41 protein-coding genes are annotated in these 45109 nt (G+C 65.2%); 28 read left to right on the top strand and 13 right to left on the bottom strand.

What is annotated here, in order from left to right:
• The first annotated feature begins 278 nt into the window (after window positions 1–278).
• Complete coding sequence (locus AB0323_RS22235) at window positions 279–719, top strand: SRPBCC family protein (protein ID WP_366179266.1); 441 nt, start codon at window positions 279–281, stop codon at window positions 717–719.
• A 56-nt stretch (window positions 720–775) separates the two neighbouring features.
• Here the strand turns inward: AB0323_RS22235 and AB0323_RS22230 are convergent, their stop codons facing one another.
• Window positions 776–1303 carry an O-acetyl-ADP-ribose deacetylase gene (locus AB0323_RS22230; protein ID WP_366179265.1) on the bottom strand — a complete coding sequence of 176 codons (528 nt, stop codon included), beginning with the start codon at window positions 1301–1303 and terminating at the stop codon, window positions 776–778.
• 57 nt (window positions 1304–1360) lie between these two features.
• Between AB0323_RS22230 and AB0323_RS22225 the strand changes: the two genes are divergently transcribed.
• Window positions 1361–1984 (top strand): VTT domain-containing protein, encoded by a 624-nt coding sequence (locus AB0323_RS22225; protein ID WP_366179264.1) that lies wholly within the window; start codon window positions 1361–1363, stop codon window positions 1982–1984.
• 141 nt (window positions 1985–2125) lie between these two features.
• Here the strand turns inward: AB0323_RS22225 and AB0323_RS22220 are convergent, their stop codons facing one another.
• On the bottom strand, window positions 2126–2431 hold the full coding sequence (locus tag AB0323_RS22220; RefSeq protein WP_366179263.1) for a hypothetical protein: 306 nt from the start codon (window positions 2429–2431) through the stop codon (window positions 2126–2128).
• Between the two features lie 156 nt (window positions 2432–2587).
• Complete coding sequence (gene ppc / locus AB0323_RS22215; protein WP_366179262.1) at window positions 2588–5386, bottom strand: phosphoenolpyruvate carboxylase; 2799 nt, start codon at window positions 5384–5386, stop codon at window positions 2588–2590.
• A gap of 279 nt (window positions 5387–5665) precedes the next feature.
• Here ppc and AB0323_RS22210 point away from each other — a divergent pair, with 279 nt between their 5' ends.
• Window positions 5666–6502, top strand: a complete 837-nt coding sequence (locus tag AB0323_RS22210) for a DUF1684 domain-containing protein (RefSeq protein WP_366179261.1) — start codon at window positions 5666–5668, stop codon at window positions 6500–6502.
• Between the two features lie 122 nt (window positions 6503–6624).
• Window positions 6625–8718, top strand: coding sequence for a DUF6807 family protein (locus AB0323_RS22205; RefSeq protein WP_366179260.1), 2094 nt, complete (start codon window positions 6625–6627; stop codon window positions 8716–8718).
• Window positions 8719–8772: 54 nt separating this feature from the next.
• Here the strand turns inward: AB0323_RS22205 and AB0323_RS22200 are convergent, their stop codons facing one another.
• From AB0323_RS22200 to AB0323_RS22190, 3 genes are read right to left on the bottom strand one after another with little or no spacing between them, the layout of a single operon-like run.
• Window positions 8773–9627 carry a sugar phosphate isomerase/epimerase gene (locus AB0323_RS22200; RefSeq protein WP_366179259.1) on the bottom strand — a complete coding sequence of 285 codons (855 nt, stop codon included), beginning with the start codon at window positions 9625–9627 and terminating at the stop codon, window positions 8773–8775.
• A complete protein-coding gene (locus tag AB0323_RS22195; protein ID WP_366179258.1) occupies window positions 9624–10838 on the bottom strand; it encodes a dihydrodipicolinate synthase family protein in 1215 nt (404 codons plus the stop codon). Before AB0323_RS22195 ends, AB0323_RS22200 begins: the two co-directional genes overlap by 4 nt.
• A complete protein-coding gene (locus AB0323_RS22190) occupies window positions 10838–11974 on the bottom strand; it encodes a Gfo/Idh/MocA family oxidoreductase (RefSeq protein ID WP_366179257.1) in 1137 nt (378 codons plus the stop codon). The genes AB0323_RS22195 and AB0323_RS22190 overlap by 1 nt, the downstream gene beginning before the upstream one ends.
• 213 nt (window positions 11975–12187) lie before the next feature.
• On the opposite strand from AB0323_RS22190, the gene AB0323_RS22185 reads away from it, so the two are divergent.
• The 3 genes from AB0323_RS22185 (at window position 12188) to AB0323_RS22175 (ending at window position 15299) form a co-directional block, all read left to right on the top strand.
• Window positions 12188–13243: a LacI family DNA-binding transcriptional regulator gene (locus AB0323_RS22185; protein ID WP_366179256.1), complete on the top strand. Its 1056-nt coding sequence runs from the start codon at window positions 12188–12190 to the stop codon at window positions 13241–13243.
• A 260-nt stretch (window positions 13244–13503) separates the two neighbouring features.
• On the top strand, window positions 13504–14898 hold the full coding sequence (locus tag AB0323_RS22180; protein WP_366179255.1) for an MFS transporter: 1395 nt from the start codon (window positions 13504–13506) through the stop codon (window positions 14896–14898).
• 68 nt (window positions 14899–14966) lie between these two features.
• Window positions 14967–15299: an L-rhamnose mutarotase gene (locus AB0323_RS22175; RefSeq protein WP_366179254.1), complete on the top strand. Its 333-nt coding sequence runs from the start codon at window positions 14967–14969 to the stop codon at window positions 15297–15299.
• 150 nt (window positions 15300–15449) lie between these two features.
• Here AB0323_RS22175 and AB0323_RS22170 read toward each other — a convergent pair whose 3' ends face one another.
• The gene (locus AB0323_RS22170) at window positions 15450–16760 is read right to left on the bottom strand and encodes an acyl-CoA dehydrogenase family protein (protein ID WP_366179253.1); all 1311 of its coding nucleotides are present in this window, start codon (window positions 16758–16760) and stop codon (window positions 15450–15452) included.
• Window positions 16757–17548, bottom strand: a complete 792-nt coding sequence (locus AB0323_RS22165) for an SDR family NAD(P)-dependent oxidoreductase (RefSeq protein ID WP_366179252.1) — start codon at window positions 17546–17548, stop codon at window positions 16757–16759. Before AB0323_RS22165 ends, AB0323_RS22170 begins: the two co-directional genes overlap by 4 nt.
• A 110-nt stretch (window positions 17549–17658) precedes the next feature.
• On the opposite strand from AB0323_RS22165, the gene AB0323_RS22160 reads away from it, so the two are divergent.
• Entirely contained in the window at window positions 17659–18867 is a 1209-nt protein-coding gene (locus tag AB0323_RS22160) for a glycoside hydrolase family 76 protein (RefSeq protein WP_366179251.1), read from the top strand.
• Window positions 18864–19373 carry a hypothetical protein gene (locus AB0323_RS22155; protein ID WP_366179250.1) on the top strand — a complete coding sequence of 170 codons (510 nt, stop codon included), beginning with the start codon at window positions 18864–18866 and terminating at the stop codon, window positions 19371–19373. The genes AB0323_RS22160 and AB0323_RS22155 overlap by 4 nt, the downstream gene beginning before the upstream one ends.
• Before the next feature lie 2 nt (window positions 19374–19375).
• On the opposite strand, the gene AB0323_RS22150 is transcribed toward AB0323_RS22155, so the two are convergent.
• The gene (locus AB0323_RS22150) at window positions 19376–19981 is read right to left on the bottom strand and encodes a YdeI/OmpD-associated family protein (protein ID WP_366179249.1); all 606 of its coding nucleotides are present in this window, start codon (window positions 19979–19981) and stop codon (window positions 19376–19378) included.
• A gap of 69 nt (window positions 19982–20050) precedes the next feature.
• On the opposite strand from AB0323_RS22150, the gene AB0323_RS22145 reads away from it, so the two are divergent.
• The 6 genes from AB0323_RS22145 (at window position 20051) to AB0323_RS22120 (ending at window position 25879) form a co-directional block, all read left to right on the top strand.
• The gene (locus tag AB0323_RS22145) at window positions 20051–20719 is read left to right on the top strand and encodes a VOC family protein (RefSeq protein ID WP_366179248.1); all 669 of its coding nucleotides are present in this window, start codon (window positions 20051–20053) and stop codon (window positions 20717–20719) included.
• A 273-nt stretch (window positions 20720–20992) separates the two neighbouring features.
• Window positions 20993–21532, top strand: a complete 540-nt coding sequence (locus AB0323_RS22140) for an NUDIX hydrolase family protein (protein ID WP_234759874.1) — start codon at window positions 20993–20995, stop codon at window positions 21530–21532.
• 86 nt (window positions 21533–21618) lie between these two features.
• Entirely contained in the window at window positions 21619–22674 is a 1056-nt protein-coding gene (locus AB0323_RS22135; RefSeq protein WP_366179247.1) for a DUF6707 family protein, read from the top strand.
• Between the two features lie 61 nt (window positions 22675–22735).
• Window positions 22736–23461: an SRPBCC domain-containing protein gene (locus AB0323_RS22130; RefSeq protein ID WP_366179246.1), complete on the top strand. Its 726-nt coding sequence runs from the start codon at window positions 22736–22738 to the stop codon at window positions 23459–23461.
• A gap of 51 nt (window positions 23462–23512) precedes the next feature.
• Entirely contained in the window at window positions 23513–24847 is a 1335-nt protein-coding gene (gene tgt, locus AB0323_RS22125; protein WP_366179267.1) for a tRNA guanosine(34) transglycosylase Tgt, read from the top strand.
• Window positions 24848–24949: 102 nt separating this feature from the next.
• Window positions 24950–25879, top strand: coding sequence for a hypothetical protein (locus AB0323_RS22120; protein WP_366179245.1), 930 nt, complete (start codon window positions 24950–24952; stop codon window positions 25877–25879).
• Between the two features lie 152 nt (window positions 25880–26031).
• On the opposite strand, the gene AB0323_RS22115 is transcribed toward AB0323_RS22120, so the two are convergent.
• Window positions 26032–26733 carry a queuosine precursor transporter gene (locus AB0323_RS22115; RefSeq protein WP_364537765.1) on the bottom strand — a complete coding sequence of 234 codons (702 nt, stop codon included), beginning with the start codon at window positions 26731–26733 and terminating at the stop codon, window positions 26032–26034.
• A 326-nt stretch (window positions 26734–27059) separates the two neighbouring features.
• Here AB0323_RS22115 and AB0323_RS22110 point away from each other — a divergent pair, with 326 nt between their 5' ends.
• Entirely contained in the window at window positions 27060–27425 is a 366-nt protein-coding gene (locus AB0323_RS22110; protein ID WP_366179244.1) for a DUF1801 domain-containing protein, read from the top strand.
• 31 nt (window positions 27426–27456) lie between these two features.
• Window positions 27457–27990: a DUF6036 family nucleotidyltransferase gene (locus tag AB0323_RS22105; protein ID WP_366179243.1), complete on the top strand. Its 534-nt coding sequence runs from the start codon at window positions 27457–27459 to the stop codon at window positions 27988–27990.
• A gap of 156 nt (window positions 27991–28146) precedes the next feature.
• Here the strand turns inward: AB0323_RS22105 and AB0323_RS22100 are convergent, their stop codons facing one another.
• On the bottom strand, window positions 28147–29658 hold the full coding sequence (locus tag AB0323_RS22100) for a helix-turn-helix domain-containing protein (RefSeq protein WP_366179242.1): 1512 nt from the start codon (window positions 29656–29658) through the stop codon (window positions 28147–28149).
• Between the two features lie 155 nt (window positions 29659–29813).
• On the opposite strand from AB0323_RS22100, the gene aceA reads away from it, so the two are divergent.
• Both aceA and aceB read left to right on the top strand, forming a co-directional pair.
• Complete coding sequence (aceA, locus tag AB0323_RS22095; protein ID WP_366179241.1) at window positions 29814–31157, top strand: isocitrate lyase; 1344 nt, start codon at window positions 29814–29816, stop codon at window positions 31155–31157.
• 437 nt (window positions 31158–31594) lie between these two features.
• On the top strand, window positions 31595–33247 hold the full coding sequence (aceB, locus tag AB0323_RS22090; protein WP_366179240.1) for a malate synthase A: 1653 nt from the start codon (window positions 31595–31597) through the stop codon (window positions 33245–33247).
• A gap of 199 nt (window positions 33248–33446) precedes the next feature.
• On the opposite strand, the gene AB0323_RS22085 is transcribed toward aceB, so the two are convergent.
• Both AB0323_RS22085 and AB0323_RS22080 read right to left on the bottom strand, forming a co-directional pair.
• Window positions 33447–34643: an MFS transporter gene (locus AB0323_RS22085; RefSeq protein WP_366179239.1), complete on the bottom strand. Its 1197-nt coding sequence runs from the start codon at window positions 34641–34643 to the stop codon at window positions 33447–33449.
• 82 nt (window positions 34644–34725) lie between these two features.
• Window positions 34726–35946, bottom strand: coding sequence for an ROK family transcriptional regulator (locus tag AB0323_RS22080; protein WP_366179238.1), 1221 nt, complete (start codon window positions 35944–35946; stop codon window positions 34726–34728).
• Between the two features lie 177 nt (window positions 35947–36123).
• Between AB0323_RS22080 and AB0323_RS22075 the strand changes: the two genes are divergently transcribed.
• From AB0323_RS22075 to AB0323_RS22035, 9 genes are all read left to right on the top strand, one after another.
• Window positions 36124–37245 (top strand): Gfo/Idh/MocA family oxidoreductase, encoded by a 1122-nt coding sequence (locus AB0323_RS22075; protein ID WP_366179237.1) that lies wholly within the window; start codon window positions 36124–36126, stop codon window positions 37243–37245.
• A complete protein-coding gene (locus AB0323_RS22070) occupies window positions 37242–38042 on the top strand; it encodes a hypothetical protein (protein WP_366179236.1) in 801 nt (266 codons plus the stop codon). Before AB0323_RS22075 ends, AB0323_RS22070 begins: the two co-directional genes overlap by 4 nt.
• Window positions 38043–38174: 132 nt before the next feature.
• On the top strand, window positions 38175–39491 hold the full coding sequence (locus tag AB0323_RS22065) for an extracellular solute-binding protein (RefSeq protein ID WP_366179235.1): 1317 nt from the start codon (window positions 38175–38177) through the stop codon (window positions 39489–39491).
• 10 nt (window positions 39492–39501) lie between these two features.
• On the top strand, window positions 39502–40464 hold the full coding sequence (locus AB0323_RS22060) for a sugar ABC transporter permease (RefSeq protein ID WP_366179234.1): 963 nt from the start codon (window positions 39502–39504) through the stop codon (window positions 40462–40464).
• Window positions 40464–41357, top strand: a complete 894-nt coding sequence (locus AB0323_RS22055; protein ID WP_366179233.1) for a carbohydrate ABC transporter permease — start codon at window positions 40464–40466, stop codon at window positions 41355–41357. Before AB0323_RS22060 ends, AB0323_RS22055 begins: the two co-directional genes overlap by 1 nt.
• 41 nt (window positions 41358–41398) lie before the next feature.
• Complete coding sequence (locus AB0323_RS22050) at window positions 41399–42148, top strand: sugar phosphate isomerase/epimerase (RefSeq protein WP_366179232.1); 750 nt, start codon at window positions 41399–41401, stop codon at window positions 42146–42148.
• Complete coding sequence (locus AB0323_RS22045; RefSeq protein WP_366179231.1) at window positions 42145–43281, top strand: Gfo/Idh/MocA family oxidoreductase; 1137 nt, start codon at window positions 42145–42147, stop codon at window positions 43279–43281. Before AB0323_RS22050 ends, AB0323_RS22045 begins: the two co-directional genes overlap by 4 nt.
• 10 nt (window positions 43282–43291) lie before the next feature.
• Window positions 43292–44470 carry a Gfo/Idh/MocA family oxidoreductase gene (locus tag AB0323_RS22040; protein ID WP_366179230.1) on the top strand — a complete coding sequence of 393 codons (1179 nt, stop codon included), beginning with the start codon at window positions 43292–43294 and terminating at the stop codon, window positions 44468–44470.
• 34 nt (window positions 44471–44504) lie between these two features.
• Window positions 44505–45109 (top strand): TIM barrel protein (locus AB0323_RS22035; RefSeq protein WP_366179229.1); only part of this gene is annotated, 605 nt, incomplete at its 3' end.

The following is a 45109-nucleotide window of genomic DNA, read 5'->3' as shown; positions in this document are numbered from 1 at the left end:
ACCGGCCCCAGCACAATACGTCGGGATCAACCTGCCCGAGACCAAAACACCCCAAAAACTAGCCCAGTGACTCCACACAGCTTGACAATTTCCGAGCGTCCGGCCAAACACCCACACAAGTGAGCGAGCGTCGGGAGATGAGAGTCAAGGGCGGGTTTCCAGCGGCGGGGCAGCGAAAAACGGTCCGGTTCCCCGTCGCGAACCGGACCGGGCGTATATGCTCAGTTTTGCCGGCTCGCTGACCGCGGGCGGAGTTCGATCTCGCGCAAAGGAACCACATGGCCCACGCTGAAAACGAAGTCTCGATCAACCGCACCGCAAACGACGTCTACGCCTTCCTGGCGGACGGACTGAACAATAAGCTGTGGCGTCCGGCCGTCAAGACTGTCGCCCTCGCAAGCGGCGAAGCGGGCAACCAGGGTGCCGTCTACTCCCAGACGATGGCTGGCCCCGGCGGCCGCACGATCGCCGGCGACTACAAAATCATCGCGGCCCAGCCGGGCAAGCGACTCGATTTCCAGGTCATTGCCGGGCCCGCCCGCCCGACCGGATCCTTCACCCTGGACGAGAACAACGGGAGCACGACCGTACGCTTTGCCTTGGATCTCCAGCCCAAGGGCTTCATGAAGCTCATGGGGTCGATGATCACCAAGACCATGGAGTCGGAAGTCGGACAACTCGGGCAGTTGAAGTCCGTGCTTGAGGCGCAGTCCGCCTGACGCCACCCGCGAAAGCCCGCGACTGAAAAGGCACCCGCGAAAGCCCGCGGGCTTCTTCACCCTTCCGAAGCCGCGAACACGTTCCGGAATACCTTCGTCGTCTCGGAGCTGAAGAGCACGAATTCGACGAGTTCCAGCCCACTGGAGCTTTCGGCGTCGAACCGGCGGACGGCGTCGAGCGCCACTGTGGCGACCTCAAGCGCGTCCCAGCCATAGATCCCGGCGCTGATTGCGGGGAACGCGACGGAACGCGCCGCCAGGGACGCTGCGACTTTCAGGCTTTCGCGGAAACAGGACGCCAGCAGTTCCGGATCGTTCTGGCCCGCGTGCCGGTTGGGACCCACGGTGTGGATCACCCATCGGGCAGGCAATTTGAACCCCGGGGTGGCCACGGCTTGGCCCACCGGCAGTCCGTGCGGGTAGCGCTCGCGCACCTCCATGCACGCGGCCAGGAGCTCCCTGCCCGCGGCGCGGTGGATCGCGCCGTCCACTCCGCCGCCGCCCATCAACGATGAGTTGGCAGCGTTGACGATCGCATCGACGTCGCGCGTGGTGATGTCACCTTGCAGGATTTCGAGCCGCATGGCGCCAGTCTTGCACGACACTCCTGCGGATGCACCAAAGTGGGGTAATTTGTGCCCATGGACATCACCACGGCTGAAGGCTGGGGAGCCGCGATCTATGTCTGGATCATCCCCATGGTGGTGGGCGACGCGATTTTCCCGCCCATCCCGTCCGAGATGCTGGTGATCACAGGTGGCGCACTGGCCGCGGAGGGCCGGGTCAACCTGTGGCTGGTGGGTTTGATGGCCGCCGTCGCCTCTTGGCTGGGCGACATTATCGTTTTCCAGCTCTTCAAGCGCCGCTTGGGACATGTCCTGGACCGCTGGGCCTGGGGCCGCAAAGTCCATCAGGGCATCCACCGGGCCATCGCCAGGGCGGGGCGCTCCTCCACGTACGGCGCGATCATCGGCGCCCGGTTCGTCCCTGGTGGGCGGCTTGCTGCGTCGGCCGCGTCCGGGATCGCCGAGGTTTCTTCCCGCGGTTTCAGCCTCTGCGCCGGATTGGGCGGCCTGTTGTGGGCCACGTGGCAAGCCGGGCTGGGTTACTTTGCGGGCTCGACGACGAAGCTTCCGTTCTGGGCGAGCTCACTGATCGGCGTCGGCGTGGGGCTGCTGATCGGCGTCGTGGTTGGCGTGATCGTCACTCGTCGCCGGGGCGACCGCTCGCCGGTGGACGAACCGGGCGACCCACCGCACCTTTAGGCGCCCTTTCGGCAGGCAGTGCCGTCACGCCAGGCGGTTTTTTGCGGTACCGTCCGTCGTTGTGCCGCGAGTTTCAGGGGGTATACGCCGTCGACGTCCGCAAAAAGCTGCAGGGCGTGACGCGTTTCCCCGACGTCGGGCTCAGACCGGCGACCATTTCCGCCGCTTGCGGCGAAGAACGTAAAGGTTCCCAGTGAGCGCTACACGTTCGACGGCGTCGCGCATCATGGCTGCCGAAGCGCGCGCCTCGCTGTTCTCACCCGGGTAGTCGCGGGGCTCCACCAGGAAGCGGAGACTGATTTGGGCGACGCCGCCAACAATGTCCAGCTGACTGGATTCGACATGATGACGCGTTTCCAGGGCCTCAAGCGCAGCGGCCATTACGGACTCCGGCGGATTGCCTGGCTTGAGCCCGGTGATCTTCAACTTGGTCTGGAACGACGGCATCCATCAACCCTAAACGCTCTCTCACAAACAAGCCCTTCGGGCCGCACGCTCGCCCACATGATGTGAGCGAGCGTTTCCAAAAACACCGACATATGTGAGCGAGCGTTTCCAAAAACACCCACATAAGTGAGCGAGCGTCGGAAGGGAAGGAACCGGCTATCCCGTGTTGCGCAGGCCGGCGGCCACGCCATTGACGGTGATGAGCATGGCCCTTTGGAGGCGTTCGTCGATCTCGGCGCCGGAAATGGAGGCTTCGCGGACGCGGCGCAAGAGTTCCACCTGCAGGTAGCTGATGGGGTCGAGGTATTGGTCGCGGATTTCGAGCGATCGTTTGAGCGTCGGCTGCGCTTCCAGGAGTTCGGTTTCCCCGCTCAGGAGTTCGACTTCGGCAACTGTGAGGTCGTACTCAGTGCGGATGGCCTTGAACAGGTGGTGCAGCTCTTCCGGAACGAGCGAAGACACGTAGTGCCCGGCGATGTCCATGTCCGTCTTGGCGAGGGTCATCTCGACGTTGGAAATCACGGACTGGAAGAAGTGCCAGCGCTTCATCATCTCCGCAAGCTCGGCGGTGTTGCCGGCCTCGCGGGCGGCCTTCAGGCCTGAGCCCACACCGAACCAACCCGGAACGATCTGCCGGGACTGGGTCCAGCCGAACACCCACGGGATGGCCCGAAGACCGCCCAGTCCGGCGCCGGAATCGGGGCGCTTGGAGGGACGCGAGCCGATGTTCAGGGATCCGAGCTGCTCCACCGGAGTCGAGGCGAGGAAGTACGCGGGGAGGTCCGGATCGTCGATCAGCGAGCGGTACCGGGCAAACGCGGCGTCGGAAATGATCTCCATGACGTGGCCGTAGCGTTCGCGCTCGTCATCGGACGTGCGCGGGGTGCGGTGCAGCGCGGAACCCTGCATCACGGCGGCCAGGGAGAGCTCCAGGTTTTCGCGGGCGAGCTCGGGCAGCGAGTACTTGTCCGAGATGACTTCGCCTTGCTCGGTGAACTTGATGGCGCCTTCCAGCACGCCGTTCGGCTGGGCCATGATGGCGTCGTAGGTCGGTCCGCCGCCACGGCCCACCGAGCCGCCGCGGCCATGGAACAAGCGGACGTTCACGCCGTGCTTGGCGGCGACGTCGCGCAGCTTGCGCTGGGTCTTGTGGATCTCCCACTGGCTGGTTATGACGCCGGATTCCTTGTTGGAGTCCGAGTATCCCAGCATGATCTCCTGGACATCCCCACGCAGCCGTACGAGCGAACGATAGGACGGGTCGGAGAGCAGCAGGTCCACGATTTCGGCCGAAGCACGCAGCTCCTCGACGGTTTCCAGGAGCGGAGCGAAGCCGATCTTGGCATACGGAGCCGCGCCGAACAGCTCGATCAGTCCGGCTTCCCGGGCCAACACCGCGGCGGCCAGGACATCGTCCGCGCCGCGCGTCATGGAGATGATGTAGGTTTCGACGACGTCCGGCCCGTACGTCTGGAGGGCGTGCCGGATGCTGCGGAAGACGTCGTAGGTGCGGTCGCCGTCGCCGTCGAGCTTGATGGGGTGGCCGGACAGCGGGCGGCGCGAAGCCAGCTCAGCGCTCAGCCGCTCGAAGCGCTCGGCGCGGCTCAACTCTCCGTAGGGAGTTCCATCGCCGATCCGGTCCATCAGCTGCCCGACGGCGTCGTGGTGGTAATCAGCGTGTTCACGGATGTCCAGGGTCGCCAAGTGCAGCCCGAAGGAGGCGATCGCGCGGCGGACCCGGGCCAGGGCGCCGTCGGCCACGAGCACGGCAGAGTGCTTCCGCAGCGAGGCTTCCAGCAGTTCGAGCTCTGCGAGGAGTTCCGAGGTGGAGGCGTAGTCACGGCCGGGCTCGTGGTGGCTGGACGCGGACACGCGGCGGCCGGTGTTGATGAGCTTGGCCTTGATGCACGTCAGTTTGAGGCGGTAGGGCTCCTGCGCGTTCAGCTCCAGGATGCGCTTGTCCAAGCCGGGCAGGTTCTTGAGGTCGACGGCGATCGAGTCCAGGAGGTCCTCTTCCGCGTTCACCAGTGCGGTCGAGTTGGAGAGGATGGAGATCAGCTCGTCGATCATCGAGATGCTGATCCGCACGGCGTGCTGGTTCTGCAACTGCAGGACCTCGCGCGTGACGGAAGCGGTGACGTTCGGGTTGCCGTCCCGGTCTCCGCCGATCCACGAACCGAAGCGGACGGGGGCGTTGTGCGCCGGCAGCACTACGCCGTGCTCGCCCAGCAGTTCAGAGAGGTCCGTGAGCATTTCCGGCATGGCATCGGTCAGGATGCTGCTCAGGTAGTAGATGGCGTTGCGGGCCTCGTCCACGGGAGTGGGGCGGACTTGGCGTAGTTCGTCGGTCTGCCACATCTGATCGATGATCTCGGCGAGCTGGCGGTCTTGTCGACGACGGGCTGCCGTGCCCTCAACCGTGGATTCTGCCAGGACGTCCGAGAGCTTGCGGATCTTGTCGAGCACCGAACGGCGGGAGGCTTCGGTGGGGTGCGCGGTGAAAATAGGACGGACATCCAGCTCATTGACGACGTCCTGCAGGGCCTGTATTCCGGCCTCGTCGGCGATCTCGGCCACGGCTTTGGCCAGCCAACCGTCCTTTTCCTGGCGGGTGCGCAGTCCGCGGACGCGATGCACTTGCTCGGCGGCGTTGGCGAGGTGGAAATAGAAGGCGAAGGCGCGGACCAGCTCAGTGGCTTCCTCAAGGGGCAATGAGGCGAGCAACTCCCGGACCTGGGCGACGACGTCGTGCGCGCTCCACGGACCCGTAGCGTCGGCGCCGCCGCGGGCGGCTTCCTTGGATTCCTTGGTGAGCAGGCGCACCTGCTCGACGAGCCGAAGCAACTCGGGGCCGTGCTGGCGGACCAACGACTCTCCGAGAAGCGTTGAGACCCGGCGGACATCGGCCCGCAGTTCCGCGGCGAGGTCCGTGCTGAGATGTGCAGTGTCAACCATGAAAATACCTTCTGGGGTTGGGTGTGGCCCGTACACTGCGCTGGATACTGTGAGCCGGCTTACTAATATTCCTAGGGAATCTTACCCGCAGCTCCAGAGGGGGTGGCAATCCGTCTCAAATGTTGTCGCGCCGTCCGCCTTGGCCGCCCAACTAGCTCGCAGTTGTTGTCGTTATGAGGCCTCAAAACGACATCTAGTGCGAGCTAGTTGGGTTCCGGGAATGGCGGCGAGAGGTGCATGGTTAAGCCAACGAACACCGCCCAAGCCGCTGGAGGAACCATGAGCGCAACAGCCCCCGCAAGCAACACCCAGCTGGAACGTTGGCAGCGTTTCCGGAACGGCCGCAATGCCGCCCTCGCAGCGGACCACGGCTGGCTCACCCTTACGTCCTTCCAGTGGCTCGAATCGGCCCCCGCCGCCGTCGAGCTCGTCCCTGGGCTCTGGTCGACGGACGGCACGACGGCGACACTCACCGCGAGCGCGGCCGACGGGCTCACGCTCGTGGAGACGGGAACTCCCGTGGACGGCACGATTTCGGCCACCCTCCAGGATGAGGAGTCGCTCATGTGGGTGCAGTTCGGCGGAGCGGACGGCACAGAGGTGGTGGTCGAGCTGGCCATGCGAGCGGACAAGTACGCCATCCGCACCCGGGACAACTCCTCGCCGGTGTTCACGGAGTTCGACGCCGTTCCGACCTATGAGTACAACCCGGACTGGGTACTTGAAGGCCGCTTCGAGGAATACCCCGAACCGGTGGATGTTCCGATCGGGACAGCCAACCCCTTGGTGGACGGGGTGCACCGATCCGTAGGCGAGGTGGTTTTCCGGGCGCCGGGCCTTCCCCACGAAGTCCGCCTTCATGCCGAGGCAGAGAAGCTCGGAGCCCTCACCGTCACTTTCCACGACGAAACGAACGGCAACACCACGGACGAATGGCGCAAGCTGGCCGTTTCGCGCCCCCGCCACGACGGCTCGGTGGTGCTCGACTTCAACCGCGCCATTAACTACCCCAGCGCCTTCACTCCGTACGGCACGTGCCCGATGCCCGTGGCGGGAAATTCGATCGACGTGGCGGTTGAGGCCGGGGAAAAGCTGCCGGCAGGCCGGATCGTCTAAAACCAAGGGCGTTACATCTCCCTATACGGCAAGGTACACTCTTCTTGGAAAGCGCTTACCAAGTGCTTCTGGAACGACACCGACGTCAGCAACCCCGCCCCCGGGGACAGATGAGGAGAGCCATGGGCACCCTGTCCGCGCCCGTCCCGGCAGAACGCAAACAGCCCAGCCATGAAACAAGCCGGGTAGCCCTTGTGGGGGTCCACGGCTTCGGCGTGCACCACCTGCGGAACCTCGAAAGACTCCAAGCCAACGGCGTCGTGCGCCTTGTTGCCGTAGCGGACCCCAATCCGCCTACCCCAGGCGCCCTCCCGCCCGGAACTGCTGTTTTCAGCAACCTGGACGAACTCCTTGCCGGAACCCCCGCACTGGACCTCGTCATTGTGGCCACACCCATCCAGACGCATGCGCAGCTAGCCCTCGCAACGCTCCCCCACGCAGACCTGTACCTCGAAAAGCCTCCAGTTGCTTCCCTCGCCGACTTCAATCGCCTGCAGGAAGCCGCCGGCGCGGCCGGCAGGAGCGTCCAGGTCGGTTTCCAAAGCCTCGGATCCCGGGCCCTCCCGGCCATTGAGGAACTGCTTGCGGCAGGAGAAATCGGCACGCTTCTGGGCATCTCGGCCACCGGGCGTTGGGTGCGCGACCGCGCCTATTACAAACGCTCCCGCTGGGCGGGCAAACGCAGCCTGGACGGCGTCGACGTCGTCGACGGGGTAGCAACCAACCCGCTGGCACACGCGATCGCCACGGCGCTGAGGATCGCGGGGGCGCGGACGGTAGACGATCTGGCCTCTGTGGAAACGGACCTGTACCGCGCCAATGACATCGAATCCGACGACACCTCCGTGATCCGCATCCGCACCGCCGCGGGCCTCCCGATCACGTGTGCGCTCACCCTGTGCGCCGCCGAATCCGTGGAACCATATATCACCCTGCAGGGCAGCGAGGGCACGGCGGTGTTCCACTACACCGAAGACCGCCTCACGGTCAGCTCTGCCGCCGGGAAACGCGAAACGATATACGGCCGGGTGGACCTCACCGAGGACTTGCTGGAGCATCGTCACCAGCTGCGCTCCGCGCAGGGCCTCGCAACCGGCGCGCCGCTGATCAGTCCGCTCGCGGACAGCGGCGCCTTCATGAAGGTCTTGGAGGCCATCCGCACCGCAGAATCTCCCGCACTGATCCCCGGGCAGCACGTCACGTGGGAGGGCGAAGGTGACGCCGCCCGTGCCGTGATCAACGGAATCGAAGACGCCCTGGAACGCTCGACGGCGGCGCATGCCACCTTCAGCGAACTCGGTTTGCCTTGGGCGCGGACAGCGGTCGACGCCGGAAGGCCGGTTTTGAGCCTGCCCGACGGCGGCCTGCCGGGCGGCACTGCGATTGAAACAGGCCACGCCGGTGTCGTCTTGGCAACCCTGCAGAGCGGCGCAGGCCTAGCCCCGCGGCTCTCCCCGAGGCCCTACCTGCACCCGGTCCGAACACTCGCCGGAGTCAAGGTCACCGACCACCTTCCGGCGGACCACCCCTGGCACCTCGGCGCGGGATTCGCGTTGCAGGACGTCAACGGCAGCAATTTCTGGGGCGGCAAGACCTACACGCGCGCTGCAGGCCGTTACGAAGAACGGCAAGACCACGGCCGCATCATCGAACGGTCCGCATTGTCCGGAGCAGGCCTGCTGGAGCAGGAACTGAGCTGGCAGGCACCGGACAGTACTGAGCTGCTCCGCGAACGCCGCACCACCGGCTCCCGGCTGGTCGACCGCCGCACGTGGCAACTCGAGCTACGAACGGAACTGACCGCCGTCGTCGACTCCTCGCTGGGCAGCCCGGGCTCAAACGGCGCCTTCGGAAGCGGCTACGGCGGCTTTTTCTGGCGCCTGCCTGCGTGCACCGGGGCAGAAGTCTTCACTCTGGAAGGCCGCGGTGAACCCGCAGTCCACGGCTCGGCGTCGCCGTGGCTGGCCTGGGCCGCGGAGTTCCCCGAAGGCCCCGCCACTTTGGTGTTCGCCGCCCCGGCCGAGGCGCAGGATCCCTGGTTCGTCCGGCAGGCGGACTACCCTGCAGTGGGTTCGGCCCTCGCCTGGAACCGGCCGGTGGAGCTTGCCGCAGGCGACTCCTTGGTCCGCACCTTCACCGTGTGGATCGTCGACGCCAAGCTGTCTCCGGCCGAGGTCGCCGAGCTGGCGGCCAGCCGGTCCTCCGCCAACGAGTAGGCACGCAGAAAGGCGGGGCACGCAAAGCGCGCCCCGCCTTTCTGCGTTCGGTGTCTAGGCGTACGGCAGCACGAGTTCCGCGTACCGCTGTTTCATGGTTTCCAGGACGGAGTCGCCGTCGGCGTCCCAGATGTCCTGGTTGAAGATTTCCACTTCGATGTCGCCGGTGTAGCCGGCATCCCTCACCCAGGTGCCGATCGTCGCGAAGTCGATCACGCCGTCGCCCATCATGCCGCGGGAGAGCAGGGCGTCGGCGGCGATGGGGAGGTTGAAATCGCACACCTGGTAGGAGGCGATCCGGTCTTCCCGGCCGGCCCGCTGGATCTGCTGCTTCAGTTCCGGATCCCACCAGACGTGGAAAGTGTCGACGGCGACGCCGACGGCCCTTGCGTCGTACGGTGCGGCGAGGTCGAGTGCCTGGCCAAGCGTGGAAATGAGCGCCCGGTCTGCCGCGTACATCGGGTGCAAGGGCTCGAGCACCAGGCGGACGCCGTGCTCGACGGCGAAGGGCACCAGGTCCTCGAGGCGGTCGCCCACGCGCTGGCGGGCTGCGACGACGTCCTTCTCCCCGGGCGCGAGGCCCCCGACCACCAGGAAGAGCTCCTGCGTATCCAGCGCGACGGCTTCCAGGATGGCCGCCCGGTTGTCCGCCAGCGCAGCTGCCTGTCCTTCGGCGTCGGCCGCCGTGAGGAAGCCGCCCCGGCAGAGGGACGAGACGCGAAGTCCGGCGTCCTTGATCAGTTTGGCAGCCTTGTCCACGCCGGTGACGGCGACGATGTCCCGCCACGGCCCGATCGCCGGAATTCCGGCCCGGACACAACCGTCCACTGCCTGCGCCAGCGTCCATTTCTTGGTGGTGGCAGTGTTCAAGGAAAGCCTGTTCAGTGACAACCGGGAAAAATCGCTCATGCGCCCACTCCGTTGATGCGAAGGTAGTCGGACATCCGGAAGGCGGCCAGCACGGGATCGCGCAGGAGCCCGGCCTGGTCGGCGAGTTCGAACGTCCGCGCCAAGTGGACCACGGAGCGGCCGGAGTGCAGTCCGCCGACCATCTGGAATCCGGCCTGCTTTCCGTTGAGCCACGACATGAAGGCGATCCCGGTCTTGTAGTAGAACGTGGGGGCGCTGAAGATGTGCTTGCCCAGTTCGCGGGTGGAGTCCAGGATGGCCCGCGCTTCCGCGGCGTCGCCGGCGTCGTACTTCTGCAACGCCACCGAGGCGGCCGGGTAGATCGCGGCGAAGATGCCCAGCAGTGCGTCCGAGTGGCGGGTGCCGTCGCCGTCGATCAGTTCGGGGTAGTTGAAATCGTCACCGGTGTAGAGGCGGACGCCGTCCGGCAGGGCAGCGCGCAGGGCGACTTCATGCGAAGCGTCGAGAAGCGAGACCTTCACTCCGTCCACCCTGTCCGAATGGGCGCGGATGAGGCCTAGGAAGGTTTCGGTCGCTTCGGCAACGTCGTCGGAGCCCCAGTAGCCAGCCAATGCGGGGTCGAACATGGTCCCGAGCCAGTGCAGGATGACGGGCTGGTCCACTTCGCTCAGGAGCGTGGAGTAGACGTGCAGGTAGTCCTCCGGGCTGGTTGCCACTTTGGCCAGTGCCCGGGACGCCATGATGATGACCTTCGGTCCGGCTTCGCTCACGACGGCGATCTGCTCACGGTACGCGTCCAGCACGGCTTTGATGCCGGCGGGACCCTCGTGAAGAGAGCCGAGGTCCAGCTGGTCGGTTCCGGCACCACAGGACACGAGGTCCTGAACGGTCTTGCCGGCGGTAGCGGCGCTGCCGGACGCCACCACGGAGGCCGCTTCGACGCCGGTTCGCTTGATGAGCTGCTGCGTCGCGGCCCAGTCCAGGCCCATGCCGCGCTGGGCCGTATCCATGGCATCGGCAACACCCAGGCCGTAGGACCACAGCTCGTACCGGTACGCCATCGTGGCGTCCCAGTCCAAGTGCGCCGGGGCGCCCGGGGTGTTGTCGGCCGTCGCTTCCGGAATCACGTGCGCTGCGGCGTAGGCGCGCCGGGACGCCAACGGCGCGGTCGGCCTGGCCCACGACGTGGCCGGCTGCATGTTGTAGAGGCGGGTCCCGCCGTCGGGGTTTGGGAGGAGAAGGGAAGTCATCAGAGCACAATCTCCGGGATATCGATGGTGCGGCGCTCGTCGTTGGACTGCAGGCCGAGCTCGGCGAGCTGCACGCCGCGGGCTGCGGAAAGGAGGCCGAAGCGGTGCTCGCGGCCCGCCACGACGTCGCGCAGGAATTCTTCCCACTGCAGCTTGAAGCCGTTGTCCAGATCGGCGTTGGCGGGGACTTCCAGCCATTGGCTGCGGAAGGACTCCGTGACGGGCAGGTCCGGATTCCACACGGGCTTGGGCGTGTGTGCGCGCTGCTGCGCAACGCACTTGTTCAAGCCCGCGACGGCGGAACCGTGCGTGCCGTCGATCTGGAACTCGACGAGTTCGTCGCGGTAGACGCGGACGGCCCAGGAGGAATTGATCTGGCCGATGACTTCGTCCCCGCCCGGGGTTTCGAGCTCGAAGATGCCGTATGAAGCGTCGTCGGCCGTGGCCTTGTATTCCTTGCCTTGTTCGTCCCAGCGGGCCGGAATGTGGGTGGCGGTCTTGGCGGTGACGCTCTTGACCTTGCCGATGATGCCTTCCAGGACGTAGTTCCAGTGGCAGAACATGTCCGTTGTCATGCCGCCGCCGTCTTCCTTGCGGTAGTTCCAGGACGGGCGCTGCGCGGCCTGGACGTCGCCTTCGAACACCCAGTAGCCGAACTCGCCGCGGATGGAGAGGATGCGGCCGAAGAAGCCTTCGTCCACCAAGCGGCGCAGCTTGACCAGCCCCGGCAGGTAGAGCTTGTCGTGCACAACGCCCGCCGTCACGCCGGCTTCCTTGCCGATCCGGGCCAGTGCGATGGCTTCTTCCAGCGTCTCCGCGGTCGGCTTTTCAGTGAAGATGTGTTTCCCGGCGCGCATCGCCTTCTTCAGCGTTGCCGCGCGGAGGCTGGTCATCGACGCATCGAAAACGACGTCCACCGTGGGGTCGTTGATGACTGCGTCGAGGTCGGTGGACCACTCGGAGACTTTGTGGAGTTCGGCAAGTTCGCGGATTTTCGCTTCGTTGCGGCCCACCAGGATCGGTTCAACCTGGACGCGGGTGCCGTCGGCCAAGGTGAAGCCCCCCGTGTCCCGGATGGGGAGGATGGAACGCAGCAGGTGCTGGCGGTAGCCCATCCGCCCGGTGATGCCGTTCATGGCGATTCTTACGGACTTTGTTGCTGTAACAGAAGTGGTGCCCATGAGTCCTCTTCGATGGAAAGTAAATGAAGTGGGAAAGCGCATTCCCAATGCATTCATGATGACATGCCACTCCCGGCCTGGCAATCGCTTTCCCAAGGCTGGTTCGGGCTGTAATAATCGGATGTTGCTGAAAGTGCCCGAGACTGAGGCTGTGAAGAGGAGGTGTCCGTGACTGCAAGCACACTGTCCGAAGTGGCCAAACTGGCCGGCGTCTCCCCCGCCACGGCCTCCCGGGTTCTCAATGGATCCGCCAGGACGCCCGCACCGGAGATCGCCGAGCGCGTCCGGCAGGCGGCCGACACCCTCGGCTACATCGCGAATGCCCAGGCCCAGGGCCTCGCTAAAGCGCGCTCCGGATTGATCGGGCTGATTGTGCACGACATCGCCGACCCCTACTTCTCGGCCATAGCCCGCGGCGTCCAGGCCGCGGCGCGGCAAGAGCGCCGGATGGTACTCCTCGCCACAACCAACGGCACACCCGCCGAGGAGAAGGAAGCTGTCGCCGCCTTCGCTGCACGGCGGGCCGAGTCCATCGTCATCGCAGGATCGCGCTCGACACGTTCCGAGGACGCCCGCGCGAACACCGACCTAGCCGCCGAATTGGACCGCTACTGCCGCAACGGCGGGCGCGTGGGCGTCGTCGGGCAGGCGATTCTGGGCGTGGCCGAAACGGACAACTACCGCACCATCGCTGTCCCTAACGAGCAACTTGCGCGGGATCTGGCGCGGGAATTGGCGCGTACCCACAAAGGGCCGTTCGTCATTGTGGCCGGGCCGGAGGGGCTGACCACTTCGGATGAGCGCGTCATGGGATTCCAACGGGGCTTGTCCGACGCCGGCCAGCCCGCCGCGGATATTGTGCACGTCGCGTTCAACCGGAACGGCGGTTTCGACGCCGGCATTGAACTGGCCTGGCGGATCAAGGCGTCCGACCGATCGGCGCCGGATCAACGCTTGTGCATTTTCGGCACGAACGATGTCATGGCTATCGGCGTGGCCGCGGCGTTAAGGGATCAGGGGCTCAGGGTCCCCCACGACGCAAGTCTCGCAGGGTTCGACGACATCGAATGGCTCCGGGACTTCCGGCCAGCGCTCTCCACCGTGAGCCTGCCGCTGGAAGAAATCGGACGGCTTGCAACTATGGAGACCCTTTCCAACGACAACGGCGGTGCGGCCGCCGTCGTCGGGAGCGTCACCCTCCGCAGGAGCACGGGTTCGCCCTAGCTCTCTGGGTTCGGGGCGGCTCCATCGATGACCCGATCACGCCGGGCCGATAGTCCGCCAGTGTGACCGGCACAACAATTTCCCCTTGACAGCGGGACCACGCGGGTGTCTCATGGAAAGCGCTTACCAGTTGGGAAAGCGCATACCAAGCGGAACCCAGTCCGATTCTTGCGAGGCGCCGCCCTCCTGCTGGAAACCAGGCTCCAAAGACGGGAAGGCCTTTCCAGTGGCCCAAAACGACTTGTCCAAAGGAGGACAATATGAAGATCGACGCGAGCAGGCAGCGAAGTTCAACCGGACCGCGACCGTCCAGCACCACGAGGAAAGCGGCAGCCAGCGGCTGGATCGGCAGCGCCCTTGAGTACTACGACTGGTTCATCTACGCGCAGGCCGCTGCGCTCGTCTTCCCGGGCGTCTTCTTCCCCGCGGGAAACCCGACCGTCGCACTGATCGCTTCGCTCGGCACATACGCCGTGGGCTATGTGGCTCGCCCGATTGGTGCCTTCGTCCTCGGACAATGGGGCGACAAGCACGGCCGGAAGAACGTCCTGGTCCTGGCCATGTTGATGATGGGCGCGTCGACCTTCGCCGTCGCCTTGTTGCCGACTTATGGCCAGGTGGGGCTTCTGGCACCCGTCCTCCTGGTTGCCGTCCGGCTCATCCAGGGCTTCGCGGTGGCCGGCGAGCTGAGCGGCGCCAGCGCCATGATCGTGGAGCACGCACCCTTCGGTCGTCGGGGCTTCTACGCAAGCTTCGCGCTCCAAGGCACCCAGGCCGGACAGATCATCGCCGCGGCCGTCTTCCTCCCGCTCTCCGCCGTGCTCTCCAGTGAAGCGTTCAAATCCTGGGGCTGGCGCATTCCGTTCCTCCTCAGCGCCCTCGTGGTGTTCGCCGGGTACATGATCCGCCGCCGTGTCGAAGAAACACCCATCTTTACGGAGGAAAAAGCGCACCAGGAGATCCCGAAGATGCCGATCGTCCGCGTTCTGCGGGAAAGCGGTCTGGACGTGGTCCGGGCAGTCTGCATGACCCTGGTCAACGTCGTCGGCGTCACCGTCGCAGTCTTCGGTGCGGCGTACGCCACCCAGCCGGGTTACGGCGTCGGGATGAGCACTACTGTCTACCTCTGGATCCCGGTCCTGGCCAACGTCGTCGCACTCGCCCTTATCCCCTTGTTCGGAGATCTGTCGGATCGGTTCGGCCGCCGGCCACTGATGATCTTCGGCTCGTTGAGCTCGGGCGTGCTGGCCTACGCCTACCTGTACGCGGTGAGCCAGAACAACGTACTGCTCACGATCGTCCTCTCGATCATCATGTGGGGCACGCTGTACCAGGTCTGGAATGCGACCTTCGCCAGCTTCTTCCAGGAGCTCTTCCCCGCCCGCACCCGCGTCACGGGATTCGCCATCTCGCAGAACATCGGCCTCGTCATCACCGCGTTCCTTCCGAGCATCTTCACGGCAATCGCCCCGCCGGGATCGGGGAATGTCGCGCTCGTCATCGGGTCCATCTGCTTCGGAATCTGTGTCATCGGCGCCGTGGCCGCCTGGTCGGCCCGTGAAACCTACCGTATCCCGCTCAATCAGCTGGGCACGGCGGACGCGACGCCGGTTGCCCGCGAGGAGTACCGCCAGCTCCGGAGCGGTGCCCGGTAACCCAAGCGATTATGCGACGAATCGCGGCCCTTCAATGAAACGATTCACAGAAGAGGAGAGAAATCCACATGCGCGTCTGCTTCCGTTCCTCGGTCAAGCCCAGCCAGATTCCCGAGTATCGACGCCGGCATGCGGCCGTGTGGCCGGAGATGCTCCGTGAACTCAAGGCAGCGGGCTGGAACAATTATTCGTTGTTCCTGGCCGACGACGGGCTGCTGGTGGGATACGTGGAATGCGACGATTTCGACGCTGCGCGTGCCCGAATGGCCTTGACCGACGTGAATGCCCGTTGGCAGGCGGAAATGGCGCTCCTGTTCGACGACGACGTACGGGCGCCGGACCAAGGCTTCGTCCAGCTCACGGAAATCTTCAATCTGGAGGACCAATTGTCCGGGGGTTGAGGCTTCCTCGGACTCAGACCGGGGCTTGTTTCCCATCGCCGCGCTTCAAGCTCCGGTCTGGGAAACGAGCCCCGGAATGGCGCGCCGCCCCGGCCACGCCATCGCGAGCCAGCCCGAGCCCTGCCCCGGCCCCGGCCGCGCCAAAACGCCTCAAACGATGGCGGAAACCCCGGTCACGGCCCGGCCCACGATGAGCGAATTGATCTCGAATGATCCTTCGTAGGTGTAGATCGCCTCGGCATCGGCAAAGATCTTGGCCATCCGGTAATCGGTCACTATTCCGTTCCCGCCCAGGATGGACCGGCCCATCGCCACGGTTTCGCGCATCCGGGCGCTGCAGTACGCCTTGGCCAGGGCCACTTGGGCCATTTGGGCTCCGCCGTGCCGGACTCCCTTGCTGTCCGTGTAGATATCCTCCTGCAGCTGGGCGATCCGCACCATCATGCCCATGCTGGCCACGGCATTTCCGAGCATGTCCACTAGTTGCTGCTGGATGAGCTGGAACTTCGCCAGCGGCCGGCCGAACTGCTGGCGTTCGAGGGCGTACTTCCGGGCGACGTCGAACGCCGCCAGCTGCTGCCCTACGGCCTGCCAGGCCACCATGAGCCTGGACCCGCGCAGCAGGTGGTTGGTGTCGGCGAAACTGTTGATCCCGGAAAAGCGATCTGCCTCGGCAATCCGGACGTCCTTGAGGACAATGTCGGCGTTTTGCACGGTGCGCAGGGCGATCTTGTTCTCGATCTTCGTGCGCGTCACCCCGGGCAGCGTGGCGTCCACGATAAAGCCTCGGACGGCGCCGTCAGCTTCGTCCCGGGCCCAGACCAGCATGTGATCGCAGAACGTCCCGTTGCCGATCCAGCGCTTGGCGCCGTTCAGCACCCAGTAGTCGCCGCCGTCGTCGGCTCCCCCGCTGACCCGGCGGGCCACAGTCTGCAGGCCGCCGGCCACGTCGGAACCGTGATCCGGCTCCGTGAGCGCAAACGCTCCGGTGGTCCGGAGGTTGGAGGCGTCGTCCAGGTAGCGGTCCTGTTGGTCCTTGGAACCGAACTCGTAGAGCGCCTCGATGAAAAGGTCGTGGTGGACCATGAAGAACGTGGCGATGGAGGTGTCCACCCGGGTCATTTCCGCGATCACCAACCCGGCGAACAGGTTGCTGTAACCGCGGTGCGTGGGGGTGCTCAGGCGAAGCGCCGCGAGCTTGGGCAGGATGTGCGCCGGGAACTCGGCCTTGTCCCACCAATCCTTGGCATACGGCGCGATTTCCGCGGCCAGGAATTCCCGGAGTTCGTTGAGCTTGCGCTGTTCCTGCACGCTGAGCAGCGATTCGAAATCGAAAAAATCCGCCGCAGGTAGAGAAGTAGGCAAAGAATCAGGCAGAGAACCAGGCAAGGAGTCAGTCAGGGAGGGCAGGGACCCGGCAGCCGGCCCGACGGCGGCCGCCAGCTTGTGCGGCTGGCTCATTTCGGTGCCATCCGGATGGCGCCGTCGAGGCGGATGGTTTCGCCGTTGAGCATGGCGTTTTCCACGATGTGCGCCACGAGGTTGGCGTACTCGGCAGGACGGCCAAGACGTGCGGGGTGAGGTACCTGCTGGCCAAGGGAGAGCTGCGCATCCTGGGGCAATCCTGCCAGCATGGGGGTTTCGAAAATGCCTGGCGCGATGGCCATGACACGCACCAGCGAGCGCGCAAATTCACGGGCCAGGGGCAACGTCATCGCGGCCACGGCTCCCTTGGACGCTGCATACGCAGGCTGCCCGATCTGGCCGTCGAAAGCTGCCACGGAGGCCGTGTTGATGATGACGCCGCGTTCGTCCCCTCCGAGTTCAGTAGACGCGGGCTCGTTCCGTGCCATCGCGGCGGCAGCAAGGCGGATCACGTTGAATGTGCCCACGAGGTTGATCTGGATGACCCTGTTGAAGTTCTCGAGCGGGAGCACGCCGTCCTTGCCGAGCACTTTGCCCGGGGTAGCGACGCCGGCGCAGTTGACCAGGATCCGGAGCGGACCCAGCGCGACCGCGGCGTCGACAGCGGCCTGCACTTGCTCTTCATTGGTGACGTCGGCGGGGACAAACACGGCCCTGCCGTCGGCTCCCGAGGCGTTGAGTTCGGCAGCGAGAGCCTCTCCGGGAGAGGAGTGGAGGTCAAGCAGCACTACGGATGCTCCGGCGTCGAGCAATCGCCTTGCTGTTGCGGCCCCCAGTCCCGAAGCCCCGCCGGTTATCAACGCAACTGCGCCCCTGATGTCCATCCATCCTCCTCGATGCAGAACCAAAATCCGTTAATGAATGTTAACTGAATCACTTTGATTGTGCACTGGGGAGGGTCCTGCGGCCAAGTGCGCGGCGCTAGGCTGGCAGCATGTCCGCCCCCGACGCAACGCCCGGCACCTCCGGAACGCCCGATTGGGCCGTGCGAGCCGACCGCGCCGGGCGTTCGGTGACCCGGCATTTCGGACGGCGCTTCCTCTTCCTTCCCGGAACCCACCTCGCGGCGTCGACCCGGCCCTCCAGCCGTTTTCCGGGTCAGCCGTGGAACTACTGGTGGCAGGCGCACTACGTCGATTGCCTCGTGGACGCCGGGTTTCGCGAACTGGCCTCGGGAGCAAGGTTCGACGGCGGTGATCGCCCGAGCGCGGGCCGGCTCGCTTCACGCCTGGTCACCACCATCCGCTTGCGCAATTTCCTTCGCTACGTGAACAGGTTCTACGACGACATGGCATGGCTCGCCGTCGCCGTCCTGCGCTTGGACGCCCTGGCCGAGAAGGCGCACCTACCCGGCCGCCGACGCAACGGCCGGTTGCAGGGAAGCCTCTCCCGGCAGTTCGAGTCGGCCTCCACGGACGATATGGGCGGCGGCACCTACTGGAGCACCACACGCGACTTCAAGAACACCCCCGCCACGGCCCCGGTGGCCCTGCACTTCGCGCGGACAGGCAAGCGACAACGGGCTCAAGCCCTGCTGGACTGGCTCGACGCCACGCTCTTCGACCCCACCACGGGTCTGTACCTCGACGGCGCTTGGATCAAGGAAGGCAAGCTTGTGCTCGCGGAAGAGGTCTACACCTACAACCAGGGCCCAGTGCTCGGCGCCTTGTTGGAGTTGGGTGGAGATGCGAACCTGGCACGCGCGGCCGCCTTGGTGGGCTCGGTGTCCGAGCACCTGACCATCGGTGGGCCTGACACTGAGGGGAGGCTCGTTCTTCGCGGCGAAGGCACCGGCGACGGCGGACTCTTCACCGGAATCCTCGTCCGTTACCTGGCCCTCGCCGCCGGGGACGTTCGCTTGCCCGCGCCAACCCGCGCTACCGCCGGCCAATTGGTGTTCGAGACCGCGGAGGCGCTGTGGGAGGGGCGGACCGTGCGCACCGACGCGGTCCGTGGGACTTCGGCAACGTACGACGACGAGGGCTGGCTCGTGTTCTCGGCGGAACCACAGCGTCCGGCCGCCGAAACGTACCCGGCCGGCACCGCCGTCGAACTCTCCACCCAACTGCAGGCGTGGATGGTGCTCGAAGCCGCCGCGCGCGTCCGGAAATTGTCAGAGCCGGGGCCTAGTCTGGAGCTGTGAACCCGTCCCCGAGTCCGTTGCCTGTCACCGTGGTCGCTCCGCCGGCGGAATGGTGGCAGATCCTTGGCGCGCTCAGCCCGCTCGCCGTCCTTGCCGCGGCGATCGTTGCCGCGATCGTAGGCCTCCTGTCCTTACGGCAGAAGGCGCGGGCGGATAACAGGTCCGAGTGGTGGCGCCGTGCTCAATGGGCGCTGGATGCATCCCTGTCCCGCAGCCGTTCCGAGGCTGAAATGGGTCAGAAAGCCATCGAGATTCTGGGCCAAAGCGAGCTCGCGTCGCGTGAGGAACTGGCGCTCCTCAAAGTCGGCACTGAGGATGAGCTCCTTGCAGCCGCCACGGCATCCGAAACCCGTGCTCTCGCCCCCTCGCAGCGTCCCGCCTCGGTGAGCCCTGAAGACCGCAAGGTGCAGATCGCCGCAGCAAAGGCCAGGGTATTGCTTGACCGGCGGCTCGGGGTAGACACTCCAAGCTGGATCGTCGACCTGTCCCGTGAGAAGCCCGGGTAAGGCTACTCCCCCACAGGCGCGGGCTTTTTCTTCTGCGGATAGGGGGTCTCCTGCCGCGCCAGCATCTCGACAAAACCAGCGATCTTCCTGGCCCGCGTCTCTGCCTTCTTCACCGAGTTGGTCCGGTAGATCAGGGCATAGCGGTTGACCGACGTCAGCACGTCGAACATCGCCTGGGCTTCGGGAACCGCTGCAATTGCCGCGGCAAGGTCCTCCGGAACTTCGGCGTCCGCTTGGCCGACGTAGGCAGATTCCCAACGCCCGTCCGCCTTGGCGCTGTCGACGGCGGCCCATCCGGCCGGGGTCATTTTGCCTTCAGCTTCCAAACGGGCAATATGCCCCACGTTCCGTTTGGACCATGGGCTTTTGGGGCCGCGGCGGGTCATGCGCTGGAAGACGCTTTCGTCGTCGCGCCTTCTGCCTTGGCCGTCAATCCAACCGAAACAAAGGGCCTCATCCAAGGCAGCGGCATAATCGAGTTCCGTCACGTTGCCGCCCTTTTTGTGCAGCACGAGCCAGACGCCTGGACTGTCGGCGCCGTTCTTTTCGAGCCAGGACCGCCATTCGGCAGCGTCTTTGACGATCAGTTCCTCAAGTTCAACAGCCATGGCCCCATTCTGGTGCCCGATAGGCTGAGGCGAAAGCACCTTTGCCCTGATTCGCGTACCGGAGGATCCATGCTGCGCGTCCGCCCCATCCAGTTCACGTCCGACATCGCTGCCTGGAAACACCTTCTGACGACGCTGGGCCTCGTGTGCGTCGAGGACCACGGCGATTGGGTGGAGTTCGACGCCGGCTCGGGCCGGGTGGCCTTGCACGCTGTGTCCCCTGGCTCGCCCGACGACGGCACTGCGGTATTCGGCGTCGAGGTCGGGGAACTGGCCGAGTTCGCCCGACGAACCGTTGCGGACGGGACCCATGCCGAACTGTTCGACGCCGATCACGGGCAGGCCGGGCGCGTCACCGCCCGGGACGGCTTCGCGTTCCTTGCGGATAGGGCTCGCAGCCGCACCACCAGCCCCGAAGCGGATCCGGCGCTCGCCGTCGTCGGGACCTGGCTCACGCCGGATGTGCCAGGGGCCGCGCAGGAGTTGCGCAACATCGGCGCGAGGCCGCGGCATGCATCCGCGACGTCCGCAGACTTCAGCACGAAGAACGGCGGAATCCTCTCGGTCCGGGAATCTTCGGAGACGGCTGCGGGAGGCCTCGCTTTCGAGTACGACGGCGACCTCGCCGCTCTGGAGGCCCGGCTCGCCGCCGCCGGACTCGTCGCCGACCAGACCGGCTCACTTCTCACGATCCAGGCCCCGCGCGGCGGGACGATCAGCGTGACCCGCACCCTGTAACCCAACGCCCGCTCACCTATATCGGTCTTTCCCCCAACGCTCGCTCACCAATATCGGTCTTTTCCCCAACGCTCGCTCACCTATATCGGTCTTTTCCCCGACCCTCGCTCAGATCATCTACAGAAGGGATCCCGATATTGGCCACATACGTGAGCGAGCGTCGCCCGATTTGGGCTCATAGGTGAGCGAGGGTTCCTGGTTTTGCGCTCGACGCAATCCTGGCTCTCTGATTCGTACGGCATGGAACGGGATCGGATGGGGTAGAACTTAACCATGAGCGTTCGTACCCCTGACCCCTACTCCGGCTGGCTTTCCGATGAAGACCTCTTCGAAGCCCGCGGCCGCCTCCCCATGGTTTACGTGGAGGCCGTTCCCGTGCGTCTGGATCCGCTCGGATTCGTCAACGAGGTAGGTACCCTGCTGCAGGGCGACGCCGACGGCACCATGGTCCGTTCCTTCGTGTCCGGCCGCGTGCTGTACCGCGAAACCATCCGGGCCGCGCTGTTGCGGCATATGGAAAAGGACCTCGGGCCCCTGGCCTTCCCCCAGTTGCCCGTCAGTCCCGTGCCGTTCACGGTGGCCGAGTACTTCCCGGCGCCGTCGCAAACCGGCTTCACGGACGACCGCCAACACGCCGTGTCCCTTGTCTACGTCATCCCCGTGACAGGCGAGTGCGAACCACGCCAGGACGCGCTTGAGCTGACGTGGATGACTCCGCACGAAATCCTCAGCGACGACGTGCAGCAGGAATTCAGCGGCGGCCGCGGCAATCTGGTACGCCAGGCTTTGGCCTTCGCCGGCGTCGGCCAGTAGCCCGCGCGGTCAGTAACCACCTCCCCGATTTGCTCGGTGGGTTTTATAGACTGTTGGGCGGACCCCGAGAACCAAAGGATTTGGCGATGACTCACAGCCCAGCCGACCAGCAATACCGTGAAAAGCAGGCTGGGGCCCTGCAAATCGGGGACTATCTGTACCTCCCCGGGGATGGTCCCGCAGGGGAAATCACGCACATCGAGCTCGAACACGACGACTTTGGCGCGCCCGCACTCATCCTGGTGACCACGCTCGACGGCGGGAAAGTGCGGATCGCGATCGGCTCCAGCGTTCCGGTGGGCGAAGCGGCCGTCATTCCCGACGGCGGTACCCCGGACGGCGTTAGCTCTACCGGCGGCGACGAGCCCGACGGCGGCGACGAGCCCGGCGGCGAGCAGCCCGACGGCGGCGACGAGCCCGGTGGCGACTCGCACGCGGAAGCCGTTCCCGCCGTCGTCGTACCTCCTTTGCCCCCGGTGGCACCGACTGTGAGCGGACCTCTTGTGCCCTCGGCGCCGGATCCCGCGCAGCTCGCGCTGATCCCCGAACCGACAGGCTCGCCCGAGGACGTCGTGGCCGCCGCTGCCGAAGCGCATCCCGGCAGGAACGGCGTCGCGGTATTGAGTGAACGCCTCGTGAAGGGCATCAATACGAAGTCGGGAAGCTGCTTGCGGGATCTGAGCGACCTGGCCCACGATCTTTTCATCGAGCTGCGGGATCCGGACCACGCCCTCGCGGTGGCCGACATTCTCAATGTGCTCCCCTACGACGGAAACCGCGACCGGTGGATGTCCGTGGAGCGTTCCCTCGCCCTTTCCAGCTTCATTTGCCGTGAGCTCGGCCAAACGGAACGCGCGGAAGTCTACGATCAACTCCTGCAAGCGCCGGACACCCTGGAGACGGACCCGTTCAAGGCCCGGATCGCGGCCAAGGTCCGGCAGCGCGGGCTCAACGAACCGAACCTGTACGACAAGGAAATCTTCCGCTCCATCGACAACGGCAACCGCGACGCCGAGCGTGAATGGCGGCTGCTCCGGCTCGAAACCCTGCTGTTCCTGCGCTCGCACGGCGGCTCGAACACCCTAGGCGTCGGTGAACTCGATCACCGGATCGCGAACGAACTCGAGGCCGTGCGGGCCTAGGCGCTATCGGAGGATTCCGCAAGACCTGTCGCGTTCGCTCCGACGGCGGTAGATTCGGGCCATGACGAACAATCTGAGCGTTGTGATAAATGCCGACGCGCAGCAAGTTTGGACTTCGCTGCGCGAACCGTCGCTCGTGGCTCAATGGCACGGCTGGGAGGCCGACGAGCTCGGTGACGAAATCAACCAAATCTACTTCAGCACCGCCGTGGTCGAGAGTCCTGATCACACAAGCCTCACTGTGAACGGCGGGGACGTCTTCGAACTCACCCCGGTGAGCGGAGGGACCGAGGTCCGCGTCACGCGGGCCGCCTTGGACCACGATTCCGAATGGGCCGCGTGGGACGAGGACATCACCCAAGGCTGGCTGACCTTCCTGCACCAACTCCGGTTCGCCCTGGAACGGCATCCGCACGGGCACCGACGCACGCATTTTGTCTCCCTGCCTGGCGGTAGCGGCTCCGGGATCCAGAAACTCGGCCTGGCCGACGTCCCGGCTCCTGGGGAGGAATACTCGCTGACGCTGCCGACGGGCGAGGCCATTTCCGGAAAGGTCTGGTTCCGGAGCAACCATCAAGTGGGCCTCACCGTGCACAGTTACGCGGAGCACGGTGACGGGCTGCTGATCGTGGCCGACCAGCCAGTGATTCCGGAGAAAAGGCCCGACGGCGGCACTATCGTGATCGCCTCGACCTACGACTTGGGTGCCGCCAGCCTCGACGCGATCCGCTCCCGCTGGGACGGCTGGAAGGCTGAGAACTACCCCACAGAGGTGCATTCGCACTGACGAATCACGCTCCGGGGCTGGCAGACTGTAACGGTGCCAGCCGATTCTTCCCTGCCTCGCTCCGGGTCCAGCTCCGAGTCCGATCCTTCCGCCCTCCCGGCTGCCCGGCAGTCCGCGTTCTCCTTCGAGGTGGGCGCGCGGCTCAGCGAAACGCGGGCGCCGTCGTCGGGCACTTTGAACGCCGACGGCGGCAGCCGTCACCCGGGCGGCAAGCACGGGGAGTTCCTGGGCCGCACCGGAACCATCACCACGCCCCACGGCCAGATCCAGACGCCCGCATTCATCGCCGTCGGGACCAAAGCCACAGTCAAAGCCGTGCTGCCCGAATCCATGAAGGAGCTGGGTGCGCAGGCTTTGCTGGCCAACGCCTACCACTTGTATCTGCAGCCTGGACCGGAGATCCTGGACGCGGCCGGAGGGCTCGGCGCGTTCATGAACTGGGACGCGCCGACGTTCACGGACTCGGGCGGATTCCAGGTGATGAGCCTCGGCTCGGGGTTCAAGAAGGTCATCGACATGACCTCCGTGGATACATCCGGGCCTGACGACGCCGTGGCCCCGGGCAAGGAGCGGCTGGCGCATGTGGACGAGGACGGCGTCTGGTTCAAGTCGCATTTGAACGGGGACCGGCACCGTTTCTCCCCGGAGATCTCCATGCGGGTACAGCACCAGATCGGCGCCGACATCATGTTCGCCTTCGACGAGCTCACCACCCTGCAGAACTCCCGCGGCTATCAGGAGGAATCCCTGGAGCGCACGCGTCGCTGGGCCGAGCGCTGCGTGGTGGAGCATGAACGGCTGACTATGGAACGGGTGGGGAAGCCGTACCAGGCCCTGTTCGGCGTCATCCAGGGGGCACAATACGAGGACCTCCGCCGTAAGGCCTGCCGGGACCTGGGCGGGATGCCCTTCGATGGTTTCGGCATCGGGGGCGCCTTGGAGAAGGAGAACCTCGGCACCATTGTTCGTTGGTGCAACGAGGAACTTCCCGAGAACAAGCCACGGCACCTCCTGGGCATCTCCGAGCCGGACGATATCTTCACGGCCATCGAAAACGGCGCCGACACCTTCGATTGCGTCTCCCCCACCCGGGTGGCCCGCAACTCGGCCTTTTACACTCCGTCCGGTCGGTACAACCTGTCCGGGGCGCGCTACAAATCGGATTTCGGACCCTTGCAGGATGGTTGCGATTGCTACACCTGCGCCAACTATTCGCGGGCGTACATCCACCACTTGTACAAGGCCCATGAGATGGTATCGGCCACGCTCATCTCCATCCACAACGAGCGGTTCGTGGTGAAGATGGTGGACGATGCCCGCTTGGCCATCGAATCGGGGGACTTCTTCGAGTTCAAGGCCGAGACCTTGGGGCGGTACTACTCGTAGCTCGCCGCGAACCGGCGTCGCCGCCGTCGAGCTCACCCGGCGTTTTCCACATAGGCGACCACGCGGGTTCCGTGCGCCCCGGCGGGCCGCGAGGCTGGACCAATGACGCCTTCCCAACCACCTTCGCTCCCGGAAAAGGGCAACGTCTGGCGAACCGCTCAACTCCACGCACATGGGCTCAATTCCCGTGCAATCCAACTCTTGGTGCGTCAGGGCAAGCTTGTCCGGCTACGGTACGGCTGCTACATCCGGGCCGAGCTCTGGGAGAAGCAATCCCCTTGGCTCCGAAGCACGCAACTGATCTACGCGCATGCGCATGGAACGCTCACGACGTCGGCGGGAGACTTCGTATACAGCCACACCTCGGCGGCGCGGCTGCACCGCCTTTTCCTCTGGAATGTTGACGACCTCATCCACATCCTGCTTCCGGTCCGGCCGTCCAGCGAGCGCCTTGGCAAGGACGTCCGCGGTCACACCAGGCCTTTCGACGAGTCGGACATTGTGACAATCGGGAATTTGAGGGTCACGTCCTTGGAGCGGACTGTGGTGGATTGCGCCATGCTGCTGAGCTACAAGCAGGCGCTGGTGCTCATGGACCACGGGCTCAGGCTTGGCGCTGATCGTGCGCTTTTGCAGGCCATGGCCGACGCACTGGATGGTCGACGAGGCGTCAGGAACCTTCGAAAGGCCCTCGTCAACGCCGATCCACGATCCGAGTCGGCCGGCGAAACCTTGTGCCGCGAACTCATCTCGCGGCTGAAGTTGCCGATGCCCGAACCGCAGGTTGAGGTGCAGAGCAGGGCAGGTCGGCATCGGCTCGACTTTGCCTGGCGGGACGCAAAGGTCGCGTTGGAATTCGACGGCGAGATCAAATACTTCGATTTCAAGCCGACAGCCGAGGTGATTTTCCAGGAGCGGCGCCGGGAGAAGGCCCTTAGCGAGGACGGTTGGCGCTTCGTCCGCGTCGAGTGGAAGCACCTCTTTCGCGAGCAGGAATTCAAGAGCCGGATACTGAACGCCCTCCGTCGTTAGCCCGCGGCCGCCGCCGCTGCCTTCGCCGCCGTCGAGAACGCCGGAACGCGCCCCGATCGCCGAAACTCTCCGGCGAGCCGGCACCGTTCCGGCGAGCTCGCGTCCCGGGCCGACGCCCGCTCACATATACCGCGTCCCGGACCAACGCCCGCTCACACCCAGTAGCTGGGCTCGCGCTTCTTGATCCAGCCAATGACCAAGGACGTCACGGGCACAAGGATGTATTGGACGCCGACCTTGTATACGAAGCCAACAAGCACGTAATTGACGAAGCTTCCGAAGTCCGTAATGCCGATGACCGAGGCCGCGATGCTGCAGAAGATGAGCGTGTCCACGAATTCCCCCACCCCGGATGAACCCATGAGCCGGGCCCAGAGAGTTTTCTCACCCGAACGGGCTTTCATCTTGACCAGGATCAGGGAGTTGATGGTCTGGCCGGCCAGGAACGCGAGAAGCGAAGCCAGGACGATCTGAGGAACCGGCCCCAGTGCGCCTTCAATCGCAGCCTGCTTGGCGTTGCCGTAATCGTCATTGAAGCCGGGCAGCGCGATGATGATCCAGTAGCAGAGCGATGCGAATGCCGACAGCGCAAACGAGGTGATGATTGCTTTGCGGGCAACCTTGAATCCGTAGATCTCGCTCATCACATCGCCAAGAATGTAGGCAAGCGGGAAGAGGAAGAAACCGCCATCAGTGATGATCGGACCGAAGACGACCCCTTTGGCAGCGCCGATGTTGGACAGGATCAGCACGACGGCCATGCATGCCAGCATGATGCCGAAGTATGGGGAGCCTATTGACGCGAAGCGCGGCGCGGGTTTACTCAGGGTCTGGGATTCTGATGCTGACGTCATCGCTTGTCCGTTCGTAGTGGTTCGCGCAGGCGGCCGGAGTTGGCACGGTGCCCCGCTGTATTAGCACTGGTGGTGGATCCGCCTGCAAACCGCGGAGCCTCCCCCATTCTCGCATCGAGGAATCGAGAATTGTCCGGAAAACTCGCAACCGCCCACAACGCTCCATCAGATCAAGTGAGCGGGCGTACCGCCGAGACCCGTATAGGTGAGCGGGCGTTGGAGTCGCACCGAACCTGTACGACGCCCTCTGGCAGGGCGGCGCGCGCTGAGGCAAGCTTGGTCCAGGACGGGCTGGACGGCGGCCACGGAACGGAGCGGGGAAGCGCATGGTGGAACATTTTGACGCGGTGGACGAGTACATCGCGGCGCAACCCGGCGAGGTGCGAACCATCCTTCAGGAGATCCGACGCCGGGCACTGGCAGCTGTGCCCGGAGCCGGGGACAGGATCAGTTACGGAATCCCCACGATCACCCTCGACAACCACTACGTGGTGTATTTCGCGGCGTGGAAGCACCATATTTCCGTCTATCCAGTGCCCGACGGAGACGAGGACTTCGAGCGGGAACTCGCACCCTACCGGGCCGCCAAGGGCACATTGAAGTTCCCCCTCGGGAAGCCGATTCCGTATGAACTCATCGAAAGAGTGGCAACAGTGCTGGCTGAGCGCACGCGGCACCGGGGCGGCTACTGACAATCGACCTGTGCGGGGGTACGGTACAGCCATGCGCCGCGATGAGCTTGAGCACGCCATCCGGGCCGCTACGGATATCATCCACGGCGACCGCGTGATCGTGATCGGCAGCCAGTCAATTCTGGGATCCTTCACGGAGGACCAGCTACCTGCGACAATCACCATGTCGGACGCGGTCGACATAGCCCCGTTTTCCGACGACGATGCCGGCACGCTTGCCGACAGCATCGATTCCGCGCTTGGGGAGTGGTCGCCTTTCCACAAGGAGTTCGGGTTCTACGTCCAGGCGGCCGAAAGGGAGACTGCGGTGCTCCCGGAGGACTGGGAGTACCGCCTTGTCGGCGTGCGCAATGAGCGGACCCGGAACAGCACCGGACTTTGCCTGGATCCCTACGATCTCTGCGCGGCGAAGCTCATTGCCGCACGCCCCAAGGACCATGCATTCGTTCTGGCACTCGTCGAATCATCCCTCATCGACCGCGTCCGGCTCGTAGACAGAATCAGGATGATCGACCCCTCCGAGCCTCGCCGCGATGCGGCTTTGTCTTGGGCCATGTCGGTCTGACCCGGTCCCGGCCTGCCCCCAAGGAGTAGGCGTCACGCGGGGCAAGTTTTTGAGTCCGCGTCACGGGCCAAGCCGCGGAATTCCGGGGTTGTTCAACCCAAAGGAGTCCAAAAAGTTGCGCAGCGTGACGCGTCCCCAATACAACAGCCCAGAAAACTACCCCGAGTGCGCCTCCAGGAACGCATACACCTCGGTCTCGTCGACGCCGGGGAACGCACCCGGCGGCATGGCGGCCAGCAGGTGCGAGTGGGCGCGCGCGGACGGCCAGGCGTTGCCTGCCCAGGATGAAGCCAACGACGCCGGTGGTCGCTTGCAGCAGTTGGGGTCCGGACACGTCGAGGTAGCCCGCGCCGTCGTCTCCCTCCCGCGGAACCACTTCACGTGCTGGTACGGCACGCCGATGCTCAGGGAAAACTCCCCCGCCGCAGAGCGCTCGGTGCGGGCCGTGCACCAATAGGTGCCGGAGACGGTGTCGGTGTATTGGCTGTAGGCGCTGAACTTGTCCGGAACGTCGAACACGGCACGCGACGTCCATGCTTTGCATGCCGGTTGGCCCTCGATGGCGCCGGTGTGGTCCTGGGGGAAGGCGATGCCGTCGTTCTCATAGGCCTTGTAGATGATGCCGCTCTGGTGGGTCTTCTGGAAGTGGGTGGTGATGCCCAGGTGCTTCGTGGCGAGGTTGGTGAAGCGGTGCGCCGCGGTTTCATAGGAGACGGCGAAGGCGTCCCGGATGTCCTCGACGGCAATCTCCTTGGCGGCCTTCGCCTTCTGCAGGAATTCCAGGGTGGCGTGTTCGGGCAGGAGGAGCGCCGCGGCGAAGTAGTTCGTTGCGACGCGCTGCGCCAGGAAGTCGCCGTAGTTCTTGGGCGTTTCGTGGCCAAGAACGTAATGGCCCAGGGCCTGCAGGAGGACCGAACGGGGATCGTGGTCCTGCCGCTGGCTCTGCGTGAGATAAATTCGGTGATTCTTTAGATCGGTCACCGAGCGGGTGGAATGGGGCAGGTCGCCCACGTGGTGAAGCGTGAATCCGAGGTGGTCCGCGATGTCTGCGATGACGTGCTGGCTCAAGGGACCGGCGGTGTAGCCAACACCTTTGAGGACCTTCTGCGCTTCGGCCTCGTACTCCGGAAAATAGTTGCCGCGCTCGCGCATCATGGCACGCAGTTCACCGTTCGCGCGCCGGGCTTCTTCCGGCGTCGCGATCTGCTCGTTGAGCCTGCGCTCAAGCTCCTGCAGGAGGCCCACTTGCGACTCGAGAACATCGAGCGGTAGCCGTGCGCTGACGCGGATTTTCGGCAAGTTCAGGGACTCATAGAGGGGCCCGCGCTGGTACCGTTCCAGCTCGATTTCCAGGGCGGCCCGGCGGCTGGGCGGCTCCGCTCCGAGCAGCTGGTCGATGCCCACATTCAAGGCGGCCGCGAGTTGCTTCAACAAACCCAGCTTGGGTTCCCGCTTGCCGTTCTCAATGAGGCTCAGCTGGCTAGGGGCAGTCCCGACGGCGGCGCTCAGGTCGTCGAGGGTCAGCCCGGCCTGCTTGCGCAGATACCGCACGCGGCGGCCCAGGCTGATGACGTCCAGTTCGGCGTCGGAGGCAGAGGACGACGGCGGCGGTACTTCGCGATTCCAGCTCACAGGTGACATTTTTTGAGAATACGCGAAGAAGTGCATTTCTTTCCATGGTTTTCCTCTAGAAAGCCTCTTGGAAGTACTGAAAAGTAAGAACTACGGAAACCCCGGCCGGCCTGGACTGCAAAGGCGCAGCGAAGATCGGCCGGGGCTACATACACAGCAATACGCCAAAGTAGCGTCAAAGGAGACAGACAATGACCGCAGCATTTGAACCAGGACAGCCCGCCGCTCAGCAGACCGCAACCGAGCAGGCCGCCGCACTGGAGCTCGAATGGGCTGCCGACCCGCGTTGGGAAGGCGTCACCCGCGATTACTCGGCCACCGACGTCGTCCGCCTCCGCGGCCGCGTCTCCGAAGAACACACCCTGGCCAAGCGCGGCTCCGAGAAGCTGTGGAAGCAGCTCAAGGAAGAGCACAAGGAAGGCAAGTACACCAACGCCCTCGGTGCACTGACCGGCAACCAGGCCGTGCAACAGGTCAAGGCCGGTCTGCGGGCCATCTACCTGTCCGGCTGGCAGGTCGCCGCCGACGCCAACAACTCCGGCCACACCTACCCGGACCAGTCGCTCTACCCGGCCAACTCGGTCCCCACCGTGGTCCGCCGCATCAACAACGCCCTGCTGCGCGCCGACCAGATCGAATTCTCCGAAGGCATCCAGACGGTCGAGGACTGGCTGGTCCCGATCGTCGCCGACGCCGAAGCCGGCTTCGGCGGCCCCCTGAACGCCTACGAACTCATGAAATCCATGATCCAGGCCGGCGCCTCGGGCGTGCACTGGGAAGACCAGCTCGCCTCGGAAAAGAAGTGCGGCCACCTCGGCGGCAAGGTGCTCATCCCCACCCAGCAGCACGTCCGGACCCTGAACGCCGCCCGCCTCGCGGCCGACGTCGCAGGCACCCCGACGGTCGTCATCGCCCGCACCGACGCCGAGGCAGCCACCCTGATTACCTCCGACGTCGACGAGCGCGACCAGGAATTCATCCTCCGCGAAGGGGGACAGCCGGTCCGTACCGCTGAGGGCTTCTACAAGGTCCGCAACGGCATCGAACCCTGCATCGCCCGAGCCAAGGCCTACGCCCCGTATTCGGACCTCATCTGGATGGAAACGGGCACCCCGGACCTCGAGCTGGCCCGCAAGTTCGCCGAGTCCGTCAAGTCCGAATTCCCGGACCAGATGCTCTCCTACAACTGCTCCCCGTCGTTCAACTGGCGCAAGCACCTGGACGACGACACAATCGCGAAGTTCCAGCGTGAACTCGGCGCCATGGGCTTCACCTTCCAGTTCATCACCCTGGCCGGCTTCCACGCCCTGAACTACTCGATGTTCGACCTCGCCCACGGCTACGCCCGCGAAGGCATGAGCGCCTACGTCGAACTCCAGGAAAAGGAATTCGCCTCCGAGTCCCGCGGCTACACCGCAACCAAGCACCAACGCGAAGTCGGCACCGGCTACTTCGACGACATCGCAACTGCGCTCAACCCGAACGCATCCACCCTGGCCCTGGTGGGATCCACCGAAGAAGGCCAGTTCCACTAAAACTTCCCGTTCGACGGCGGGGCGGCATCCGTCCCGAGCTAGCCCGGCTCGCCCCGGGGCGTCTCCGCCGCGCCACCGGCCTACGGACCGGCAATGCTCTGCCTGCTATTCCCCACGTCCCGGTTTCGACCTCGCTGAGCGAGGACGGACCGGGACGCAGGGCCCCTTTTACGCAGGCTGCCGCAATACCCGCCCTCCGGCCTCGAGCGTAAGGCGCCTTTCCGGCGGCCGGGCAAGATGATCCGGAAGCGTGCGTAAAAGGGGCCCTGTCCCCGCCCCGGCCGAGCTTTGCGAGGCCTTTTCGGGCGGGGATGGGGAATAGCACGCGGAGGATTGCCTTGGTTGGCACCGAACCCAGCCACGGACCCGGCACCGTATCGAACCCCCAGCTAAACAGGCCCGCCGTCGAACATTTGCTTCTCTGAGGAGAGATTGAAATGAACAGCTTCACCGACAATTACACGATCAACGGCATCACGCTGACCGCCCAGCCCATCCACCGGCAGAACGAGGTTCTTACTCCGGATGCCTTGGAGTTCGTGGCAGCGTTGCATCGCGCGACGGCGGAGCGCCGCCACGAGCTCATGCAGGCGCGGCACACCCGCCGCGGGCAGATTTCCAGCGGCCAGGATCCGCGGTTCCTCCCGGAGACCGCGGAAATCCGCAACGATCCGAACTGGCGCGTCGCTCCCCCGGCCCCGGGCCTGGAAGACCGCAGGGTCGAGATCACCGGACCGGTTGACCGGAAGATGACGATCAATGCGCTCAACTCCGGCGCCAAGGTGTGGCTGGCCGACATGGAAGACTCTTCCACCCCCACGTGGCGCAACGTCATCCAGGGCCAGCTGAACCTCACGGACGCGCTGGAACGCCGGATCGACTTCATCTCTCCCGAGGGCAAGGAATACAAGCTCCGTGCCGCCGAGGACTTGCCGACCATCGTGGTCCGGCCCCGCGGCTGGCACCTGCCGGAGAAGCACATGCTCATCGACGGGAAGCCCGTTGCCGGTGGCGTGGTGGACTTCGGCCTCTTCTTCTTCCACAACGCCCGCCGCCTGCTCGCACAGGGCAAGGGCCCGTACTTCTACCTGCCCAAGATCGAGAACCACCTCGAAGCGCGCCTCTGGAACGACATCTTCATCCTGGCCCAGGACCTGCTCGGCATCCCGCAGGGCACCATCCGCGCCACAGTGCTGATCGAGACCATCACCGCGGCATTCGAAATGGAGGAGATCCTCTTCGAGCTGCGCGATCACGCTTCGGGACTGAACGCCGGCCGCTGGGACTACATCTTCTCCGTGATCAAGAACTTCCGCACCCGCGGCCCCCGCTTCGTGCTGCCGGACCGCGCCCAGGTCTCCATGACCCAGCCGTTCATGCGCTCCTACACCGAGCAACTCGTCCGGGCGTGCCACCGCCGCGGCGCCATGGCGATCGGCGGCATGGCCGCGGCCGTCCCCAACCGCAAGGACGAGGCCGCCAACACGGCAGCCTTCGAGAAAGTCCGCGCAGACAAGACCCGCGAAGCCGGCGACGGTTTCGACGGTTCCTGGGTTGCGCACCCGGACCTGGTTCCGGTCTGCCGCCAAGTGTTCGACGGCGTACTCGGCAATCGTCCGAACCAACTGGACCGCTCACGCGAGGACGTCACCCCGGACGACCGTGCACTGATCGACGTCGCCTCCACCGTGGGCACCATCACCGAAACCGGCATCCGGAACAACATCGAAGTGGGCATCCGCTACATCGAGTCCTGGCTGCGCGGCAACGGCGCCGTGGCCATCCACAACCTCATGGAAGACGCGGCCACCGCTGAGATCTCCCGCTCACAGCTGTGGCAGTGGATCTACTCCCACGCCATCACCGACACCGGTGAAGTCATCACCCGCGAATGGGTCACCGACCTGCTGGACGAGGAGTTCGCACGCCTCGAACGTTTCGACGACGACCGCTTCAACGATGCCCGCAGCATCTTCGAAGAGGTAACCCTCGCCGAGGAGTTCCCCACCTTCCTGACCATCCCGGCCTACGCCCGCTACCTCACGGAAGCCCGCGAGGAAGCGACCAAGGAAGAACTCGTCGCCGCTTAGGCCCGTAGATAAAGCCGCCGTCCGCTGGGCTGCCTGCACTCTTCGCAACAAGTGACCCCGAAGGCCGGGGAAGCAGCCCAGCGGACGGACCCCCACCCAAGTAGCTCGCATTTGTTGTCGTTTTGACCGCTCATAACGACAACAAATGCGAGCTAGTTGGGCGTACGACGGCGGCCCACACCTGCCGCTGCGAACTCACCTAGCGTTGCCGGGCCACCCAGCGCACCGAGAGGGTAGTGCAGACGCAGAACGCGGCGACCGAGCCAAGGATTACCAGGAGCGGCACGGTCCAGCTGCCGGAGATGCCGTGCACGTAGCCGATGATGGTGGGCGCCAGGGCCGCGAAGCAGTAACCGACCCCTTGCACGACGGCGGACATCTTGCCAGCCGAGGCTTGGTCGCGGGCGAACTTGATGATGGCGATGAAGATGACCGTGATGCCGCCACCCTGCGCGACTCCGCCCAGGGACGACCACAGCCACCACCAGCCCGGAGCCAGCAACAAACCCAGGGGCACGGTGAGCCACAAGGCACTCAAGGTGGCCGCCACCGCCGTCGTACTCGCGAAACGGGCGAGCAGCGGTACACCGAGCCCGCCCAAAATCGCGAAAATCTGGAAGAGCGACGATCCCGCACCGGCTTGTGCGGTGCCCATGCCCAGCTCGTCGGCGAGGAAGCTCGGAAGCCATGCGGTCACTCCGTAGTACGAAAATGCCTGGCCGGCGAAGCCGAGCGTCAGTCCCACCGTCAACCAGCCAACGCCGGAAGCGTTGCCGGACCGCGAGCCTTCGGCGGCCGGAACGGGTTCCGGAACGAACGCGCTGCGGGCACCGACGGTGGGGATCCAGAACAGGATGGCCACCAGGGCCAGGAGGGCACTTGCCGCGAGGGCAAGCCGCCAGCCCACGAGTTCGGCGAGCGGGGCGGTGGCCACCGAGGTCAGGAAGGACCCGATGTTCAGCGCCGCCGTGTACACACCCATCGCGGTTGCCTGGCGTCGCGGCGCGAAGTCCCGGCGGATGATGAGTGGCACTGCGATGTTGCCGATAGTGATGGCGAGGCCGACGAGGACGGTGCCCACCATGACCGGAACACCACCGCCGCTTGAGCGGATCACGACGCCGGCCAGCACACCCACCAGCGTGAGCATCACCGCGAACTCGGCGCCGAACCTTCGTCCGGCCATCGAAGCCAGCGGCGCGGCGAGCGAGAAGCAGAGCACGGGAATTCCCGTCAGCAGCCCGAGTTCCACGGGCGAGAATCCCAGATCCCGTTTCAGGGAATCCACCACTGGCGCCACCGCGACGAAGGGTCCCCGCATGTTGAGGGCAATGAGGCCGATGCACGCGAGGATCAGCCAGCCGCGTGGGACCTTGGCGAGGAATTGGCCGGTCATGGAGCGCAGTAAAGGGCGGGGAAAGTAGGCATCACCTTCATTGCTATCACGGCATGGCGCGGCGGAACGCCATAATGGCCCGTCAGCCCGTTGCTTGGAGCGTGGCTTCGATCACGGCCGGGGACAAAACGTGCTGGGTGACCATCTGGCTCGCACCGAGGATCGCGGCCCGGTCGCCGGCCATCGAGATGCCGATGCGCAGATGCGACGTAGCCAATGGCAGGGAGCGCCGGTAGACAACTTCGCGGATGCCGGCCACGAGGTGCTCGCCGGCCTCCCCCACGCTGCCGCCGATGACGATCATGGAGGGGTTAAGCAGATTGACGACAGTTGCCAGGACATCGCCGACGTCGCGCCCGGCCTGCCGGAGCGCTTGGATGGCCTGCAGGTTTCCCTCGGCTACGAGTCGCAACACATCGCCGCCGTTGCTCGCAGCGAGTCCTTGGGTTTGAAGTTGGCGCGCGATGGCGGGCCCGGAGGCCAGCGCTTCAAGGCAGCCGTAGTTCCCGCAACGGCAGAGGATGTCGTCGCCGCGGGGAACCCGGACATGGCCGAGGTCCCCGGCAGTGCCGTTGGCGCCGCGCTGCAGCTCGCCGCTGCTGATGATGCCGGCGCCGATGCCCGTGGCGATTTTGATGAAGAGCAAATTGTCGTGGTCCGGCCAAAACGCCGTGCGTTCTCCCAAGGCCATGATGTTGACGTCGTTGTCCACCAGCACCGGAACCGGCAGCGAGCGCTGCATGTAAGGGACCACGTCGAATCCGTCCCAGCCGGGCATGATCGGAGGCTTGACCGGCCGGCCCGTGTCGTGTTCCACCGGGCCGGGCAGTCCGATGCCGATCCCGGCAAGGTCCTCAAGGTTGCGGCCGGCTTCGGCGAGCAGTTCCCGCCCTGCCGCGACCACCCTGCCGAGCACCACATCGGGGCCGTCGGCGACTTCCTGTGCGAGGCGGCGCTCGGCAAGGACTGTTCCACCGAGATCGGTGACCGCGACGATCACGTGCGTCGCTCCGACGTCGACCGCCAAGACAACCCGGGCCGCAGGGTTGAAGGCAAAGCGCGACGGCGGCCTGCCGCCACTGGAACTCGCCTCACCGGCGGGGCCAACGAGTCCGGAGTTCATGAGGGCGTCGATGCGCGAGGCGACTGTGGAGCGGGCCAGTCCGGTGGTGAGGGCGAGTTCGGCCCGGGTTCGTGCCTGGCCGTCGCGAAGAAGCTGGAACAGATCTCCCGCACGCGAAAGGCTTCCGGCGTCCTGTACGGAGCCGTCCTTGCCGGGCTCTTTTCCGGGTGCTGAGGTCATGCATTAGTGATAGCACGATTGCTTATGCGTGTCACGCAGCAAAAGATTGTCCGACGAATTCCATCTTTTGCTTGCTCATCGACAAAAGTCATCGTAGGTTGTTCGTGAGAAGGGTCACGTAGCCCACGAAGCCGCGCTGAAACTCCAGAGACTCCGTTTACGAAGAGGTAACTGATCTTGTCTAGCCACTCACAGGCAACACCCTTGCGATCACCACGGCCCCTCGGCATCGGCATCCTCGGCGCCGGCCCAGTCACCCAAGCAATCCACCTTCCTTCCCTCGCCCGGCTCCGGAACATCCTGGAAGTCCGCCACATCATGGACGTCGAATCCTCGGTCGCCGAATCGGTCGCAGCCCGGGTCGGCGCCAACTACAGCACGAGCATGGATGCGCTCCTGGGCGATCCCGACGTCGACATCGTGGCCATCTGCAGCCCCCACCAGTTCCACGCGGACCAAGTCATTGCCGCATGCCGTGCGGGAAAGAAGGCCGTCCTCTGCGAAAAGCCCTTCGCCATGAGCGGCGAGGAAGCGGCCCGGATTTCGGCAGTCAGCGAGGAAACCGGCGTTCCGATCATCGTGGGCGCCATGCACACCTTCGATCCAGGCTGGCTCGCCGCCGAAGCCAATTGGGGCGATCTCCCCGGCAACGTCCACACCATCCGCTCTTCCATCGTCCTCCCGCCCAATGCCCGGTTCGAAGACTTCGCCACCGAAATCATCACCCGGCCCGCAGGCGGCACCCCTGACTACAGCGACGTCGAGGTCATCAAGAATGCCCTCCGAGGCGGCATCATGGGACTCGCCATCCACGACCTTCCCCTCGTCCGCCGCTTCACCCCGGATTTCGAAGACCTCGAGGTGCTGCAGGCGCGCCACGTGCGCCCCTTCGGTTACGTGATCTCCCTCCGGTGCGGAAAACCGGGTGCAAGTGAGCGGATCATCGAGCTCAGGGCAGCCATGAACAAGACGTGGAAGCCGGAATGGGTCTTCGAAGCGATCTCGGACGACACAGCGCTTCGCGTGGACTTCACTCCTTCCTACGTGCAGGCGGGTTCGGCCTTCGCAACCATCACCCGCGGCACCACGAGCACCACGTACGGACCGTTCGAGCACAACGGCTATGAGGGTGAGTGGCGCGAACTCGCCCAACTGGCCCTCGGAACCAAGCAACCGCCGTCGGCCGAAAGCCTCATCAATGACCTCACCTTCGCGATAGCCATTGCCGACGCCACAGTTGATGAGGCGGCAGCCGAGCATGCCCAGCACGCAAACAGCCACGCAGGAGCACGCTCATGAGGACCCAATACACGGTCACTTCCACCCCGCAGGCCGAAGAGAGCGGCGCCGTGGCACTCGCGGTCGCTTCGCTTCCGGCAAGCTTCGGCCCGGTAGCAGCCGGGGAGGCCGCACGGATCTCCGCGATCGAGGGCGCTCCAGGTTGGACCACGGAGGCCATCAAGGCGATCGACGGCGGGGCGTCGGGCATCGTCGTCGTCAATCCTGTACCGGAAAGCACCGCCGCCCTGCTCCACGCCGCTGAAGTGTCCGGCGTCGCGGTTGTCCTGGACCAGCGCTGGGCATCGAACCCCGGTCTCGCCGGAGCAGAAGACGCCGCCCGCACGGCGGCCGGCCGTGCCGCCATGCTGGACTCGGTCGCGACGGCCGCAGCAGGCTCGGATCCGGAGCGGCTGCTCACTGAGCATCTCGCCGCCGTCGTGCGCGTCACCGGCGGGCTGGACGCGCTTCGCCTCCTCCGCCGCGGCACGCACGGCTACACCGCTTCCGGGCGGCTCGCCAACGGTGCTCCGGTTTCGCTCCAGGGCGTTCTGAGCAACTCCCGGCCCGCCGGCGTCGACTTCCGCCTCTACACCGACGACGGCGGTGTCAGCATCACGGTTCCGGAGCCGCATGCCGCGTGGCCGGCGGAGGTCCGGGCCACCGGACCCCAAGGAGAAATCCTCCTGCCCACGCGTTACGAATCCGCCCACCGCACCACCTGGCGCCGGCTCAAGGAACACCTCGACGCCGGCACTCTCCCTTCCGATCTGGCCGGCTTTGCGCGGCTGACCGAATCCATCGCGCACCTGACCTGAACCCGAGCTCTTCAACTACGCAACCAGCAAATCGAGCAAAACAAAGCACCAAAAGCAATCATCAGCCTTCTCGACGACGAGCCGGACCGCATCAAACGCGAAGACCACGCAGCGGTCCCGAAAGGAACCATCATGAATGTTCAGTCCGAAGCCAGCCGCAATTTCTCCCGCAGGGGTTTCCTCGGCCTCACGGCGGCAGCAGCGGCTGTCCCCCTGCTCGCGGCTTGCGGAGGCGGCTCCAGCTCGAGCTCCGGTGGCGGGGCCATCAAGTTCTGGGACATGCCGTGGGCCACCCCGGCCTATAACGATGCCGCGAAGAAGATCACCGAGTCCTACGCCCCGACCGGCAGCAACGGCAAGGCCGGTTACCAGCTCATCCAGTGGAACAACTTCTACCAGACGTTCTCCTCGGCCATTGCATCCAAGACCGGTCCCGCGGTGTCCACCGGTGGCGGTTTCCAGGCCTTCCAGTTCGACCAGCAAGGGCAGATTGCCTACGCGGACAAGGTCATCGACGCGCTCAAGAAGAACGGCCAGTTCGACGACTTCCTGCCCGGCGTGCTTGACCCGTTCAAATCCGACAAAGGCTACGTTGCCGTTCCCTGGCAGCTGGACATGCGCGTCTTCTGGTACCGCAAGTCCCTCTTCGACCAGGCCGGCGTCGCACTGCCCACTGACTGGGCCTCGTTGCTGGATGCAGGCAAGGCCTTGAAGAAGATCGGCGCCTTCGGCTTCGCCACCGGCTCCGGCGCCGGCAACAACATCGGCAACCACTCCATGATCATGATGATGGTCAACAACGGCGGTGGCGTCTTCACCAAGGACGGCCAGCTGGACGTCATGAACGACCGCAACGTCGAAGCCACGGAGTACCTCCTGGAACTGGTCTCCAACGGCATCATCGACCCCGCTGCGGTCAGCTACACCTCGGACAACCTCAACGCGCAGTGGAAGGACAAGAAGGCTGCCTTCGGCCCGTACGTCCTAGGCGTGCCGGCTCGCGTCGGCGACACATCCGGCGACATCATGGTGGCCAGTCCGATCGCAGGCCCGCACGGCGACAAGCACGGATTGGTGTTCCCGAACAACATCATGATGTACAAGAACACCCCGTCCCAGGAATCCTCCGAGGCCTTCCTGACCTACTACATGGGCCAGCTCAAGGAGCTGTGGCGCCAGAAGCTCATGAACGCGCTCCCGGTATTCAAATCCATCACGGAAATGCCCGAATTCACGAGCGACCCGAACAACGTCAAGATCGTCAAGGAATGGCAGCCCATCGCAAAGACCTTCGCCGCGCAGGGAACCTCGCTCAACGCCAACCTCGCTGTCCTCGACGGCGGCCAGGCGCTGAACCAATTCACCCAGACCATCCTGACCGGCAAGACCGACGCCAAGACGGCGCTCACGGCCTTCAAGACCGGCCTCGAGTCCGTCATCAAGAAGTAAAGCCGTCGCCATGGCAACCACAACAACACAATCCGGGCTCGCCCGGGCCCGTCGGGGGCTCGCTCCCGGCGGGTCCGGCGGCGGGTCCCTGAACCGCAAGAGCAAACTTTCGGGGCAAACCAAGCGGACGTTCTTCTGGCTCCTGCTGCCCTCGGTCATCCTGCTCGTCCTGATCCACGGCTACCCGCTGGTCTACGCCGGCGTCCAGGCCACGCACGACGGCTCCCTGATCGACACGGGCAGCTTCGTCGGAGTCGACAACTTCGGCCACGTCCTGACCTCCCCGGCCTTCTGGAAGGCCGCCCAGTTCACCCTGTGGTTCACAATCGTCGGCGTCTTCGGCTCCTGGCTGGTTGGCCTTGGGCTGGCCCTGCTGCTGCGCACCAAAATCCCGGCGGGCGGGACCTTCAAGGTCCTCCTCCTACTGCCCTGGGTCGTCCCGATCGTGGTCTCCTCGACAGCCTGGAACTGGCTCGTCGCCACCCCGGACAGCCTCATCCCCTCCATCTTCCGGAACCTCGGACTCGGCACGCCCCTGTTCCTGGCGGACCCGCACCTCGCCGCCGTCATGGTCATGGTCTTCAAGGTCTGGGTCAGCTTCCCTTTCATGATGATGATGATCTCCGCCGCCCTGGCCTCGGTAGATACCACCGTCTATGAAGCCGCAAGCATGGACGGTGCCAGCAAATGGCAGCAGTTCACCCAGATCACCCTGCCGCTGATCGCCCGCTCCACCTACATCAGCTGGATCCTGATGACGATCTTCTGCGTCAACGACTTCCCCACCATCTACCTCCTTACCGGCGGCGGCCCCGTTGACGCCACCACCTCCCTCGTGGTGCTGGCCTACCGCACGGTCTTCCAGGACTTCCAGACCGGTCCCGGCGTCGCCATCGCCTTCCTCATGACCCTCACCCTCGTCGTCGTGTCGGTCTTCCTGTACCGCCAGATCCGAAGGTCGAGCGTCGAATAATGAGCGCAGTACTCCACGCCCATCCCGAATCCGGACCCGCGCTCGGCGTCGCGGGACCCGAAAAAACCCGCCGCGTCCTCTCCGAAGCAGGCATGCGCGGACGCTGGTGGCGGTTCGTCCTGATCCTTGCCATCACCGCCGTCGTCCTGGTTCCCATCATGGTCACCGTTGTCCTGGCCCTGACACCGGGCCCCAACAGCACCGCGACCGGCCTCACTTTGGAGAACCTCAGCAACGTCTTCTCCAAGACCCTGGCCGCCACCTGGCTCAAGAACAGCCTCATCACCACCGTCAGCACGGTGATCGTCGCCGTCGCCGTGGCCGCGCCCGCCGGCTATGTCCTCTCCCGCGGCCGATCCAGGGCCGTCTCCGGCTACTCGCTGCTGCTGTTCGTCATGCAGTCCCTGCCGATCATCACTTCGGTTGTGCCGTTGTTCATCTTGTTCGCAGGCCTGGGACTCGTGGACAACCTCATGGGACTGATCATTATCTACGTCGGCTCGACAATGACCGTGGCCACGTGGATGATGGCCGCATACTTCGATTCCATCCCGGTCAGCCTCGAGGAGGCGTCGTGGATCGATGGCTGTTCGGTCTTCGGTTCGTTCACGAAGGTGGTGCTGCGCAATTCCCTGCCCGGCATCCTGTCCACCGCCATCTTTGCCTTTCTCCTGGCCTGGAACGACTACCTCGTCGCGATCGTGTTCCTGCGCTCCAACGAAATCTTCACCCTCCCCATGGGCGTCCAGTCGTTCTTCCAGCAAAACCAGACCGACTGGTCCGGCGTCATGGCCCTCGCGGTCATCATGATGCTTCCGCCCATCATCGTGTTCGCCACCCTGAACAAATACTTCAGCGTCGGCGGCATCGGCGGATCCCTCGCCGGCCGCTAATCGAACTTTTTTCACGCAACTGACAAACGCAAAGGAAAACCATGTCTTACTCCATCCAGCTGTACACCCTGCGAAACGCCATGCAGGAAGACCTGCCGGGCACCATCAAGAAGGTTGCCGAGATCGGTTACACGCAGGTTGAGCCCTACAACTTCGTGGCCACAGCGAAGGAGCTAGGCGCTGCTTTGAAGGAGAACGGGCTGAGCGCCCCCTCCGGCCACGCGCCGCTGCTGAGCCAGGACCAGGATGAGATCTTCGCCGCCGCGAAGGAACTGGGCATCAGCACCGTGATCGACCCGTATCTTCCTGCCGAGCACTGGCAGAAAGCCGAGGACATCCAGGCCACGGCGGCAAAGCTCAACGCCGCCGCGAAGAAGGGCGCCGAATACGGCATCCGCGTCGGCTACCACAACCACGCCTGGGAGCTCGAGTCCAGCATCGAGGGCCAGACCGCCCTGGAGTACTTCGAAAGCCTCCTCGACCCTGAACTGGTCCTGGAGGTCGACACCTACTGGGCATCGGTCGGCGGCCAGGATCCAGTGGAGCTGCTCGCCCGCCTCGGCGACCGGGTGAAGTTCATCCACATCAAGGACGGCCCCGGCACCACGGAGACCAAAGCCCAGCAGCCGGCGGGCCAGGGCACCATCCCGGTGCTCGACGTCGTTGCTGCCGCCAAGTCCCTCGAAGTGGGCGTCGTGGAGTTCGACGACTACGCCGGAGACATCTTCGAAGGCATCGCCCAGAGCCTCGCCTTCCTCCAGAACAACGCAGCACAGGACGTGAATGCATGAGCGCCGGAACGCACCAGACCACACCTTCCACCCGCCGGGGTCCCGTAGGCGTCGCCGTCATCGGCGCAGGGAACATCAGCAAGGCGTACCTGGACAACCTGACGGTCTTCCCGGACCTGAAAGTCCATGTCATCGCAGACCTCTTCGAGGACGCCGCGCAGGCGCGGGCCAAGGAATACGGCATCCCGGCGTGGGGCGGGGTGGACGCGGCCCTGAACCACCCCGACGTCGAGATCATCGTGAACCTGACCATCCCGGCCGCGCACGTCGAGGTGGCCACCGCCGCCGTGAACGCCGGCAAGCACGTCTGGACCGAGAAGCCCTTCTCCCTGGACCGCGAATCCGGCCTGGCCCTGCTGAAGACCGCGGACGCGGCGGGCATCCGGCTGGGCTGCGCGCCGGATACTTTCCTGGGCGCGGGCCTGCAGACGGCCCGCCGGATCATCGAACGCGGCGACATCGGCACCCCGCTGACCGCCCTGACGATGTTCCAGACCCCGGGCCCGGAGTCCTGGCACCCGAACCCGGCGTTCCTGTTCGCCCACGGCGCGGGACCGCTGTTCGACATGGGCCCGTACTACATCACCGCCCTGGTCCAGGCCTTCGGGTCCGTCCGGCGCGTGGCCGCCGTCGGGTCCAAGGCCAAGGAAACCCGCGTGGTCGGTTCCGGGCCCAAGGCCGGGGAGGAATTCCCGGTCGAGGTCCCCACCCACGTCTCCGCGATGCTGCAGTTCGAGTCCGGGGCCTCCTCGCACAGTGTCTTCAGCTTCGAATCCCCCCGCCTGCGGATGGGTTTCGTGGAGATCACCGGCACCGAGGGCACCCTGGAAGTGCCGGACCCGAACTTCTTCGACGGGGACCTCAAGCTCTGGCGTGCCGGGGCCCGGGAAGCCGAAACCATCCCCGCCACGGGACCGGCCAACGGCCGCGGCATGGGCGTGCTGGACATGGCCCGGTCCCTGCGCGCCGGTGTCCCGCACCGCGCCCAGGGCGCCTTGGCCTACCACGTGGTCGACACCCTGGTCTCCATCGCCGAGTCCGCCGAAACCGGCACCTTTGTAGGCGTCGACAGCTCCGCCGTCACGTCCCAGGCCCTCCCCGAGGACTGGGACCCGATGGCCGCCACCCTCTAGGAACCCACCCATGACCAGCCCCGCCCCCACCAACCCTCACACCGGCGACCCGGGCAAGACACCCCTGGGTGTTGCCGCGATCGGCTACGCGTTCATGGGCAAAGCCCACTCCAACGCGTGGCGGAACGTGGGCAGCTTCTTCGACGTCCCGGCCTTCGAACAGAAAGTGCTCGTGGGCCGGGACCCGGAACAGGTCGCCGAAGCCGCCGCCAGGTACGGGTGGGCCGAGTCCGCCACGGACTGGCGCTCCGTCCTGGAACGCGATGACATCCACATCGTGGATATCTGCGCTCCGGGCTGGATGCACGCCGAGATCGCCATCGCGGCGCTGGAGGCGGGCAAGCACGTGCTCGTGGAAAAACCCCTTGCGAACACCCTGGCCGAAGCCGAAGCCATGACGGACGCCGCGCGTGCCGCCCGCGCGCGCGGCATCCAGTCCATGACCGGGTTCAACTACCGCAGGGTGCCGGCACTCTCCCTCGCGAAGGAACTAATCGCCGAGGGCCGGCTCGGAACCGTCCGGCACGTCCGCGCCGCCTACCTCCAGGACTGGCTCGTGGACCCCGACTCCCCCATGACCTGGCGGCTCAACAAGGAAACCGCCGGATCCGGGGCCCTGGGCGACATCGCCTCCCACGCGATCGACCAGGTCCTCTTCCTCCTCGCAGACACCGTCACCGAGGTCTCCGGCCGGCTGCACACCTTCGTGGACAGCCGCCCCGGCGCGGATGGTCCGCAACAAGTAACGGTCGACGACGCCGCCTGGGCCACGCTGACCCTCGCCTCCGGGGCGGTCGCCTCGGTGGAAGTCTCCCGCATGGCCACCGGCAAGAAGAACTCGCTCACGATGGAAATCTACGGCGAGAAAGGCTCGCTCCTGTTCGACCTGGAAACCCTCAACGAACTGGGTTTCATGGACGCCACGGTGCCCGTCAGGGAGCAGGGCTTCCGCCGGATCCTCGTCAACGAACCCGCACACCCCTACATGGCCGCCTGGTGGCCCCAGGGCCACGTCATCGGCTGGGAGCACACCTTCACCCACCAGATCCGCGACTTCCTGGCAGCCATCGACGCCGGGACCCCGCCGTCGCCGTCGTTCGAGGAAGGACTCGCCGTCCAGCAGGTCCTGGCCGCCATCGAAGAATCCGCCGACGCCAAGTCCGCCATCATCCAGGTCGCCGGCCACTAAGCACCCCGCAGCGCAATCTTTCATAAGGAGAACCATGTCCCGCCCGTACACCCTGTTCACCGGCCAGTGGGCCGACCTGCCCTTCGAGGACGTCGCGAGACTCGCCTCCGGGTGGGGCTACGACGGCCTGGAAATCGCCGTGTCCGGGGACCACCTGGACGCCTGGCGCTGGGATGAACCCGGCTACGTCGAATCCAAGCTCGCCGTCCTGGACAAATACAACCTCAAGGTCTGGGCGATCTCCAACCACCTCAAGGGCCAGGCCGTCTGCGATGACCCGATCGACTTCCGCCATCAGGGAATCGTCGGGGCCAAGGTCTGGGGCGACGGGGACCCCGAGGGCGTGCGCCAACGCGCCGCGGAGGAAATGAAACACACCGCCCGCCTCGCCCAAGCTCTCGGGGTGGACACCGTCGTCGGGTTCACCGGCTCCTCCATCTGGCAGTACGTCGCGATGTTCCCGCCCGTCCCGGAAAAGGTCATCGAGGCCGGCTACCAGGACTTCGCGGACCGCTGGAATCCCATCCTGGACGTCTTCGACGAATGCGGGGTCCGCTTCGCCCACGAAGTCCACCCGTCCGAGATTGCCTACGACTACTGGACCACCGTGCGAACCCTGGAAGCGATCGGGCACCGGGA

The organism is Arthrobacter sp. NPDC080031 (assembly GCF_040702485.1).
Lineage (GTDB): Bacteria > Actinomycetota > Actinomycetes > Actinomycetales > Micrococcaceae > Arthrobacter.
Note: the sequence above shows the minus strand (reverse complement) of the source record. Positions and strands in the feature narration are given on the sequence as shown.

Coding starts and splice junctions, on each gene's coding strand:
- AB0323_RS22235 (WP_366179266.1), top strand. CDS start 279: ATGGCCCACGCTGAAAACGAAGTCTCGATCAACCGCACCGCAAACGAC.
- AB0323_RS22230 (WP_366179265.1), bottom strand. CDS start 1,303: ATGCGGCTCGAAATCCTGCAAGGTGACATCACCACGCGCGACGTCGAT.
- AB0323_RS22225 (WP_366179264.1), top strand. CDS start 1,361: ATGGACATCACCACGGCTGAAGGCTGGGGAGCCGCGATCTATGTCTGG.
- AB0323_RS22220 (WP_366179263.1), bottom strand. CDS start 2,431: ATGCCGTCGTTCCAGACCAAGTTGAAGATCACCGGGCTCAAGCCAGGC.
- ppc (WP_366179262.1), bottom strand. CDS start 5,386: ATGGTTGACACTGCACATCTCAGCACGGACCTCGCCGCGGAACTGCGG.
- AB0323_RS22210 (WP_366179261.1), top strand. CDS start 5,666: ATGAGCGCAACAGCCCCCGCAAGCAACACCCAGCTGGAACGTTGGCAG.
- AB0323_RS22205 (WP_366179260.1), top strand. CDS start 6,625: ATGGGCACCCTGTCCGCGCCCGTCCCGGCAGAACGCAAACAGCCCAGC.
- AB0323_RS22200 (WP_366179259.1), bottom strand. CDS start 9,627: ATGAGCGATTTTTCCCGGTTGTCACTGAACAGGCTTTCCTTGAACACT.
- AB0323_RS22195 (WP_366179258.1), bottom strand. CDS start 10,838: ATGACTTCCCTTCTCCTCCCAAACCCCGACGGCGGGACCCGCCTCTAC.
- AB0323_RS22190 (WP_366179257.1), bottom strand. CDS start 11,974: ATGAACGGCATCACCGGGCGGATGGGCTACCGCCAGCACCTGCTGCGT.
- AB0323_RS22180 (WP_366179255.1), top strand. CDS start 13,504: ATGAAGATCGACGCGAGCAGGCAGCGAAGTTCAACCGGACCGCGACCG.
- AB0323_RS22175 (WP_366179254.1), top strand. CDS start 14,967: ATGCGCGTCTGCTTCCGTTCCTCGGTCAAGCCCAGCCAGATTCCCGAG.
- AB0323_RS22170 (WP_366179253.1), bottom strand. CDS start 16,760: ATGAGCCAGCCGCACAAGCTGGCGGCCGCCGTCGGGCCGGCTGCCGGG.
- AB0323_RS22165 (WP_366179252.1), bottom strand. CDS start 17,548: ATGGACATCAGGGGCGCAGTTGCGTTGATAACCGGCGGGGCTTCGGGA.
- AB0323_RS22160 (WP_366179251.1), top strand. CDS start 17,659: ATGTCCGCCCCCGACGCAACGCCCGGCACCTCCGGAACGCCCGATTGG.
- AB0323_RS22150 (WP_366179249.1), bottom strand. CDS start 19,981: ATGGCTGTTGAACTTGAGGAACTGATCGTCAAAGACGCTGCCGAATGG.
- AB0323_RS22145 (WP_366179248.1), top strand. CDS start 20,051: ATGCTGCGCGTCCGCCCCATCCAGTTCACGTCCGACATCGCTGCCTGG.
- AB0323_RS22140 (WP_234759874.1), top strand. CDS start 20,993: ATGAGCGTTCGTACCCCTGACCCCTACTCCGGCTGGCTTTCCGATGAA.
- AB0323_RS22135 (WP_366179247.1), top strand. CDS start 21,619: ATGACTCACAGCCCAGCCGACCAGCAATACCGTGAAAAGCAGGCTGGG.
- AB0323_RS22130 (WP_366179246.1), top strand. CDS start 22,736: ATGACGAACAATCTGAGCGTTGTGATAAATGCCGACGCGCAGCAAGTT.
- AB0323_RS22120 (WP_366179245.1), top strand. CDS start 24,950: ATGACGCCTTCCCAACCACCTTCGCTCCCGGAAAAGGGCAACGTCTGG.
- AB0323_RS22115 (WP_364537765.1), bottom strand. CDS start 26,733: ATGACGTCAGCATCAGAATCCCAGACCCTGAGTAAACCCGCGCCGCGC.
- AB0323_RS22110 (WP_366179244.1), top strand. CDS start 27,060: ATGGTGGAACATTTTGACGCGGTGGACGAGTACATCGCGGCGCAACCC.
- AB0323_RS22105 (WP_366179243.1), top strand. CDS start 27,457: ATGCGCCGCGATGAGCTTGAGCACGCCATCCGGGCCGCTACGGATATC.
- AB0323_RS22100 (WP_366179242.1), bottom strand. CDS start 29,658: ATGCACTTCTTCGCGTATTCTCAAAAAATGTCACCTGTGAGCTGGAAT.
- aceA (WP_366179241.1), top strand. CDS start 29,814: ATGACCGCAGCATTTGAACCAGGACAGCCCGCCGCTCAGCAGACCGCA.
- aceB (WP_366179240.1), top strand. CDS start 31,595: ATGAACAGCTTCACCGACAATTACACGATCAACGGCATCACGCTGACC.
- AB0323_RS22085 (WP_366179239.1), bottom strand. CDS start 34,643: ATGACCGGCCAATTCCTCGCCAAGGTCCCACGCGGCTGGCTGATCCTC.
- AB0323_RS22080 (WP_366179238.1), bottom strand. CDS start 35,946: ATGACCTCAGCACCCGGAAAAGAGCCCGGCAAGGACGGCTCCGTACAG.
- AB0323_RS22070 (WP_366179236.1), top strand. CDS start 37,242: ATGAGGACCCAATACACGGTCACTTCCACCCCGCAGGCCGAAGAGAGC.
- AB0323_RS22065 (WP_366179235.1), top strand. CDS start 38,175: ATGAATGTTCAGTCCGAAGCCAGCCGCAATTTCTCCCGCAGGGGTTTC.
- AB0323_RS22060 (WP_366179234.1), top strand. CDS start 39,502: ATGGCAACCACAACAACACAATCCGGGCTCGCCCGGGCCCGTCGGGGG.
- AB0323_RS22055 (WP_366179233.1), top strand. CDS start 40,464: ATGAGCGCAGTACTCCACGCCCATCCCGAATCCGGACCCGCGCTCGGC.
- AB0323_RS22050 (WP_366179232.1), top strand. CDS start 41,399: ATGTCTTACTCCATCCAGCTGTACACCCTGCGAAACGCCATGCAGGAA.
- AB0323_RS22045 (WP_366179231.1), top strand. CDS start 42,145: ATGAGCGCCGGAACGCACCAGACCACACCTTCCACCCGCCGGGGTCCC.
- AB0323_RS22040 (WP_366179230.1), top strand. CDS start 43,292: ATGACCAGCCCCGCCCCCACCAACCCTCACACCGGCGACCCGGGCAAG.